This window comes from Flavobacterium stagni (assembly GCF_004122105.1).
In the GTDB taxonomy this organism is placed as follows: domain Bacteria; phylum Bacteroidota; class Bacteroidia; order Flavobacteriales; family Flavobacteriaceae; genus Flavobacterium; species Flavobacterium stagni.
In genome coordinates this window covers 115,344-173,014 of record NZ_SBKN01000007.1, presented here as the reverse complement: position 1 = coordinate 173,014, position 57,671 = coordinate 115,344, and the positions used below count along the sequence as shown (strand labels likewise).

Below are 57,671 nucleotides of genomic sequence, written 5' to 3'. Positions count from 1 at the left end.
ACCCGACCCCGAGTAGTATTTACTTTTTCTTTTGCAGGGAAGTGTGCGAGGGGGAGCGCCCAAATCATTTGAAAATTTGAAAATGAATGAATTTGATAATTATCAAGTTGTTTTAAATAGATTTCATTGTATTTAGGTGTTACTAACTACACTATTTAAACATCTTCCACTTTCCCACTCTCAAGTGATTTAGTCTTTCACGCCGAGTTTGGTAAGGATATCTTCCATAAGGCACCATTTGGTGATGGAGGATTGGAGTAAGTTGGCGCCCACAAAAGCGGTGAACCCAAACCAATACTGATGTACAAAAAGGCCCAATGCCACACTGATTAAGATGAAGCTGCCAGCGATGGCGCGAATGATTCTATTTTTCATAATTATTTTATACGTGATTTTCGATTTTTAAAGAAATTACATGGACTTTGGATACCGAATCCAATGTGGCATTGAGGGTTTGAACGGCTTCCGTGAGCGCATCACATTGCGAATCTTCCAGAAAAATATGGAATAAAACGGAATCGGTCGTTGCGCTTTCGCTACCAAACCAATTGCTCTCTAATCCCTCTTTTGCGGGTTGTGTATAGCCATGAACTTCATGGAAGGAATAGTGCTTCACTCCTATTTTTTTCAATACATCTTGTATCGCTTTTTGATAATCGGATATTGCGGTAATAAGAATCAGTTTCATAATTTTAAAATGTTTAAAAAAAGGTCCGCAGCCCTCGCAATTCGTTTTGTATGCAGTAAAGTCGTTGGTCGACTACGGACACTTTTGTATTACTTAGTTTCCCATTTTTTACGTTCGGTGATGTAATAAATCAACGGTACGACGATCAGAGTCAGTAACGTAGATACTATGGCTCCCGCTACCAATGAAATGGCGAGACCTTGGAAAATCGGGTCGAACAAGATAATCGAAGCACCGATGACAACCGCTCCTGTGGTTAACAGAATAGGCGTTGTGCGCACGGCTCCTGCATCGATAATAGCTTGTTTCAGCGGAATTCCTTCGTTGAGACGGATTTCAATAAAGTCGATGAGTAAGACCGAATTTCTAACCATGACACCTGCCAAAGCAATCATACCAATAAATGACGTAGCAGTAAAAAATGCTCCCAGCAACCAGTGCCCTAAAACGATTCCGACTAAGGAAAGTGGAATAGCCAACATCATCACGATTGGGGTTTTGAAATTTTGGAACCAACCCACGATCAACATGTAGATGATAATAATTACGACTAAGAACGCAGCCCCTAGATCACGGAAAACTTCGAGTGTGATTTGCCACTCCCCGTCCCATTTCACGGTGAAATTACTCTCGTCTTCGGGTTGGCCCATATACAAGTCGGATACCGCATAACCCGCAGGTAATTTGATTTTTTGGAGTTTTTCGTTCATGCCTAAAATCGCGTAAACCGGACTCTCAAGTGCGCCCGCCATGTCGGCAGTAACATACACTACCCGTTTTTGGTCTTTGCGGTAAATTGTTTTCTGAAGGGTGTCCTTTTTAATTTGAATCAAATCGCTAACGGGTACCACATTGCCGCGACTGCCTTTGATTTTTAAAGCGCCAATATCCTCTAAAGATGTTTTGTCTTTATTGTCTAAAGCCAGCACAATCCCAACATTATCATTGGACGTTTCATCATACAAATTGGAAACAGGATATTCTTTTAAAAGATAGGTGAGATTCCCCACAATTTGTTGGGGAGCAATGCCGTTTAGCATGGCTTTTTCTTTGTCTACTTCCAAATGGTACTCCGTTTGGGGTTCTTCCACCATCCAATCGATATCAACAATATCAGGTGTTTGGTGAAGAATGTTTTTTACTTGGTTGGCCACTTTGATTTGTTCTTTGTAATCGGGACCGTAGATTTCGGCCACTAAAGTCGATAATACGGGTGGTCCAGGTGGCACTTCGATAACTTTCACATTGGCTCCAAAACGTTTGGCGATTTTGAGAATTTCGGGACGAACACGTTTGGCGATATCGTGACTTTGTGGGTCGCGGTCTTCTTTGTGAAGTAAATTCACTTGAATATCGGCCATATTGCTTCCTCCGCGCATATCGTAATGGCGCACCAATCCGTTGAAGGTAATCGGTGCCGAAGTACCAATATAATTTTGGTAATTCACGACTTCGGGAACCGTAGACAAGTATTGCGCAATTTCTTGGGTCACTGCTGCGGTGCGTTCCAACGTAGTTCCTTCGGGCATATCGATGACCACTTGGAATTCATTTTTATTATCAAAAGGCAACATTTTCACGGCGACACTTTTGGTAAAAAACATGGTAACGGAACCCAACAATAAGAGTACGGTGATGCCTAACATCCAGCGGCGTTTTTTCGAACTTTCCAAGAATGGCCGCTCGAATTTATTGTAGACTTTATAAATCCATGAGGTTTCTAATCCTTCCTCGGCTTTGTGATCATTTTCCTCTTTTTCTTGGAGAAAATGATAGCCTAAATACGGTGTGATAGTTAGGGCGACAAATAATGAAAGAAGCATCGCGATAGAGGCGCCTATGGGCATCGGACTCATATAAGGCCCCATCATTCCGGACACGAAGGCCATCGGTAAAATGGCTGCAATTACGGTGAATGTGGCTAAAATCGTTGGGTTACCCACTTCGTTAATCGCAAAAATGGCGGCTTGTTTGAACGGTAATCGCTTCATTTTGAAATGGCGGTGCATGTTTTCGGCGATGATAATACTGTCATCGACCACAATTCCGACCACAAAAACCAAAGCAAATAAGGTAATTCTATTAAGCGTATATCCCAACAAATAGTAGCTGAATAAGGTAAGGGCAAACGTTAGCGGCACCGATAAAAATACCACCAAACCACCGCGCCATCCCATGGCCAACATGACTAAAACCGTTACTGCGATAATGGCGATTCCCAAGTGCATGAGCAACTCCCCTACTTTGTGGGATGCAGTTTCTCCGTAATTACGGGTCACTTCTACATGGACATCGTTGGGAATAATTGTCTTTTTGAGGGCATCGACTTTGGCAATGATTTTTTCTGAAATTTTCATCGCATCGGCACCTTTCACTTTGGCAACAGAAAGGGTAACTGCCGGATAATCCGAGGGATTGGCTTTTACTTTTTCATTGGCTTTACCATAACCAAAAGAAACATAACTGCGTGGTGTTGATGGGCCGTCCGCCACCGTTGCCACTTGTTTTAAATACACGGGCATATTTTGGTGTACCCCAACAACCAAATCTTCAATATCTTCAGCCGTTTGTAAAAATTGGCCTGTAGTCACTAAATATTCTTGGTCACCATGCACCACAGCTCCTGATTGTGAACTGCCGTTGTTGGCCTGAATCATTTGCATGATGTTCAACGGGTCAACCCCCGTTTCGGCCATTTTATCTTTGTCCAAAACAACTTTCACTTCCCGATTACGACCACCGATTTCTTTGGTGATGGCAACGTCTTTAACTTTCTCGATTTCGGAAGTCAGTTCCTCGGCAATTTGACGCAATTCAAAATCATTGTATTTTTCACTCCAAAGCGTGAGTCCGAGCATCGGTACATCATCAATGGATCGGGTTTTCACAATAGGTTTGTAGACACCCTGTGGAAACTCATGTTCGTGTTTCATCAATTCGTCATACAATTTCACATAGGAACGTTCGATATCTTGTCCCACAAAAAACTGCACAATGATCATTCCTTGGCCGTTCATCGCCATACTGTGGATATGTTCGACCCCTTTAATATTCCCAATAATTTTTTCTAAAGGTTTGATGACCCGACTTTCCACTTCGGCGGAACTGGCTCCGGGATAACCTACCATGACATCGGCCATGGGCACATTGATTTGTGGTTCTTCTTCGCGCGGAATAAGAAACGAACTGTACACTCCAATAATCATCAAAGCCACCATCAAGAGTACGGTCAACTTTGAATGGATAAAAAAGTGGGCGATTTTACCTGAAATTCCTTCTTTCATGATTACTCCGTTTATTGTACCGATACGGGTACGCCGTTATACAATCGTCCTTGAGCCGACACTATAAAGGGTTCGTCACTCGAAAGTCCGGACAATACTTCTACTTGATTTCCAAAGGTTTTTCCGATGCGAATCCAACGCAATACGGCCCGTTTTTGCGCGCTTACGGTGTAAATTCCGATCAATTGTCCTTGTCGAACTAAAGCCGATTCGGGAACAGTTACCGTAGCTGCTTTTGTTTCAACTACCGCTGCTTTTGCGGTTGGAAATTGTACATGAGCGAACATGCCCGATTTAATTGACGTGTCGGTTGTAGTAAGGTTGATTTTCACCAAATATTGACCGCCTGTATTTTTCGCAGAAGCGGAAACTTCGGTTACGGTTCCCTTTACTGTTTTGTTGATGGATTTCACTTGAACTATCGCTTGCATTCCGTTATGGATGTTGGCAATTGCATTTTCAGCCACCATAGCGGTTACTTGCAAGGCTTTGCCGCCTTCCACACTTACTAAAGGCATACCAGGATTGGCCATATCGCCTTCTTTCACAAACGTTCCTGTTACTTCACCAGCGAATGGAGCAGTGATGTTGGCATAACTAAACTGCGCCATCACTTCGTTACGCATTTGTTTTGCGCCCTCAAGTCCGGCTTTGGCCATTTCATAACGCGATGTCATATCGTCCAATTCCTTTTGGGAAGCGGATTGCTGTTGGAACAAATTTTGAAACCGTTCATAATCCTTTTTTGCGTTTTGATATGCGGCATTGGCTTGAAGAATAGCGGCATCGACTTGAGCCTTTTTGGCTTGTAAATCGGTGTTGTTAATGCTCACGAGCAACTGACCTGCGGCAACTCGTTGGCCCATTTTCACATGAACTTTGGTCACATAACCCATCATTCGGGTACTGACATTGGCACTACTTACGGCTTCAATTTTTCCACTTGCCGTCACAAAATCAGAATTTGAAGTTGTTAATTCTCCTGATAAGGTTACAGGAATGGCAGCTTCAGTATTGATTTTTTTGGTTTCTTTACCACAGGATGCCAAGAATAAGAGTCCGGACATCACGGTTATGATTTGTATTTTTTTCATGAGTTTTTGTTTTAGTGTTTGATTCTTTTCCATTGTATTTCAAATTTTTAGCCAGTAATTAATTTAAAAATTGAAGATACAGTTGGGTAAATTGCACTTCGAAAACGGTTTGTTGGTATTCAAGTTCTTTTTGGTACATCAAGGTTTCGGATTGAAGAACATCCGTTGTTTTTTCCAATCCTTGTGCAAATCGATTTTGACGAATGCGGTAGGCTTCTTTGGATTGTTCCCATGCCAACTGTGCATTGGTCAATTTGTTTTTGGCATCTTGAAATTGACGAACCGCTTTTTGGAGTTCGAGCTGACTTTGTTTTTTGTATTGATCGGCTTCGGTTTCGGCTTTTTGAAAATCGGCTTTGGCTTTATCGATTTTTCCATAGGATTTCATGCCGTCAAAAAGATTCCAAGACAATTGTGCTCCCAATAGATAGCCATTGGCTTGAAAACCCATAATCGTACGATCGTAGAGTTGGTAATTTCCAAAAGCATTCAAGCGCGGAAGTAAGCTCATTTGTTGCATTTTAAGCATATTCTTATAGGCTTCTGTTGTTTTTTGGTAAGCTTGAATATCGGTTCTGTTCTCGTTGAGTACTTTAGCTATTTCTGCAGCAGAAAAATCAGCTTCTAAAGTTTCGGAAGGCTTATACGTTCCTTTTACGTCTTCGTTCAAAAGAAATGCGAGGTAATCGGAAGCATTTTGCACATTGGAACGTGCGGCAGCTAATTGGTTTTTGATTTCGTTGACCCGCACTTGTACATTTAAAACATCGGTTTTTTGGAGCATGCCATTTTTAAAATAATTTTCGACCAATTTCAAATTAGCTTGAGCGGTACCTTCGGCTTTTTGCATCACACCTACCGCTTTATAGGCCAATTGCAAAAGCATGTAGGCTTTTTGAACTTCTAATTGCAAGTATTCTTGCGTACGTTGGGTTTGCATTCCATAAGCATCCATTTTGGCTTTGGCGGCTTTTCGTCCCATCCAACCGTCCAGATTAATCAAGGGTTGTTGAATTTCAATTTGTGTGGCGAAATTTTGGGTTCGTTTGGGATTGTTCAAAAGATTGGGGTCAAAATCCATCGGGGTTAAAATTTCCTGATTCAATTTCGATCCAAAAGCCATCAACGGATTGGTTGTGACCATCGCCGTTTGTGAGGCTGAGATGTTGGGCAAAAAAAGCGCGCGGGTTTGTTTGTAATCCGCTTTAGCCGATTGATAATTTTGATTGGCTATTTTTAATTGAAGGTTTTGGGTTACTTTTTCGAGTAACGAACTTTTGGAAATGGACACCGTATCTTGAGCTTGGAGTCCGAAGACATTTCCCAAAACCATAGTTGTAATTATTAGTACTTTTTTCATCGTATATCGGTTATGATGAAGCAAAAATAGAACGGGGATTTGGGGTGTACAGTTACAATTGTTACTGTGTAACTTGTGTTACAAAAGACGAGCAAACACAGCTTACAAGTTTGTTTTTCAACACATTAACTCAAACCCCTATTGCTTTCGGCTAACTTTAGATTTTCAAATCTACTTCCGAAACTAAAAAGGATAAAAAAACGCCCCGAAAGGCGTTAAAAATTACTACTTCATTATAATTTTTTGGGTTTGATAATATTTGCGATCAAAAATCAAAGTGATTTGAAGCACTTGTGACTCGGTGGGATCCAACTCAAAATCCATAGTATTGGCTCCAATTTTAGATTTTAGAATATCGCCTTCCATCAGCATCTTACCAGATGCATCGGTTACTAAATATTCCAAGGGAGCTTCATACGGAAACTCATAACTCAATTTAACTTTTTGGTTATGGGTTGGATTGGGGTATACTTTAAAGGAAAACGGATTATGTTGGATAACGGTTTGTGCATTTAAAACCGGTTGGTTAATCAGTTTTACTTCATAAATTACAGAAGACGGACTGGTTTGTGCGGTTTGGTTATTGGTAAAAGGGTTTTGGGACGAACTAGCAATTCCGCCCACAATATGTCCGATAACAAACTCATTGGTAGTTATTTCGTCCAATTTAATTACTTCGTTATCAAAATGAGGTAACGCGTGATTGGGAATAAACTCCGACCCTGCCCCAACATAGATGGGCATTTCTTCAGGCTGCCGAGTTTCAACTAATTCGTTAGCAGCATTGCGTGTGACCCGACTGATGGTTTTCACAAAGGGGACATTGGTATCTTGAATTAAAGTAGCGCCTGTGTAATAATATTGACTCATTCCTCCAAAGAATAACGCATGCATTTTTTGATCCGTTGCACTGTACATTTCTGCATGTGCACCGTGGTAATTACTCAAAAGTTGGTTAAAATTGGTTTGAGGTTCATAGCCCGAACTTTTAATGTCCACAGGATATAAAAATGGAAGATTTACATTGATTTGAAAAACACCCGAAGAAATCATGTAGCCTTGGCTTCCATCAGGAAAAATTTGGGGTACTAAATTGTAATCCCTACGGTGCAAATGCACAGCGTCAATTACCTCTTCATAATCGGTAATTTGCCATTGATTATTGGAGTTGACCAATTTAAATTTCTTGTAACTATCCGTGTAGGTCTGCGTAAATGTGGGATTGTTCATTGGATTATAACGCCCATCAAATCGCTGTCCACCAACAAGATAATAAGTATCATCAATTTTAGCCAATTGTCCTCCAGTTACCGTAAATCGGTTATCTGTAATTTGATAAAAGGCATCCGACTGTAACATTCCCGCTTGCACGTATTGAACCAATAGTGGAATATTTATGATGGTGATTTTATTAAACGTGATATGGTCATTTGCAGTAGCCGAAAAGGCATAACCACCAATAACGATTAAGTAATCGCCGTCTTGGTAAAAATTAAGATTCGTAGCTTGTAATTGCTCTTGTAAATCGGTTGCCAAAGATGACAAAGGAGCAGTCCATTGCTGCAAAGTTACAGGATCCACCACACGTATAGCAGTATTATTTGCACTCGATGGAAAAGCATTAAACGGTTGGCGTGCATGGAGTCCGTCCAAACGACCACCTACGAAAATCCATTTGCCTTGATATTGCGCTCGGGCATACGATTGAATTCCGCCAAACCCAGGAATAGTAATGGGTGTGAGTTGAATTTGAAAATTAAAATCCGATTGAGAAAATACTGAAGTTAAACTTGAAAGTAGGGTGAAAAATAAAAATTTAAATCGCATGATAAGGTTTGTTTTTGCCAAATTTACGGTTGCTCAACAAACTAAAATGTAACCCTTGTTACTCAACTTTATTCCAAAAAAAAAGCGCTCCCGAAGGAACGCTTTCTGACAATGAAAAACAAAAAATTATGATTTCTTTTCTTCTTTTTTACCTGCGCAACAACCGCCTTTTTTCTCTCCAGAACCACACGATTTTTTCTCTTCTGAAGAACATGATTTTTCAGTTTTTGCTTTCTTTTTATCTTTTTTAGCTTGTTCTTGAGCCATTCCGTTTACAGAAAACAATACTGCGATAGCTAAAGCGGAAACAATTTTTTTCATGAGTGATGTTTTTTAATGGTTATTTATTTCAAATTTACGGTTTACCTTTTGGATAAACAATGTTTTTATCTTAATAGTTCCTTAATTTTTGACCTACAAATCGAATAACGGCTCCTTCACCTTGATGGTATTTTCCTTCTTCCAATTTTACAATTGCGTGTTGGATAATAATGAATTGCAATCCTTCAAATTCTTCCATTACTTCCTCCAAAGAGAACAACATAGTTTCGACTTTGGGGCCACCGGATTGGTAGTCAAGTTGTTCTTTTGCAAAAGCTTCGAAAATGACAATACCATCGGTTTTTAAAAGTGTTAATAGCTTTTTATGAAAAACGATTCTATCGGGATACGGTAAATGCGCATACGACAGTACAATAGCATCAAAACTATCCAATTCAAATTCCAATTCTTCCAGTGCGCCAACTTGATAATCCAATTGAACATCCAATTCTTTGGTCCAAAGTAAAGCTTTCTCTTTTCCTGCAGCACTGACGTCAAATGCACAACATTCAAATCCTTGTTGGGCGGCAAATACGGCATTTCGCCCCTCACCTTCTGCTGGAAACAATACTTTGGAATTGGGTTTCAGATACGAAATATTGGATTCAAACCACACATTAGGTGAATTCCCATAAGCGAAGCCTTCTTCATTATATCGATTATCCCAAAAATTAGCATCCATAATTATACTTTTGGTTTTGGAAAAAATAGAGACCCCAACAATCCGCCCATAACAACACCATACAATGTACTATTGAGCGGTTTGGATGTAATCATACACGTTCCCGAAGCACAACCCACATAGTAATAATAAGCATAGCCTGCAATTCCTCCAATGAGGGCAATGGCGATGGGTCCGATGATCCACTTTTTCATTACAATTTTTTGGATTGAATGGTTTGTATAATTTCCTCTTTTGAAACCACACCCGATTGTCTCCACAACAATTGTCCTTTTTGGTACAACACCATCGTGGGTACGCCTCGAACTTGCTGCATGGCTGCCAATTCTTGGTTTTTATCGACGTCCACTTTTAGAATCGATACGGAATCCCCCAAGCTGTCTTTCACCTCTTTTAAAATGGGAGCCAACATTTGACAGGGTCCGCACCAAGTCGCATAAAAGTCAATTAAAACGGGCTTTTCTGAGTTAATCAGTTCGGCAAAACTACTATTCATGGGATTCTTTTTTATAATTTACGGAACAATTCCCTTGTAATCCGCATCCCCAATTGAACACGGCTTGTAGAAGGAAAAATAGTCCCATGGGTACAAAAATCCATTGGCGTGTTTCATAGGCATTGGCGAATAAAAATCCGGCAAATGCCAAACGCACCCAACGCATTACATGCCAATTGGTTAACAATCTCGTTTTCATTATTTCAAAGTTGACGGACAAACATAAGCCGTCGTTTTAATTCCTGTTTGACGTATCGCTGCAAAACCACCTTTAACATCAATTACGTTATGATAGCCACGCGCTTTCAAAATGGAGGCTGCAATTACAGAACGATAGCCCCCCGCACAATGGATGTAAAACGCATCGTGTTTTGGAAATTCAGCCAAATGTTCGTTTAAAAAATCCAAGGGAGTTGAAGGAACATTTTCGATATGTTCCGAAGAATATTCCCCTGGTTTACGCACATCAAATACAGGTACACCTTCAGCAATTAAGGTTTCTAATTGATCCGCCGTAACTGAATTTAAAGTATCGTATTCTTTTCCAGCATTTTTCCAGGTATCAAAACCTCCGTTTAAATAGCCTAAGGTTTGATCATAACCCACACGAGCAAGACGGGTAATGCTTTCTTTTTCGCGACCTTCAGGAGTAACCAACAAAATCGGCTGCTTATAATCCAAAATCAACGCACCCACCCATGGGGCAAATTGGCCGTCGATACCAATAAATATAGAACCAGGAATATGTCCTTTAGAAAAATCATCTTGGTGACGCACATCCAAAATTAAGGCATCGGTTTCATTAGCTGCTGCTTCAAAAGCGTTGGCATCCAAGGCTTGCGCTTCGGCAATAATTTTTTCAACGTTTTCGTAACCTTCTTTATTTAACTTCACATTCATCGGGAAGTAAGCAGGCGGCGGTAATAAGCCGTCGGTTACTTCTTTAATGAACTCCTCTTTGGTCATATCGGCACGCAAAGCATAATTGGTTACTTTTTGCTCACCTATTGAACCCACGGTTTCTTTACTCAAATTTTTACCACAAGCACTTCCTGCACCATGGGCTGGATAGACAATCACGTCATCTGCGAGCGTCATAATTTTGGTTCGAAGACTTTCAAAAAGTATTCCTGCCAATTGTTCTTGGGTCATATCAGCTGCTTTTTGCGCTAAATCGGGTCGGCCCACATCCCCTAAAAACAAGGTATCACCACTAAAAAGTGCATGATCTTTCCCGTTTTCATCTTTTAAGAGATAACAGGTACTTTCCATGGTATGTCCGGGTGTATGCAAAACCGTTAACGTAATATTTCCCAATTGGAAAACTTCACCGTCTTGTGCACTATGCGCGTTGAATGTCGGATTCGCATTGGGTCCATAAATAATTGGAGCTCCCGTTTTTTCGGAAAGTGTCACGTGTCCACTCACAAAATCCGCATGGAAATGGGTTTCAAAAATGTATTTGATGGTTGCCCCATCATTAAAAGCACGGTCGATATAGGGTTGCACTTCGCGTAGTGGGTCAATAATTGCAACCTCACCATTACTTTCTATATAATAAGCTCCTTGAGCGAGACATCCTGTGTAAATTTGTTCGATTTTCATGATACGGAGTATTTTATTTTTTGTAAATCTAATAACTCAAAAGGTAATGCGATGTAACCCTTGTTACAAATTTAACAAATAAAGAAGCACCGTAGGACAAACGGTGCTTCTTAAAACTAAAAACAAAAAAAACACTCCCTACAACAAAGTGGTAGGACACTTGTAATCGGACTTGGGTAAGGTGCTATTTTTCAAGCCACCAAACCCTTCGATGATATCTACAAAATTTTCATATCCGCGTTTTTTCAAAATAGAAGCAGCAATCATACTACGGTACCCACCGGCACAAAATAGTACAAAAGGCAGTTCTTTAGGAAATTCAGCAAGATGTGAATCTATTTCATTCAAAGGTATATTCAGTGAATTCATAAGATGTTCTGAATCGTATTCGCTTTTACGTCGAACATCAATTAAAATGGGTTGTTGGTTCATTACATATGAATCCAAGTCTGCACCTGCAATGCGTTCAATATGATCAAATTCTTTCCCTGCTAGTACCCAACTTTTGAAACCGCCTTGTAAATACCCAATGCTATGATCAAAACCGACACGTGAAAGTCGAATAATGGTTTCTTTCACTTTCTCTTCATTTTCGGCCACAATTAAAATGGGTTGTTGAATATTAGGAATGAGTTCGCCCACCCAAGTTCCAAAACTACCATCCAAACCAATGTTAATGCTATTGGGAATAAAACCTTTAGCAAACTCAGCTGCTGAACGTGAATCGATGATTACGGCTTTGGTTTCATTGGCAATTAATTCAAAGGTTTTAGCATCATAGGCTTTTTGACCTTGGTGCAAAATAGTATCCAAGCTTTGATATCCTTTGATATTCATTAAAACATTTTCAGGGAAATATTTGGGTGGTGTAGTCAAACCGGTTAACAATTGAGCTACAAATTCATCTTCTGTCAATTGCGGATTCAGCGCATAATTGGTTGCTTTTTGATTGCCTAGCGTATCCGTAGTTTCTTTACTCATTTTTTTCCCACAGGCACTTCCGGCACCATGATTGGGATACACAATTAAATCATCCGCTAACGGCATAATTTTTTCGTGTAAGGAATGGTACAACATTCGAGCTAATTTTTCCTCTGTCAAATCAGCGATGACATGTTGTGCCAAATCGGGACGGCCAACATCGCCAATAAACAGAGTGTCTCCTGAAATAATACCGTGCTCCTTACCTTCTTCATCAAAGATAAGGTAGCAGGTACTTTCGAGTGTGTGCCCAGGGGTGTGGATCACTTTTATTTTTACAGCTCCAACTTGAAAATACTGACCGTCTTCGGCAACTAGTGCTTCAAATCCGGGTTTAGCTGTGGGACCGTATACGATTTTCGCTCCTGTTTTTGCTGCCAAGTCCAAATGACCCGACACAAAATCAGCGTGAAAATGAGTTTCAAAAACATAGTTGATGGTTGCTCCCAATTTTTCTGCACGTTCGATATAAGGAAAAACTTCGCGCAACGGGTCGAATATGGCCGCTTCTCCCTCACTCTCCAAATAATACGCCGCATGGGCTAAACAACCGGTATAGATTTGTTCTAATTTCATTCTTCTTGAATTTAGGCCAAAGTTAGCGCCACTAAATCCCCGAAAAAATGATAAATATCAGTTGATTAGGCAGAAAACCAAATTTCTTTGATTAAAATATAAATCCCCATGCACAAAACGAAGTAGCCAAAAATGGATTTCATTTTTTCGCCCGAAATAACTTTGGATAAACGATTTCCGATGAAGACACCCAAAAGTGAACAAGCGGTAAAAGTGAGCAGCATTGTATAATTGATGTCTTGTTGTCCAACATCGCCCAAAAACCCTATTAACGATTGAAGAGCAACGATAAACAATGATGTTCCGATGGCTTTTTTTATGGGAGTTTGCGCTAAAAACAACAAAGCCGGCACTATGAGAAATCCGCCTCCCGCTCCTACGAAACCCGCTACGAGTCCGATGGCAAGTCCGGCCAAACTAATTTTCAGCGGACTTACACTTGAATGAACTATGGATTCCTGAACGGGACGAATCATTTTCCAGGAAGCCAAAATCATTACAACCGCAAAAACAGCCATAATGAGTAAGCGTTTTGATAGTGAAAAATGATCGGTAATGACTATGGAATCGGGAATCGAAGGTACAATAAGTTTACGGGTAAAAAAGACGGCCATTAGTGTCGGAATACCGAAAGCCAAAACTTTTTTAAAGTCCACCAATCCGTCTTTTGCTTTTTGGAATCCACTGACTAAAGCGGATACACCCACCACAAACAACGAGTAAGCGGCAGCCAAAACAGGTTGAATCCCCATGATATACACAAAAATGGGAACCGATAAAATCGATCCGCCACTGCCGATAAGTCCGAGAGAGATTCCTACTAAAACGGCTAAACCGTATCCGATTATTTCTGTTCCACTCATGGTAGTTGATATTGAAGTCCGAATGTAATTATATTTTCTTGAATTGTGGCTGTTTGATGAAAACGATGTAACCAAAGATAGCCGGTTTCCATTTTTAAATTGAGAATGGGTTCCCATCGTAAAATAAATCCCAACCGATTTTGTTCACTTTCCGATTGGTTTTTCAGAATATGGGAATTCGCCATCCATTCTTCAACCACTTTAACTTTCAATTTTTCAGTAATTGGAATTCCATAGGCCATCAAAAACCGAAATCGCAGTGCTTGATTATTCGATTCAAAAAAACGATAGTCTGTCAAATAGCGAAAAGACAATCCATTACCTTGTGCATTCCACTGGTAGCCCATTGACCAACGCCACTCCCGCTGCGATTGCATTACATACAAATCATTAGGTTCCGTTAAAGTATTCGCATTAAAATAGGAAAACGGTACGACGATTATTTGGTGTTTCTTTTGGGTAAAATAAGTCCACAATCTAAGGGACTGCATCAAATTAACAAATCCTCTTTGACCCGGTTCTAAGTTTTCTTGAATACGGTATTGGTATTCTGCATCGGTTGACCATTGGGTTGACCATTGGTGCTGAATTGAAAAGCGATTCCAGTTTTCCCAACGGTGCTGACTTTGACCGATGTAAAATGAAAAAACAAAAATAATAGCTACCAAAAAACGGCTTTTCACTTTCAAAATTTTAAGCAAAAAAACCGTTTAATTTTTTTATAAATTGTTACAAATGTTACGCTTATAATAATTCAATGGAAGCGCGATGCAAACGAATTTCTCCTTTATTTTCCAATGCTTTTAACAAGCGAGAAACTACTACTCGAGATGTGTGAAGATCGTATGCAATTTCTTGGTGTGTAGCCTGAATTTCTTTGGACTTTGCAATTTTGGATTTATCGATTAAATAACTAATGATGCGTTGGTCCATATTCATAAAAGCCAAGCTATCAATTGTCGAAAGCATTTCTTTTAAACGACTGTTATAACTGTTAAAAACGAAATTACGCCACGATTTATATTTTCCCAGCCATTCTTCCATATGTTCAACAGGAATCATAACCACTTGCCCCGAAGTTTCTGCTTGTGCGCGAATTTCACTGCGCTTGTCTCCCATACAGCATGCCAAAGACATGGCACAAGTATCTCCTTTTTCTATGAAATAAAGCAACAGTTCGCCTTCATCAAAATCTTCTCTCAGAATTTTAATCGCCCCATTTATCAGTAAGGGCATTTTTCGAATATAATCCCCAAAATCGATCAGCACATCGCCTTCATTAAAATTTTTTAGTAAAGAAATTTGTGCAATTTCTTCGATTAATTTTTCTTCAAAAATACCGCCATAGGTTTGTATCAACTGTTCTTTCATATCCATAAAAAAAGACAAAACTGAATGTTCTGTCTTCAAAAATAATTAAAATTTATCTTATTTATACTTTCTCACCTTTCAACATTTTGTTCCAATACAGATACGGAAGCATATACTTTTTTAAAATCCATAAACGCCAATGGGGTTTGAAACTTTTAAAAATCAACATTTTTTTCAATTCGGGATCGGGTGTAAATTCATTTTTATAATTGAATTCTGCCAATACCATTTCACCATATCCTGTTACTAATGGACAAGAAGAATAGCCGTTGTATTCTTTATTATCAGCCTTCTGTCCTTTGACTAATCGTACTAAATTGTCGACTACCACGGGGACTTGTTTACGAATTGCCGCTCCAGTTTTTGCAGTGGGTAAGCCCGCAATATCACCCAAACCAAAAACATTGGAATGACTATTACTTTGCATGCTATTGTGGTCGACATTCATCCAACCCGCTTCATTGGCTAATTCAGAATATTTCAAAAAAGCAGGCGCTTCTTGTGGTGGAGCTAGGTGTAGAAAGTCAAACGGTATTTGGATGGTTTCATCTCCCGTATGTTTTTCATTCAACACATTGTTTTCATTGATGACACACATATTTTCCTTGGAACCTACTTCGCGGAAATAGATAATTTTGTTGACACTATCAATTTTTTGAGGTGCATAAAAGGTTTTTAAGTGAATATTGTAACGACCAATTACTTGCATAAGTGTTTCAGCTACGATTTTAACCCCAAAAATTACCGAACCAGGCGTTGCAAAAACAACATTGGTTTTCGAAGAGATTCCTCTTTTTTTGAAATAATGTGCCGACATATAGGCTGTTTTTTGTGGTGCGCCACCGCATTTAATAGGTGTTGTGGGTTGGGTGAAAACAGCATTGCCTCCGTTGAATTTTTGCAATAATTCCCATGTTTTTCTGGGATCAACATAATTGCTACAAACCACTCCTGATTCGATTCCTTCGCGCAATCCTTCAATTCCATCGAGATTATTCACCAATCCTGCAGCAACCACTAAATAATCATAAGTATACGATTGTTCCTTTTTGGTTTCTAATCGATTTTCATCCGGGATTAATTTTGTAACCGAATCTTTAATCCATTGTACCCCTTTGGGTATGAAATCTAAAGTTGGCTTGACCGTCTTTTGGTAGTCAAAAGTCCCTGCGCCAACTAAGGTAAAAGCCGGTTGATAGTAATGGTTTTCAGAAGGTTCTATAATCCCAATATTCAACCCTTTTTGTTTTTTCATCAATTGGGCAGCCACCATAATGCCTGCTGTCCCTCCTCCAATGATAAGTATCTGATAATGTGCCATGAGTATTTTTTTAGTAAAAGTATCAGACACCCTTTTGGAAAAAGGTAACAATTGTTACAGAAATCATAAATTCATAAAAAAAAGCGCTTTAAAAAACGCTTCATACAATTATTCTCCGATATAACAATCAATAATTTACTTTTTACGGTAGTTCTTTTCATAAATAGCAATCCATTGTTCTGGAGTCATCTTTTGACATAATTCTGCGATTAACGCCATGGGGATATCGGCCGTTTTTTTAAAACGAATACAACTTTTGCCCATATCCAACTTGGTTTTGCAGTGTTTGGGATATTCGGCTACAAACCAATTTAGCAAATTTTCATCCGCATAAATTCCCATGTGATAGAGATTGATCGAATTTTTTTGAGAGGCTAAAGATAAAAAAGGGAGTTCCTGATCTTTGGCACAATGGTAACCTGCGGGATACAATTCAAAAGGCACCACATACGTCAGCATCCCATAACTCATGCCTTCTTTAAATCCTTTGGGTAAATTTTCCATGATGATGGTGCGAAGTTGATTCATGACTTCGACACGATCGGCTGGAATTTCTTTCATGTACGCTTCAGGTGATTTTGCTTCCGATTGCATGGGATTTGATTTAAGTTAGTTTCACAAATATAAATGTATTTTTTTTCCTAGTTTTACATCTGCTAAAACAAAAATTTCATGTCGCATAAAAGCCCTATACGAAAGGATAAAACGTGTCTGAATTGCAATCATGTGGTTGCCGAACGATTTTGCCCGAATTGTGGACAGGAAAACACGGATACCCGGAAAACCTTTTACCATTTATTCGTTCATTTTTTTGAGGATTTAACGCATTATGAAAATGCCTTTTGGAAAACCATCCGCAATTTACTTTTCAAACCTGCTTCATTAACCCGAGAATACTTATCAGGTAAGCGTTTATCCTATTTGGCGCCTGTTCGATTGTATATTTTCATCAGTTTTGTCACCTTTTTGACGATTAATCTAATCGCAAACCCTGAAGAACTCGAAAAGGAGGAAGCAACGGTTAATGTAACTGATCAAAAGGCACAACGCATCATCAAAGAGAAGTCGGCCCAAATCCCAAAAGAAACGGAATGGCTGAATCGTATTGAAAAACAAGACAGTTCGGCCCGTACCATCATTGATTCCCTTAAATTTCTCGTTGATAAACGGGAAGAGGAGAAAATCAACCGAGAGGCATTTTTGAATTTTGGCTATAACTCCATCCGTGAAATGGATTCCATTCGCGCCAAAGACCCCAATAAAATTGGTGGTTTTGAATATTGGATTAACAAAAAAAGTATTGAAGCGAAATACCGTGTTCCCCATGAACAATTGGGACAAAAATTTATGGAATCCTTTATTCATAATTTCCCCAAAGCCTTGTTCATTTATATGCCTCTTTTTGCGTTAATATTATGGTTATTTCACGATAAAAAGAAATGGTACTATTTTGATCATGGTATTTTTACCTTGCATTACTTTTCTTTTTTGTTATTGTTGAATCTAATTGCTCTGTTAGCCGAATATTGTATTGATTTAATGGGTGATAATGTGATTTTTACACTAATTCAAATAATACTTCGTACAGCAACACTACTTTGGATGTTCTATTATTTCTTTCCTGCGCACCATCGTTTTTACGGGGAAAGTCGGGGAATCTCACTTGTGAAAAGTTTGGGGATATTAATCATAAATGTCATCCTTCTTTCCTTTTTACTTTTAGCCTTAATTATTTATTCCTTTGTAAACCTTCATTAATATGAAAAAAATAACGTTACTCCTTGTTGCCATCAGTCTTGCGGCTTGCTCAGGCTCACAATCGACAGCTACGAAATCATCTGCCAACGGACCAGTAACACCCATTGCCTATATGGAATCCATTACGGCAAACGAACTCAAAACCTACCTCACGGTTGTCGCTTCTGACGAAATGGAAGGGCGCGAAACGGGGAGTCCGGGACAAAAAAGAGCGGGGAATTATTTAATCGAACAATACAAAAAAAACGGAATTCCATTTCCCAAAGGTGCCGATAGCTATTACCAACCGGTACCCGCAGCTTACTTAAATGCCAAGCGAAATGAGGGATTGAACGATTCTGAAAACATTTGGGCCTTTATCGAAGGTTCAGAAAAACCGAATGAAATTGTGGTGATTTCAGCCCATTACGACCATGTGGGCATCAAAAATGGCGAAGTGTATAACGGTGCCGACGATGATGGTTCGGGAACAGTAGCCCTTTTAGAAATTGCACAAGCTTTTCAAAAAGCCAAAAAAGAAGGACACGGCCCCAAACGCTCGTTGCTTTTTCTCCATGTAACGGGCGAAGAACACGGCCTTCACGGTTCGCGCTACTATTCAGAAAATTCATTATTTCCTCTAGCCAATACGGTAGCCGATGTCAATATTGATATGATTGGACGTCGGGATGCCAAACATGCTGATAATGGTAATTATATTTATGTAATTGGATCCGACTATTTATCCAGTGATTTGTATACCATTTGTGAAAATGTGAACAGCAAGTACACGCATTTGGATTTGGATTATAAATACAACGATCGTAAAGACCCAAACCGTTTTTACTACCGTTCGGACCATTATAATTTTGCAAAAAATAACATTCCCTCGGTATTTTTATTCAGTGGTGTGCATGCCGACTACCATAAAGCAACCGATGAAGTGGATAAAATCGAGTTTGATTTGTTAACCAAACGCGCCCAATACGCATTTACTATAGTTTGGGAAATTGCCAATCGCGATGCTCGATTAATTGTCGATAAAACGGATCCAGAGAGTAAAAAATAAAAAAGGGCTGCAACTGCAGCCCTTTTCTTTTATCGAAAACCTTTTTGATATTCAGCTAATAAGGTATCGGAAAAAAACAAGCCCAAATAGGAATCATACATTGACTTGTTAGTGGCTTCCATCGTAACGAATGCCTCTTGGTATTTTTTTAATTGCTCGGGAGTTAAGAGATTCCTGTATTCTAGTTCTTGCTTAATCAAAAGTTGCATAAAACGATTTGTAGCTTTGACATCCCCTTGTGACAACATTAAAATGTATTCTTGGTACATCGTTTTGTATTGGGCAATGAACAATTCTTTAAACTTCGGATTTTGCTCTTCGGTATAATTAACAATCCCAAACGTCAATTTCCCTTTGGTTTGCCAAAAAAGCTCTTCGCCTTTATCACCAGGTTGTGAAACAAAATGCTGAATTACGGCCAATTTAATTTTTAAGGTCCGTTCAATTTCTGGGGGCAATCCTTGCATCCCGCCGTGATGGGCTTCTGAAGTGGCTTTTTTAGGGGCCGCTTTTTTCTTTTTCGCCTGACCCAATCCCAGCATGGGCAATAACAGCACAATCAAAATGAAGTTTTTCATGACGAAGATTTTTATCAAAAGTAAAAAAGAAACGTATAGAAATAAAAAAAAGCCCTGAAAATTCAGGGCTTTTGGGTGAATGAGGGGTCTCGAACCCCCGACCTTCGGAACCACAATCCGACGCTCTAACCAACTGAGCTACAATCACCGTTTGTAGTTGCTAGAGAGGAACCCTCTTTTGCGGTGGCAAATATATTGCAAACTTTTTCTTTTGCAAAGCTTTTTTTAATAAAATTATATCAAATCCCCTAAGCTATTGACGGCCAAATACCTTTCCACAGTATAACCTTCTGCAAATTCAACGCCGACTATTCGTCCCAAGTCTTGTGCACGGTATTTTACACTATCCAAAAAGTTTTTAGTCGCAATGGGCGTTGTGGGTTCATTGGAATTCGGATTGTAAAATTGGGAGCCATAAGCCAATATGGATTCCATTTTCACGTCCATAAAACCTGAGATATCCACAACGAAATCCGGCTCGATATTTTTCCACTGAATGTAATGGTACACCGCTTTGGGGCGCCAAGCTTGTTGCGAACTTCCCTCCCATTCGGTTTCAATTTTTCGTAATCCTGATAGAAAACAAGCGTCGGAAACCAATTTACTGCCTTTTCCATGATCGATATGACGGTCATCAATGGCATTGCAAATCACCACATCCGGTTGATATTTGCGTATCATTTGAATGATTTTTAACTGATGGGTTTCATCATTTACAAAAAAACCATCGCGCATGTCGAGGTTTTCGCGAACATGAATACCCAGTATTTCAGAAGCTTTTGCTGATTCACTGTTGCGAATTTCGACCGAACCCCGCGTACCCAATTCACCACGCGTAAGATCGACGATGCCAACTTTCTTGCCTAAACTAACTTCTTTGGCTAAGGTGCCACTGCATCCCAATTCAACATCATCAGGATGGGCTCCAAAAGCGAGTATATCTAATTTCATGGGTTATTTTTTTTCAAAAGTAACGAATATTTATAAAGCACGTTTTACCGTAGCCGCTTTGTGAACCGTTTCCATAAACTCCTTTTCAGGAATACTTCCAGCATTAATGCCGCATCCTACATAAATGGAAAGGCTATCGTTTTCCCATTGCATACAGCGCAAATTCACGTATAAATCCGAGTCACCCGACTTATATGTACCAAAATTCTTATTCCATTCGCCCAAATACCCTGCGTAAAAACGACGATCATACCCTTCATTTTCAGCAATAAACTGAAGCGCAACACTTTTAGGAAAACCACCTACAGCAGGCGTAGGATGCAAGGTTTTCACCACAGCTTCCCAATTGGAATTCAATTCAGCTTCAATATCCGTTTTGATGTGCAGTAAAGAACCGGCTTGATGTGTATAGGGTTCGGAAATTGTAATGGAATCAGTTACAGGGGTAAGTGAACTAACGATATAGTCGGTAACCAACTGTTGCTCGCGAATTTCCTTTTCACCCCATTGGAGTAGCGACTCCAACGAACCTACTTGTGTCCCCGCCAGGGCTACCGTTTTGACGGTAGTACCGACTTTTTTTGCTAATTGCTCTGGAGTTGCGCCCATCCAAACCCCTGAATCAGGATGGTACCAAAAATAGCGGAATGCCGTAGGATATAAGGCAAGTAATCGCTCAAACGTTGCATACAGTTGACTGGAATCAAACGAATGCATTTCTTTTCGTGACAAAACTACTTTATGCAGCTCACCGGCTTCTATCGCGTTTACTGCTTTGGCCACTATCGATTCAAAATGCACTTTGGCATCCGATTCAAATTCGGGTTTTACTTCGGTCCATAAAAAATCTTTAGCCGAAAATGTTTCAAAATAACAATCAGTATCGGATTCAGGAATAAAAAGTTGGGTATTACCCTCAAAGGAAACCATGCAAAAACCCGCAGCTGTGGGATCAAAATTATGATTTTGGTTCGATCGCTGAAAGAGTCCAATCACCTGATTCGAATCGGGTTTAGCATAACACACAAAAGGAATTTTTTGTGCTAATTTTTCCTCAATTTTAGAACGAATCAACTCCATTACCGTTTGGGTAAAATCATATTGGTTAACTTACACAAGGACACCAATTTATCGGCTTCATCTACAATTCGAATTTCCCACAAATGAATACTGGCCCCTTTGTGAATAATTTTGGCTGTTGCAGTCACTCTTCCTTCGCGTTTGGCTTTTAAGTGGTTGGCCGAAATCTCGATACCTCGCACTTCCTGTTTTTCAGGATTCACAAACATAATGGAAGCTGCACTACCCACACTTTCTGCTAGAGCCACTGAAGCACCACCGTGCAAAAGTCCCATGGGTTGATGTACTCTCGAATTCACAGGCATGGTCGCAACTAAAAAGTCCTCCCCCGCATCAACATACTCAATTTCAAGGGTTTCCATTAAAGTATTTTTACTCCATTCGTTACACAAACGAAGCATTTTCTCTTTATCGAATTGCATTTTTTTAAATTTGGGTAAAATTAGCCCATTTCAAATGAATCCACAACGGCATTAACACAGAATAAACTTTAAAAATTTACGTTATCCTTCTGTTGTTTGACCCAAAAAACAATCAAAATCGTTATTTTTACCAAAATTCTCAGAAGATTATAATGCGCAAACTACTTCTATTTTTAGCCCTTATTTCAGGTATTTTACTGACGTCTTGTCGCGATGATTTCGAATTCGAACCCAGTACCGTGCAACTTCGCTTTTCCAAAGACACTGTGTATTTGGATACGGTTTTCACCAACATTGGTTCAAGTACTTACCGTTTAAAAGTCTATAATGATTCCGACAAAGACATTTCGATTCCTACCGTTCAGTTGGGTAAAGGTACCAATTCCAATTACCGTATAATGGTGGATGGAATGACGGGCGAAGATGCCGACAATAGCGGAATTGGGGATGGAAAAATCTTCCGAAATGTGGAGTTATTGGCAAAAGACAGTATGTTTATTTTTATTGAAGTAACTTCGGATGTAGCCGATGCGAACCCGACCGATTATTTGTATACCGATAAAATTGAATTTCGCCATGCCAACAATGTAATTCAAAATGTTGATTTAGTGACCTTAATTCAAGATGCCATTTTTATTTATCCGCAAAGAGATAGTCAAAATGTTTATGAAACCATCTCTTTAGGTTTGGATGAAAACAATGATCCTATCGAATTTGTAGGCAGCAATTTGAGTGAAAATGATCCTGTAAACGGCGATGAATTGCATTGGACCAACCAAAAACCTTATGTGGTCTATGGATATGCTATGGTTCCTAATGGGAAAAATTTAGTCGTGGATGCAGGGGCACGTGTCCATTTTCACGCTAATTCAGGCTTAATTGTGAGTCAGACCGCCTCAATTCAAATCAACGGAGGCAATCCACCTGGAAATGATCCCGCCAACTTAACAAATGAAGTGGTATTTGAAGGTGACCGACTCGAACCCTTGTACAGTGATGTACCGGGTCAATGGGGTGCCATTATGATGTTGTCTGAATTGAATACCAATTCCATCAATCATTTAACTATTAAAAATGCAACGGTTGGATTGTTGGTTCAAAAACGATTAGCACTCGGAGAAGACGACACCCACCAACCCAAATTGAATCTTTCTAATGTTCAAATTTACAATTGTGCCAATGTAGGAATTCTAGGTCGGGACGCCCAAATAACGGGTTCGAACCTCGTCATCAACTATTGTGGACAAGCTTCATTGGCGGCAACCCTTGGCGGAGTGTATAATTTCACCCATTGTACATTTAACAACAATTGGAACAGTTCGAAACAATTTGCTGTAGTGGTTGGTAATTATTTAGAAGTTGAAAATACAACATACATTAGTGATTTAACAGCGGCCAATTTTACCAATTGCATCCTGTATAGCAGCAATCAAAATGCTTTGAAATTGGACAAATTCACGCCACCCAACTCCACTTCACCCGATGCGAGTTTTGCCTATCAGTTTACAAACAGTTTGATCAAACTGAACAACAGTAGTGCAAATCCGTTGTATTTACCAACCAATACCACGAATTTTACCAATTGCTACAATGCGACAAATTCGCAAACCTTCAATCCAAAATTTAAAAAAATAACGGAAAATAAATTGTGGCCTACCGAGGATTTATCGACTTCCATGCCTGCAGCGATTACTGTAGTAACGTTAGATATTTTGAATAAAACCCGAACGACCAATACCAACATTGGTGCTTATCAATTTATTACTAACTAAATATAGCCTCCTTCGGGAGGTTTTTTTTTGTCAAAAACCTGTGAAAAACTATTGCATTTCGGTTTGCTTCCCTTTTGAGATTCCCTTACCTTTGTGCCACAACTTACAACAACACAACAATGATTCATTTTTTCGGTAACGAAACCGGAACTGTTTATGCAGTTCAGTCTACTACTCCATTTTCTGAAGAAACGCTACAAAAACTCAATTGGTTGTTTGGAAATACCCAAAAAATCGACCAATCAGAAATCATCGGTACTTTTATCGGACCTCGCGCTACCATGGTAACTCCTTGGAGCACCAATGCGGTTGAAATCACCCAAAATATGGGAATTTCAGGTATCGTACGCATTGAAGAATTTCATGCGGTAAAAGAGGCTGTAACCGATTTTGACCCCATGCTTTCGCAACAATTTGAGCGTTTGCATCAAGAGCTTTTCACGATTCAACTCCAACCCGAACCGATTCTAGAAATTGAAGATATTGCCGCCTACAACCAACAAGAAGGTTTGGCATTGAGCGATGAAGAAGTGGCCTACTTGAATCAATTAGCCGAAAAATTAGGGCGAAAATTAACTGACTCTGAAGTTTTTGGTTTTTCCCAAGTCAATTCAGAACACTGCCGCCACAAAATTTTCAACGGTACTTTTGTAATTGACGGTGTTGAAAAAGAAACGTCCTTATTCAAATTAATTAAAAAAACGTCCGCCGAACATCCCAACGATATCGTTTCGGCGTATAAAGATAATGTGGCTTTCATCAAAGGGCCGGTGGTGGAGCAATTTGCACCGCAACGCGCAGATGTGGCCGACTTTTATACCAAAAAACCTTTTGAATCGGTGCTTTCACTAAAGGCAGAAACGCATAATTTCCCGACTACGGTCGAACCTTTCAACGGTGCGGCAACGGGTTCGGGTGGTGAAATTCGCGACCGTTTAGCCGGTGGCCAGGGTTCGCTTCCACTTGCTGGAACGGCCGTTTACATGACGGCCTATTCGCGATTAGCCCAAGATCGTCCCTGGGAAAAAGGCGTTGAAGAACGTCCGTGGTTGTACCAAACTCCGATGGACATTTTAATCAAAGCATCCAACGGGGCCTCCGATTTTGGGAATAAGTTTGGCCAACCCTTAATCACGGGTTCGGTGCTTACGTTCGAACACGAAGAAGACAACCGTAAGTTGGGCTATGATAAAGTGATCATGCAAGCCGGCGGAATTGGTTATGGCAAAGCCGAACAAGCCCAAAAACACGAACCGCAATTGGGTGACCAAATTGTGATTTTAGGAGGTGAAAATTACCGTATTGGAATGGGTGGAGCCGCTGTTTCTTCCGCTGATACGGGGGCTTTTGGTTCGGGAATCGAATTGAACGCTATCCAACGTTCCAATCCTGAAATGCAAAAACGCGCGGCTAATGCCATTCGTGGTTTGGTTGAAAGCGACCATAACCCGATTGTTTCCATTCACGATCATGGTGCAGGGGGCCATTTAAACTGTCTTTCAGAATTGGTAGAAGCTACTGGAGGAGCCATTGACCTAGACAAACTTCCTGTAGGAGACCCTACCCTCTCTGCCAAAGAAATCATTGGCAACGAATCCCAAGAACGCATGGGATTGGTCATTGGATCCAAAGATTTGGAAACACTAGAACGCATTGCTGAACGTGAGCGTTCTCCCATGTATACAGTGGGTGCAATTACCAACGATCATAAATTCACCATTGCGGGTTCGAAGTCGGGAGCCAAACCCATGGATCTCGCCTTGAGTGACATGTTTGGGAGTTCGCCCAAAACCATCATGAATGATGCAACTATCGAACGAAAATATGATTCGATAACCTATACTACTGACCAACTACACACCTATTTAAATCAAGTTTTACGCTTAGAAGCCGTGGCTTGTAAAGATTGGCTAACCAATAAAGTAGACCGTTGTGTAGGTGGTCGCGTTGCCAAACAACAGTGCGCGGGTCCGTTGCAATTGCCCTTAAACAATGTGGGGGTTATGGCTTTGGACTTTAACGGAAAAGAAGGTGTGGCGACCAGTATTGGTCATGCACCAATTGCAGCCTTAATTGATCCTAAAGCAGGAAGTCGCAATGCGATTGGTGAAGCCTTATCCAATTTGGTTTTTGCCCCCTTAAAAGACGGATTACAAAGCGTTTCTTTGTCGGCGAACTGGATGTGGGCTTGTAAAAATGAAGGCGAAGATGCCCGATTATATGCCGCTGTGGAAGCCTGTTCTGATTTTGCTATTGAATTGGGAATCAACATTCCAACAGGGAAAGATTCGCTTTCGATGAAACAAAAATATCCGAATGGCGATGTGATTGCGCCGGGAACAGTGATTATTTCGGCTATTGGAAATTGTTCGAATATTACAAAAGTAATCGAACCCGTAGCCCAACGCAATGCCGGTTCCTTATATTACATTCCGCTTTCTCAAGACGGATTCAAATTGGGAGGAAGTTCGCTAGCTCAAATACTCAACAAAATTGGTAACGAAACACCATCGATTCAAGATGCTGACTATTTCAAGAGAGCTTTTAATACCATCCAAAACCTGATTAAAAACCGTCAAATTGCGGCAGGTCACGATGTAGGAAGTGGCGGTTTGATTACGACACTATTGGAAATGTGTTTTGCAGAAGTAGGACTAGGTGCTCAATTAAGTTTGGCAGGATTTAGTGAAAAAGATGCTGTAAAAGTTCTATTTGCAGAAAATATTGGCATCGTACTTCAAGCGCAAAACGACACTGAATTTGAAGCCGCTTTCGCGAAAGAAAATGTAGAAATAATAGCATTGGGAGCGGTTTGCGAAGGCAATACACTAAACATTGATTCATTTGAATTTGATATTCCTGAATTGCGAAAAGTTTGGTTTGAAACTTCGTATTTATTAGACCAAAAACAAACTCAAAATAACAAAGCACACGAGCGTTTTACCCATATTTTTGAACAACCGCTTACTTATACTTTCCCAGCCCATTTTACGGGAAAAATTGAGTCTACCCCGACAACCCGACCCAAAGCTGCGATTATTCGTGAAAAGGGAAGTAATTCGGAACGGGAAATGGCTCATGCAATGTATTTGGCCGGATTTGATGTTAAGGATATTCACATGACCGATTTGATTAGCGGTCGCGAAAACTTGGAAGATGTCCAATTCATTGGTGCTGTGGGAGGTTTCTCCAACTCTGATGTTCTGGGAAGTGCCAAAGGATGGGCTGGAGCCTTTTTATACAATGAAAAAGCGAATACGGCTTTAAAGAATTTCTTTGCCCGTCAAGACACCCTTTCTGTCGGTATTTGTAATGGATGTCAATTGTTTATGGAATTAGAACTCATTCATCCCGAGCATGCTGTTCATGGAAAAATGCACCATAACGACAGTCAAAAACACGAAAGTATATTTACTTCTGTAACGGTTCAAAAAAACAATTCGGTAATGCTTTCTACATTGGAAGGTAGCACCTTGGGCGTTTGGGTATCGCATGGCGAAGGAAAATTCCATTTGCCAGAGGCTGAAAATCAGTATCATATTGTCGCAAAATATGCTTACGAAGGCTATCCTGCCAATCCGAACGGATCGGATTACAATACGGCCATGTTGTGCGATACAACAGGTAGACATTTGGTCATGATGCCGCATATTGAACGCTCCATTTTCCCGTGGAACTGGGCGTATTATACTGATCGCGGCGTAAAAGACGAAGTGAGTCCGTGGCTTGAAGCCTTTGTCAATGCGCGCAAATGGATTGAGAAAAACAACTAATTGTTATAAAAAACCTAACCTTATCTAAAATTGGGTTAGGTTTCTTTTTTATTTATATCTTGTACTTCAAATTAGAATTTTATGCAATTACGCTCCTTTTTATTGATCGCTTTTATGGTTGTTACTTCTTTTTCATATGGTCAAAAAGTGACAGAAATCGAAACTGAAGATGGGAAACATTTTATCACCACCACTTGTGAATATCCTATTTATGGGACGTATCAATTCAAAGGTGCCGAACCTATCATCGAACTCAATTCCGGTGGCACAGGGCAATACCAGCAACACGATGCCTTAAAACGCCCCATGATTTGGGGATTAGAATGTTCGGAAAGCGGTGAATTGAAGGCTACAAAGGGCTACGATAATGTCAAGTATATTTTATACTACAAATACACCACGCCTGTTGCGGGCGAACCCGAAGAATCTTGGATGCGCATTGAAATGACGGTACATTTAAATTCGGGTAAAATCTTCATCAACGGCGAACGCATGAAGTTGTTTTCAGCGAAGGAGGAGAAAAAGAAATAATTAAAATGACGGTTATTAGTTTACAGTCGCAGTCGCAGTTTTCAGTAGTAATAAGAAAAAGTAGATTACGTTGAAAGTTATGACATTCGTGAATTTGGACAAATAATTTTCAAATTCTCAAACCTTCAAATTGCCTCATTGGCACATTGTCTCATTGGCACATTACTTCTCCCCTTTCTGCTTGCGGGTTTTGTAGTTTTTCAAAAATTCTCCTTTGGGTTTCCCATCGTCAAACGAACTGAACATTACTGGAAAAGCGGCTTTTTGACGGGCTTCTTCATTAGACATACCTTCGTATTCAATGCGATAAATAGCAGAATAAATTTGTGCCCGACCTATTCCGTGATAACAGTGGATTAACACAGGATAGTTCTTTGGATTATCCATGATTTCATAAAAATAATCCAAGTTCTTTTGATTGGGCACTTGATCGGAACCGTTATTGTAATAATTCACACCCGGAATTTTGGCAACGGCTTCTTTTTCCGCTTTCAATTCGGCAGGAACCTCCGGATTATTAACATCATCACCCGTACCTGGAAACCGCAAATCGACAATGGATTTGATGTGGTATTTGTCCACATACTCTTTGATTTCATCGGGAGGAATGACACCACTTTTATACACTTTACCTTCGGTAATTGTCATGAAGTTATGGTTAATATGTCGGTCGTAAACATACTTACCTCCAGCAATTAAAGCAATAGTAAAAACAGCTAAGAGTATTTTATTTCGTAAACGCATTTCTTAAGGTTTAGAAGTCAATTTTTTATCAATAATTCGTTCCATATAATCTTGTAAAAAAGCTTTACAGCGTTTTTCTAAAAGATTCATTTCTACATTGCGATGGGCAATTAAATTGTGTTTTAACGCAAAATCATTTCGCTTATAAAAACCCACCGCTTTTTGTCCATCAAAAGTACAAATATAATTCCCACTCATCATTTGGTACAAGTCAGAAGAATAACGCATCACAAAAGGCGGCACTTTTGTATCGCTAATCAAACTTCTTCCCCAACTGCGAAACGGCTTTTCATAGCCGATCATATCGAGAATGGTTGGATAAATATCGATTTGCTGCGCCCATTCATTATTCACGCCTTTATAGTTAAACTTGGGCGAATAAAATAAAATGGGGACAGTATGTGCGTACTGATCGTTATAATATTTATCGTAATAAATCAAATTATCATGATCGGCAACCAAAACAAAAATGGTATTATTGAACCACGGTTCTTTGGAAGCCGCTTTGAAGAACTGTTTAAGTGCAAAATCCGTATAGCCTACACATTGGTGCATGGGGTTGGTTCCTTTTGGGAATTTCCCTTTGTATTGATCCGGAACGATATACGGCTCGTGTGAAGAAACGGAGAACAAAGTAGCCATAAACGGTTGCTTTTTGGCTGATATTGTTTTGTTGAAATACTGAAAAAACGGTTCGTCCCAAATCCCCCAATATCCATCAAAATCTTGGTCGTTATTGTACTCATTTTTACCGTAATAATTGTCTATACCTAAAATATTACTAAAACCTAAAAACCCCATCGAACCGTTGGGCGCTCCATGGAAAAACGAAGTATCGTAGCCTTCACTTTTCAATACTGAAACCAAGGATTCAATTTTCTGTTTCGGATACGGTGAGGAAGTAAAGGCATCTTTGAAAGAAGGGATTCCAGAAAGCACCGATGACATTCCATGAATGGATTTATAGCCGTTCGCGTAGGCTTTGGTAAAAATCAAACTGTGTTGTGCCAAAGAATCCACAAACGGCGCATAGCCTTTGTAGCCTTTGATTTGCTCGTCTTTATTAAACGAACTGATGTATTCTTTTCCAAAACTTTCCAAGATAAAAATCACCACATTGGGCTTAGTTTTGGGATTGTTTTTATAGTGTTTGATGGGCACCAAAAGTGAATCTACCGTGGGTTGATCCACCAATTGCACTTTTTGAAAGGTATTCGTATTCCAAGTCCGGATCACCGCAAACGGCGTATTTAACACGAAATCCGATTGCGAAGCATCGGTCACAAAACGGCTAGCATCCACCACATTGATGGGTCGGGTACTCTTTCTAAAGTCGCCTCGAATCCCTCCAATACACAATGCAACAATCAATAATAAGGATACTGTAGAAGCGAAAAAATACTTTAATGATAACTTTTGCTTGTCGGATTTAACTTTTTGTTTTCCATACAAATACACCCAAAGCAAAGACAATGCTACAAACAGCGCAAACACATGCCAATAATGGATCAAAAAACTTCCAAACAATGCTGCCTTATTGGTTTCATTTTCGACAATATCCATAGAAGCTCGGGTGCTTCGATTAAACGAATACCGGTAATAAATGAAGTCAATAAAGTTGAGTGAAAAAGCAATTAAATTGGTTGTAAAATATAGAATTTTGAGTCCGACCTGATACCCTTTTTGTTGATTTATAGTAAAAGGAAGAATGGAGAGTAAAATAAACAACGAATTGACATAAAGAATCGTTGTGGTATCAAAGGCTAACCCATGATAGGCTAACGGAAATAAGTCGGTCCACGAATCCACTTTGATTAAATTCGAATTATAAAAATAAAATAGAAATCGAGCAATCATGTAAAACATATAGGCTAAAAAAAGCCTGTATGCCAATACTTTATATTCGTTCAAACGTGGAAAATGACGCATTATGGAATTGATTCAAATCGGACACAAAGCTACAAATTACGATTTTATTGCGTCTAAATTTTAAATTAATATTGTGAAAGCCCGCTGTTTTCGTTAATTTGGCAAAAAATATTGACTATGCAATCCATCAGCAGGCTGTTTGATTTCCCTTACCACCAATTGTCCAAAAACAACAAATCGGACTGTTTGGTGACCAAATATGGCGAGGAATGGGTAAAAACTTCGACACAAGAATACATTGATCAAGCCAATGCTATTTCGCGTGCTTTACTTCGTTTGGGCGTTCAGAAAAATGACAAAATAGCGATTATTTCCAGCACCAACCGAACGGAATGGAACATCTGTGATATTGGAATACTACAAACGGGTGCTCAATCGGTGCCGATTTATCCCACTATTGCTGCAGAGGATTACGAATACATTTTGAACCATTCTGAATCTTCGTATTGTATTGTTTCTGACAGCGAAGTTTTTGCTAAGTTAAAATCGGTTCGCCACAATGTCCCGAGTTTGAAGGAAATCTATGCATTCAATGAACTCTCTGACTGTTTAAATTGGAAATCTTTACTCGAACTTGGTGCAGACACGTCCAATCAAAATGAAGTGGAAGCGCGAAAAGATGGAGTACTAACCACAGATCTAGCCACAATTATTTATACCTCAGGAACAACAGGTAAACCAAAAGGGGTGATGTTGTCCCATCAAAATATTGTTTCCAATGTTTTGGACAGTGCGCCACGCATTCCTTTTGAAGAAGGCAAATCCAAAGCGTTGAGCTTCCTTCCTGTTTGCCACATCTTTGAACGAATGATATTATATATCTATCAGTATTATTCGGTTTCTATTTATTTCGCTGAAAGCATCGATAAATTATCCGACAACATCAAAGAAGTACATCCCAATGTTTTTTCTGTCGTTCCGCGATTATTGGAAAAAGTATACGACAAAATCTATCAAAAAGGAGCCGAACTCACAGGATTGAAACGTAAAATTTTCTTTTGGGCTTTAGAACTAGGTTTAAAATACGAACCCTATGGCGCCAACGGTTGGTGGTATGAATTCCAATTAAAAATTGCTCGTAAACTAATCTTTAGCAAATGGCAAGAAGCCTTGGGTGGTGAATTAACCGTTATGGTTTCTGGGAGTGCGGCGTTGCAACACCGACTCATTCGCGTATTTGCCGCAGCAGGAATGCCAGTTATGGAAGGCTATGGCTTAACCGAAACGTCGCCCGTTATTGCCGTAAACGATCAAAAAAATGGAGGTTTTAAAGTAGGGACTGTTGGTCGTGTGATTGATAATGTCGAACTCAAAATTGCAGAAGATGGCGAAATCTTGTGCAAGGGTCCGAACGTCATGATGGGCTATTATAAAGATGATGTCTTGACCAATGAAGCCATTAAAGACGGCTATTTCCATACAGGAGACATTGGTGAAGTCGACGCCAATGGTTTCTTAAAAATTACCGATCGCAAGAAAGAAATGTTCAAAACATCGGGTGGAAAATACATTGCCCCGCAAATGATTGAAAATGCGATGAAACAGTCGTTCTTCATTGAGCAAATCATGGTGATTGGCGACGGTGAGAAAATGCCGGCAGCCTTTATACAACCTAGTTTTGAATTTGTGAAAGAATGGGCCAAAAGGCACCACGATTCAATTGGAACATCATATGAAGAAATTGCCTCTAACCCGCATGTGATTGCGCGAATTCAAGAAGAAGTTGATAAAATCAATGAGCGATTTGGGAATTGGGAAAAAATTAAAAAGTTTGAACTTACCCCTACCGTTTGGAGCATCGATGGCGGTGAATTAACACCGACCCTCAAACTCAAACGTAAAATTATCAAAGAAAAATACAAACACCTGTACGATAAAATATATCGTGACGACGAATAAAAGCGACACCCTTCGGGGTGTTTTTTTTTGTATTACTATTCTCGCAAGCCTATTAAAACCTAACGAAGCGCTCATTATCAACAATTTATAAATTTCAACAGTTAATAACTTCTAGGAACAATTGTTAAATTTTAACATTTTGTAAGTAATTTTAATACTGATAACCAATAAACTAAACGATTATGAATGCAAAAAAATTACTTGCTGGCGGTATCGTTGGCGGCATTGCTTACTTCTTATTAGGATGGATTGTGTACGGCATGTTATTGCATGACTTCTTTCCACAACCTCCGGGTGAAGAGAACTTAACACACATTTTTATCGGTTCGATGAGTTACGGCTTCCTTATGGGTTGGGTGTTCCAACTGAATGAGGGCATTGGCAAATGCGTACCCGGAATCAAAGCCGGTATGGGTATCGGATTGTTTGCCGCCTTACACATGACCTATTTTATGCACATGTACGAATCCAGTTTTGATATGAAATTAATGGTGGTTGACACCCTTGCTATGATTGGGATTTCTGCACTAGTGGGCGCTATCGTTGCTGTAGTCAACGGTAAGCTATCATAAATTGAAGTAATTGGGATTAAGAAACACGAGTGGAAACATTCGTGTTTTTTTTATCTTTACTTTTTAGTGAACTATTATTCTATGTGTTTTTACATGCAAATGAAAGACCCTAAGGTCAAACTGGAAGATCGATTTAAAGCGAAAGTTGCTCCTCAAATGGAACTGCCGCAATCCGATATTTTCAATGGTTTTGAGCACCCTACCATTGGATTAATCACGGACCAAGCGCCTGACACTATTCAATGCGATTTCAGTTGGGGATTGTTGCCGCATTGGGCCAAAGACACCCAATTTCGTAAAAACACCTTAAATGCGCGAATTGAAACGCTGACTGAAAAACCCTCATTCCGTGAGGTCATTCAAAACCGGTGTATTATCCCTGCTAATGCTTTTTACGATTGGCATTGGTTGGATGAAAAAGGAAAAAACAAACAACGGTATATCATTTATGGCCCTGACGAACTCTTTGCATTTGCCGGTTTGTACAGTTATTGGACACATCCTGAAACCGGCTCACAAATGGGTACCTATACCGTTCTAACCACAACGGCCAATGCCACCATGAGTTTCATTCATAATTCCAAAAAAAGAATGCCTATCATTTTAAAGAAAGAAGATGAACAACGCTGGTTGCACCATGAATTGGATCCTTCGCAATTGGCATTCCCGTATGAAGTGCCGTTATTGGCATTTCCAGGATAACCTTTAAATGTTAATTTTCTGATTTCCTAAAGACTATTTTGTAAATTAGAACAATAAACCAATAACCAAAAAACTATGTTAGAAAGAAATCACCACCTCGGCTTACTCATTTTGCGCCTTTTTGTGGGCGGACTCATGTTATTTCATGGAATTGCCAAAGTTGAACACGGCATTGATTTTATCAAAGAAGCGGTTGGTCCCCTCGCCTATGGCGTTTATTTTGGCGAATTATTAGCACCCTTAGCGATTGTTTTGGGATATCGCACCCGATTGGCCGCTTTAATTTTTGCCATCAACTGTATCGCTGCAATTGCCATTGCTCACTCAACTGAAGTATTACGATTAAACGAATACGGCGGCTACGCTCTAGAATTACTTATGCTTTACATTGTAGGAGCGGTGAGTTTATTCTTCTCTGGCGGTGGTGCATTTGCGGTTTCGGTGAATAGTAAATGGGATTAATAAAGTTATGAATTATGAGTTATGAATTATGAGTTATGGATTATTGCCGTTGGAATATTTTGTTTCAGCGTATTGCAATAAATCTTTAACCAATTTCTTTTTGTCCTGAATAAGGATTTCTGGATAATGCAGTTCGGGTAAATCAATCCCCATGCCTTGGGTGATGCTATTTAACGGAACTGTATTTCCATTTTGAACCACACGGATTTCTTTAATAGCCAAGGTGTACAATTTTCCCCGACTCATCACAACCGACTCGACATACATACTCGTTTCATCCCAATAAACCAATTGATTGGAAACGGAAAACTTTTGAAACGGTTGCAATGAACGGCGGTAAATGATGGTAGTATTGACCACGGGTGCCATGATTTTATTTTTTAGCGCATAGCGAAAGAAACCCGAACGAATCACTAAATCAAAACGACCCAACTCCATATACGTCAGGTACCGCGCATTGTTCATGTGGAAATATTCATCCAAATCAAAAAGTGAAACGCGATACTTATGGGTGATGCGTTCCCCAAACGAATGAATACGGGGACGGAACAAACTGCGCATAAAAATCCAGATTTTATAGAGGGCGAGCTGCATAGAATTAGTATAAAATGTAAAAATAAAAAAAATAAACCCGATTAACTCGGGTTTATACTAATCTTCACGACTTCCGTCATCTGCCATACGCACGATCTTTGGAATAAATCGAGCCACAACATCAACTAATTCTTCTTGAGCTGCCATAACTTGATGAATATCTTTGTAAGCCATAGGCGCTTCATCCAATCCTGCACCGATTAAAGTAACGTTATGATCGGCTAAAATTGATTTCATTGCTGAACGAGAAATAGTATTTTCAGCTTGTGTTCGACTCATTTGTCGACCTGCACCATGTGAAGCTGAATTAATTGCATTGACTTCTCCTTTCCCTCTCACTAAAAATCCAGGAGCAGTCATACTCCCAGGAATAATTCCCATAACACCTTTTGAAGCGGGTGTTGCTCCTTTACGATGAACAATTACTTCCTCTCCATTATATACTTCTTTCCATGCAAAATTATGGTGATTTTCAATTTTTGCTAAAGTCGCTACTCCAAGAGATTTAGAAATTTTAGTATGTATAATCTCATGACATGCAGAAGCATATTCACCAGCTAAATTCATCGCAAGCCAATATTCTTGTCCTAATTCAGAATTTAAATCCAAGTAAGCTAAGTTTTTAGCCTCATCCGGTAATTTGCAAACTTCTTTTGCTTTTTTGGTATAATGTCCTGCAATTGTTGCCCCAAATCCTCTAGAACCCGAATGAGTTAATAAGGCTACATAATTTCCTTTAGGAATATTAAGAATCGCATCATCTTTTTCAAATTCAAGAATACCAAACTCAACAAAATGATTGCCTCCTCCTGAGGTTCCGAGTTGTGACCATGCTTTATCTTTTAAACTTTTCACCAATGCATTTTCATTGAATAATGAGTCACCTAAAACTTCATGATCGGATTTATATTGTCCATGATAGCCATGTCCAGCACCAAATTTAGAGTGAGCAATAATTTCTCGTTTGAACTTATCCGCATTTGCATAAAAATATTCCGCTGAAATAGGATAAATACTCAAAGCCATTCGACAACCAATATCAACTCCAACTCCATAAGGAATAATCGCATTTCGTGTAGCAAGCACTCCTCCAATTGGCAAACCATACCCTTGATGTGCGTCTGGCATTAATGCTCCTGCAACCGTAATTGGTAAACGCATAGCTACTTCCATCTGTTTGAAAGCGCCACCTTCAATAAAATCCTTTCCATAGGCTGGAAATGATATTGGCGTTGGATGTAAGGATATAAAATCCGATTCTTTTTCATTTTGCTTAGCTATAATTGCCTTGGCTAAAACACCAAATAGAATATGATCTTTGTATTCTTCTGGATTCTTCAACACAGCAGCATAGTTTTCCATCATTTGTTCACGGTTCAATCCAGTTCGCTTTTTGTTTATTTTCAATGCAACTCCAATCAAACTACCTTCAGGGTATCCTAATGTGATTAAATCGTTTCCATTAATTTGAGTCTTCATAGTTTTCACTTTTGCGAGTCCGATGTTTGTCCACTGCAAACATCGGACATACTTGTTACAGTGCAAAGATTGAAAAACAACTACGCAGTTATTTTGCGTAGTAAATAATATTTTTTTATTTTGGTGGAAATTGAACAGCAATTAAGAATTTAATCCTAACATTACAAACTAGTTACGCAAAAATGGCTCAACATAAAAACGCATTGATTCGCTACCAGACTATTGACAAATGCTTACAAAATAACAACCGTCGATGGAGTTTAGAAGATCTCATTTCAGCATGTTCGGATGCTTTGTATGAATTTGAGGGACGAACTCAAAATATCAGCAAGCGAACAATTCAATTGGATATACAGATGATGCGCAGTGAAAAATTAGGTTATCATGCTCCTATCGAAGTCTATGATAAAAAATATTATCGCTATGCGGAAGAGGGATTTACAATTACCGCTATTCCTTTAACTGAAACAGATGTTCAAGTACTTACAGAAACTGTATTAATGTTGAAACAATTCCAAAATTTTTCTTTATTTCAAGATGTATCCGATATAGTACAACGACTTGAAGATAAAATATACACCGAAACAACCCAAAATCAACCTATTATTTATTTAGATCGCAATGAAAAATTAAAAGGTATTCATTTTCTAGACGGGATTTATCAATCAATTGCTAAGAAAATTGTATTGAAAATGAAGTATCAATCCTTCACATCAATTAATCCTTCTACGTTTGATTTTTACCCTGTATTATTAAAAGAATATAATAACAGATGGTTTGTTATTGGAAAGAAAAGTACAAATAGTCCGATACTAAGTTTGGCATTAGATCGAATTATTGAACTCGATTATGACTTTTCTAAATCGTTTATTCCTTTCCCATTTGATCCTGATGAATATTATAAGTACACGGTAGGTGTTACCGTAATGAAAGGAATCCAACCCAAACGCATTGCTTTATGGGTCGCTGCTCCTCATGCACCTTATGTTTTAACAAAACCTATTCATAGGAGCCAGCGTCTTATTCAAACTTTGGAAGATCATAGCATTATCATTCATTTGCTGTTACAAATGAACTTTGAATTTGAACGAATTCTACTTGGATTTGGAGCTGGTATCAAAGTTATTGCTCCACAAGAACTAAAGGAGCGAATAGCTCGAATACATCAAGATGCTTCGCTTCTATATGAAGAGGAATCTAAAACAAACTAAACACCGTATCCCCCACTTTCGATTGACCATTTACAAAAAAACTCCGGTCGGCATGAAGGTATAATTCGTAGTTAGTTCCTTTTAATTCCATAAATCCACCTTGAATTTCGATGGGCTTTGGTAAATATTTTTCAGCACCTTGAAAGGGTTGTTGAAACCGGGGAAAGTTAGCTATATTGGATTTTGCCGCTTGCACATTCGACAATTGTTTTCCCACATACAAATGAAAAGGCATGCCATGCGTCGAAAATCGCAAAGTGTCTTTGGGTTGGATATACAAATACTGCAAGGCTTCTTTTCTTTTTTGTGGATCTTTGAAAAAAGCATCTACCGCTTGTTCATCTGAAAAAAGAATCACTTCAAATGGCGTTGCATTGATAAAGGTGAGTCCGCTGGAATCGGGCGTAGTATACTTCATTTGGTAAAAATCAAATCCCGTTTTTACTGTATCCAAAACTTTAGAATCCAATGTAATTTTATTTTCTGGATAGTAAAAAAACGACGGATAATACCCGACTTTTGCGGCTTCGATTTGCTGTTTCCGTTCGGCTTTACGGTGTTGTCCGTAATAGGCCCCAATGATAAAAAGAATAATAATCCCCAACAATATACTCCCCATAAATTTAAAATCACCCATCACGCGCTGGCGTTCGCGTTTACCTTCGGCATCTTCGGGATGATGGAAAAGGTAATACACCCCGCCAAACATCGTTTCAAAAAAATGAATGATTCCGGGTTTATTGATGATTTCTATGGTCTGATTGAGCAGTCTTCGGCGTTTGTTTTCTATGGAAAAAATGAGTTGAGCCAATTTTTTATCGTTCAAAAGTTGGATAAAATCCGCGTAATTTTTAAACAACGACCAATCGACCTTTGAATCGGCTATTTCGAGATCGGCTTCAAATTGCAACAAGCGGGCTTCCAACTTGTTTTTCAAGGTTTGCAAAACCCGTTCGGGGAGCAGCGCTTCATAGCGCAACATGAATTTCAAATAGTAGAATCTATTTTCATCCAATTCTCCCACTAGAAACGCAATCCAATCGTCGCTGAGAAATTGTTCAACTTCCGTGGCCAATTGGGCAAATGAGAATCCTTCATAAGTACATTCCGGATAGTCTTTCAACAAATCGGTTTTGGATTGAAAGAGTTGAGCAAACTCGGGAAAAGTATCCAAAAAACGCAACAATTCACTTTTTTCTTTCAAGGCAGTAAGAAATTGTTCTTTGCTGTTGCGTTGCAATTGTACTCCTCGGAAAGAAGTTTCGAGTTTTAGTATTTTTTCAAAACGCTGAATATCCGGCAACTGCCATTGCGAAAGCGGTTCGGTGGAATAGGTTTGTGCGAAATAATAATTGTAAATAAATGACATTTAAAAACGATTTAGAAAAAATACTTTACTCACGGCACGCGACTTATAATAAGAAAAAACAGAATAAAAAGGACAACGAGAATTCCCAAAACCTCGTTAATAGAGAGTTTCCTATTCCTATCATCGATAATCTCCATTATCTCTTTGAGCTTTTGCTCACGAATGCTCTCAATTTCAACTATAAGTTGCAGCAATTTTTGATCTTTTAACAGTAAGGTAAATTTGACATAGGATTGAAACAAAAACCAATCCGATTGATTACCCTCTGCTTGTATCGCTTGGTGGTATTGTTGCAAAATACTTTCTATTTTAATCTTCAAAGTTAGTAGTACCCGTTCTGGAATTAAAGCCTCGTACCGCATCATAAATGTCAAATAAAATAGTTGATTTTGTTCTATTTTTTCTATAATAAAGTGCATCCAATCTTCACTCAAATAACGATCTACCTCGAATGCCAACTGAACTTGATTAAATTCTTCGTAGTCACAATCGGGATATTCTTTCAGTAAGTTGGTTTTAGAACGAAAGAGTTGGGCAAACTCGGGAAAACCATCCAAAAAACGCAACAATTCACTTTTTTCTTTCAAGGCAGTAAGAAATTGTTCTTTGCTGTTGCGTTGCAATTGTACTCCTCGGAAAGAAGTTTCGAGTTTTAGTATTTTCTCAAAACGCTGAATATCCGACGACTGCCACTGCGAGGGCGGTTCAGCGGAATACGATTGTGCAAAATAATAGCAATGGATAAATGACATAGCGATTTCAAAGTGGAAAGGTACGATTTAAATCGGAACATCTTTCTAAGCAGGAATTGCGTGAGCGGTTGAAGCGGCATCCTTTTACGGAGTGCAACGGAGGAAAAGATAGAGCGGAAGACGCGACCCGCAGGGGCACGCCCAAACTATTACTCCACAGATTCCCAATCAAAGTTGGCTTCAACAATTTGATACAAATAGTCTTTGGTTAAGGGTTTTGAAATAAAGGCTTGAACATTCTCATTGGCGCCACTTCGAAAACGGTCTTCGGGATTAATGCTTGTGGTGAGCATAGCTACCACAATTTTTGCTTTTTGATTTTCGGGAAGTTTTTCATATTCTTCTAAAAATTCCCAACCATTCATCCCTGGCATATTGATGTCGAGGAAAATAATTCCGGGTTGGGGATACCCAATTTGGTGACTAAAATCGCCTTTGCTGGATAAAAAATCTAAGCCGCGCTGTGCTGTATTACAGACTTCGATATGGGTTTTTACTCCCGATTTTCGGATGATAATCTCGTTGATAAAGTTGGTCGCCTTATCATCGTCGATTAATAAAATACAGTCTAATTTGGGTTTCTGACTCATTTACGCGGATTTAAGCTTGAGAGTATCAATGGTGAAATAGAAAGTACTGCCTTGGCCTTCTTGTGAATCGACCCAAATATCGCCTTTATGGAGTTCGGCAATTTTATGGCAATGGGCTAAACCGATTCCCACCCCTTCATACATTTCTCGGGGATGAAGACGCTGGAAAATGATAAATATTTTATCGTGGTAACAGGATGGAATGCCAATACCGTTGTCTTTCACGGCAAATTTCCAAGTGGCAAATTCTTGTGTGGCTGTGATAATAACGAGTGGAGAATCCCCTGGCTTTCGGAATTTAATCGCATTGGTAATGAGGTTGGCAAACATTTGACGCAATTCAACCTCATACCCCATTAAATGTGGCATCGGACCGATCATGATTTCGGTGTCTGTTTCCCGAATTAACAGCTGTAAATCATCGACAACATCTTGCACAATTTTTTGGCAATCAACCCATTCGGGAAAACTTTCTTTCCCAATACGGGAATATTCGAGTAATCCTTGAATCAATTGACGCATCCGTTCGGTAGCTTCACCCACAAATTCCATCATTTGTCGGGCATTTTCATCCAAATTATTAAAATAGGAACTATTTAATAATTCATACAAACTTGTAATCGTACGTAACGGCTCTTGCAAATCGTGGGAAGCGATGTAGGCAAATTGTTCGAGTTCCCGATTTTTCTTCTCGAGTTCTTTCGCATGTTCGACGAGTTCCAACTCCGCTTTACGGCGTTCGGTAAGGTCTCTAGTAACTTTGGTATACCCATTTACGTTGCCGTTTTCATCATGAATGGCGGTGATAGTAATACTCCCCCAAAAGGTTGAACCGTCTTTTCGGAGTCGCCATCCTTCATCGGTGGCACGTCCCATGAGTCGGGCAATCTCCAATAAACTTTCAGGTTTACGTTGGAGTCGATCGTGTTCAGTGTAAAAAATTTCGAAATGATTACCTACGATTTCCTCTGCTTCATAGCCTTTGATGCGTTGGGCACCTGTATTCCAATTCATGACTATTCCGTTTACGTCTAATAAAAGAATAGCGTAATCAGAAACCTCGTAGATCATCTTAAAAAAGACATTTTCTTCGTGGCTCATAGAGTTAGGGTTGTTTGATATTGGGTAAAGTGTTCTCTCAAAAATACGAAAAATCTTTCAATAATTACGCAAATGTTAAATTTTTTCTTACTTAAAGTGCTAATATGTAAAAAAAAGCACCTCAAAATTGAGATGCTTAACATAAATAGTGTGAAACTTTCGAATACCCTAGATTGTCAAATCAAGTCCTATTTATGGTTTTATTTTTTGGACCATTCAAAATTGTCATTTATAATTTTCATCAAATGTTCTTCAGTAAGCGGCTTGGAAATGAATCCCTTGATGTTTTGATCATTTTCACTGCGCATACGGTCATCAGGATTTACGCTTGTGGTGAGCATTACAACGACTAATATGCCTTTTTGTTCTTCAGGTAATTTATCATAGTGATCCAAGAATTCAAATCCGTTCATCCCGGGCATATTAATATCTAAAAAGATAATACACGGTTGCGGAAAGCGTTCTTGGTTTTCATATTGTCCCGTACTTCCAAGGTAATCCAACGCTTGAAAAGCACTGGTACAGACAACAATTTGCGCATCAACTCCCGTTTTTTTAATCGTGATTTCGTTGATGAAATTGGTTGCACTATCGTCGTCAACCAATAGTATTTTTTTTAATTGTGGCTTACTCATTTATGCAGATTTAAGTTTGTGGGTGTCAACACTAAAATGGAACGTACTTCCCTTGCCTTCTTCAGAATCGACCCAAATATCTCCTTTATGTAATTGGGCAATTTTGTGGCAGTGGGCGAGTCCGATTCCCGTACCTTCATAGGTTTCCCGTGAATGTAGACGTTGGAATATCACAAAGATTTTATCGTGAAAAGCTTGCGGAATTCCGATACCATTGTCGTTGACGGAAAAAGTCCATTTGCCATTTTTTTCTGAAGCACTAATTTTTACAACGGGCGACTGACCCGGTTTGCGAAATTTGATTCCATTGGTGATAAGATTGGTAAACATTTGACGTAATTCCAGCTCATAGCCCCAAATGGTGGGAAGACTTTCAAATTCGATATAAGTACCCGTATCTTCAATCAATATTTTCAAATCCATTTTGATTTGCTGAATTAATTGGGCACAATTCACTTCGACCAAGTCGCTTTCCTTGCCAATTCGGGAATAATCCAACAAACCATGAATCAATTGGCGCATCCGTTGCGTAGCCTCCAAAATATAATCCATCATTTGTGTCGTTTGGGGATCGATCTTCTCATAAAGTGTGTCCCGCAACATTTCGTTCAAACACGTAATGGTTCGAAGCGGTTCTTGCAAGTCGTGTGAGGCAATGTAAGCGAATTGCTCCAACTCTTTGTTCTTTTTTTCGAGTTCTTTGGCATGTTCAATCACCGCTAGTTCGGCATTTTTCCGTTCCGTAAGATCGCGTGTTACTTTTGAAAATCCGGTGATTCTTCCGTCAGCCCCATGAATGGCAGTGATTAATACATTGGCCCAAAATAGGGAACCGTCTTTTTTGACGCGCCAACCCTCATCTCTCGCACTTCCTTCTTGGGTTGCTGTCGCCAATAGTTGATCGGGTTTTTGTTCGATTTTGTCTTTTTCCGTGTAAAAACGTTTGAAGCTCGAACCTATAACTTCTTCGGATAGATATCCTTTAATGCGTTGTGCTCCCACATTCCAATTCATGATAGTACCGTTGGCATCCATCATAATAATGGCATAATCCGATACTTCATAAATCATTTTGTAGAAGACATTCTCTTCGTGATTCATTTTTTCGTTGTGTTTTAGAGTGTGTTATTAGGCGTAATCCCTAAGGTTACACTTCAAACATAAAATTATTTTTTGTGATATAATTAACATTTATGACGTCTTGAAATAATATTCTTACTTATAGCGTTAATTTATTGAATTTCGTAAGAAAAAAGCGTCCGTTTTTTCAAATCCATTTTATTATTCGTAATTTTTCCTATGCATGCATAATTTTTTGTTATTTTATTATGCGTGCATAGTATTTTTATGTATTTTTGAAATCGATTTCGTAACCTAACCTTTATGAAAGAAAAAACAATAGACTATGCATTACGCGCAACTTGGCAAGCCGTTGCACGCATGTATAATGAAGAAGCATCTAAATATGATGCGTCCATGGCAGTAGGTTTTGCACTACTCAGTATCGACAAAGAAGAAGGAACACCTTCCTCCTATATTAGTAACCGTATGGGAATGGAACCCACGAGTTTAACAAGGACCTTAAAAACTTTGGAAGACCGCGGTTTAATTTACCGGGAGAAAAATCCAGATGATGGCCGTGGGGTCCTGATTTTTTTGACCGAAGAAGGAAAAGAAAAACGGGAATTATCGAAAAATACGGTGTTGCGCTTTAATGAAAGTATTCGAAAACATATTTCGGATGAACAACTCAAACACTTCATGGAAGTGACCGATATTATCAATGATTTGATTGCCGAAAAAAAGATTTTTTAAACAAACAACATAGCACCTCTATGAAACGTATTATTAAAAAAGTGGCTGTCGTGGGATCCGGAATTATGGGATCGGGCATTGCCTGCCATTTTGCGAACATCGGACTTGAAGTTTTGCTCTTGGACATTGCGCCCAATGCACTCACGCCGATGGAAGAGAAAAAAGGATTAACACTCGAACACAAAGCAGTACGAAACCGTATTGTCAATGACCATTTGGCGAATGCCTTGAAATCCAACCCCTCCCCGATTTACAGTCAGAAGTTTGCTTCCCGCATCACAACGGGAAATACCACCGACGACATGGCCAAAATCGCTACTTGTGATTGGGTTATCGAAGTAGTTGTCGAACGCCTTGACATCAAGAAATTGGTATTCGAACAAATCGACAAATACCGTAAACCGGGTACTTTGGTGACTTCCAACACGTCTGGGATTCCGATTCACTTTATGAGTGAAGGACGTAGTGCCGACTTCCAAGCGCATTTCTGTGGTACCCACTTTTTCAACCCTGCACGTTACTTGAAATTGTTTGAAGTTATTCCCGGACCGCAAACGAGTCCGGAGGTGATTGACTTCTTATTTGAATACGGTTCTAAATTTCTTGGAAAAACCTCGGTCATCGCCAAAGATACGCCTGCCTTCATCGGGAATCGTATCGGTATTTTCGGCATCATGAGTTTGTTCCACCAAGTTAAAGAATTGGGTTTGACCATCGAAGAAGTGGACAAATTAACTGGTCCCGTGATTGGTCGCCCGAAATCGGCTACTTTCCGTACGGTGGATGTGGTCGGACTTGACACTTTGGTTCATGTAGCCAATGGATTGTACGACAACTGTCCGAACGATGAAGCACACGATTTGTTCCAATTACCCGAGTTCATTCAGAAAATGATGGAAAACCAGTGGTTGGGCAGCAAAACTAAGCAAGGTTTTTATAAAAAAGAAGGCAAAGACATTCTTTCATTGGATTTGGATACCCTTGAATACCGTCCAAATAAAAAAGCATCGTTTGCCACGTTGGAACTGACCAAAACCATTGATAAACCGATCGATCGTTTTAAAGTTTTGGTGAAAGGTAAAGACAAAGCCGGCGATTTCTACCGCAAGAATTTTGCCGCCATGTTTGCCTACGTATCAAACCGCATTCCCGAAATCTCTGACGAGTTATACAAAATTGACGATGCCATGAAAGCCGGTTTCGGTTGGGAAAATGGTCCGTTCGAAATTTGGGATGCCATCGGAGTAGCGAAGGCAATTGAAATCATGCAAAACGAAGGCTACCAACCCGCCGCTTGGGTCAACGAAATGATTGCTTCGGGTTCGACTTCATTTTACACCGTAAAAAATGGGGCAACCTATTTCTATGATAGTGCTTCAAAATCCTACATCAAAAAACCAGGCCAAGAAAGCTTTATCATCCTCGATAATATTCGCGAAACTCAAAAAGTGTGGGGCAACAGCGATTGCACGCTCTTCCATTTGGGTGACGGGATTTTGAACTTAGAATTCCACTCCAAAATGAATACCATTGGCGGTGGCGTTTTAACCGGAATCAACAAAGCCATCGATTTAGCCGAAAAAGAATACAACGGATTAGTGATTGGTAACCAAGGTGCTAATTTCTCAGTGGGTGCCAACATCGGAATGATTTTTATGATGGCGGTGGAACAAGAATACGACGAATTGAATATGGCTATCAAACTGTTCCAAAACACAATGATGCGTTGCCGCTATTCTTCTATTCCTGTTGTTGTGGCGCCACATGGCATGACCTTGGGAGGTGGATGTGAAATGACTTTACACGCTGACCGTGTCGTCGCTGCTGCAGAAACCTACATCGGATTGGTAGAATTTGGCGTTGGGGTAATCCCTGGTGGTGGAGGATCCAAAGAAATGACCTTGCGTGCTGCCGACCTATTCCGTAAAAACGATGTGGAATTGAATGTGTTACAAGAGTATTTCTTAACCATTGGGATGGCAAAAGTGGCGACTTCGGCCTACGAAGCTTTCGACCTCGGCATTTTACAAAAAGGAAAAGATATCGTGGTAGTGAACCGCGATCGACAAATTGCTACGGCAAAACAAATTGCGTTGCAAATGGCCGAGCAAGGCTATACCCAACCGGTAGAACGCAAAGACATAAAAGTGCTCGGAAAACAAGCGCTTGGAATGTTCTTGGTGGGCACCGATCAAATGGTGGCCGGTCAGTACATTTCGGAACACGACCGCAAAATTGCGAATAAACTGGCCTACGTAATGGCTGGTGGGGACTTATCGGAACCAACTTTGGTTTCTGAACAGTATTTATTGGATATCGAACGGGAAGCGTTCTTGAGTTTGTGTACCGAACGCAAGACGTTAGAACGTATTCAGTTTATGTTGACCAAAGGAAAACCACTACGTAATTAATAATTTAAATGTTGAATTTTAAATTATAAATGTCTTTTATAAATCATTTAAAATTTAAAATTCAAAATTCTCACTAATAATGAAGACAGCTTATATCGTAAAAGGATACCGCACCGCAGTAGGGAAAGCCCCGAAAGGTGTATTCCGATTCAAACGTCCGGATGAATTGGCAGCGGAAACCATAGAATATTTAATGCAACAATTACCCGATTTTGACCGTTCCCGCATCGATGATGTGATGGTAGGTAATGCCATGCCCGAAGCAGAACAAGGTCTCAACATGGGTCGATTAATTTCCTTAATGGGATTAAAAGTGACCGATGTTCCTGGGGTAACCGTGAACCGGTATTGCGCCTCGGGTGTCGAAACCATTAGTATGGCGGTAGCCAAAATTCAGAGTGGCATGGCCGACTGTATCATCGCGGGTGGTGCTGAAAGCATGAGCTACATTCCGATGGGCGGGTACAAACCTACTCCCGATTACAAAGTGGCAGCTGCTGGACATGAAGATTATTACTGGGGCATGGGACTCACCGCTGAAGCCGTAGCGAAGCAGTTCAACGTTTCCCGCGAAGACCAAGATGCTTTTGCGTATGCTTCGCACCAAAAAGCGATCAAAGCCCAACAAGAAGGTCGTTTTGCCAATCAAATTGTGCCCATTACCGTTGAACATACTTTTATCAACGAAGCAGGTAAAAAAGAAACCAAAAATTATACGGTAACTCAGGATGAAGGTCCGAGAGCCGATACCAATCTTGAAGCGTTGGCCAAATTACGTCCTGTATTTGCCGCAGACGGAAGTGTAACCGCAGGTAATGCTTCTCAAATGAGTGATGGTGCTGCTTTTGTGATGATTATGAGCGAAGCCTTGGTGAAAGAACTCAACCTAGAGCCTATCGCTCGCATGGTGAGTTATGCGGCAGCAGGGGTCGAACCCCGAATTATGGGTATCGGTCCGGTGAAAGCGATTCCGAAAGCCTTACAACAAGCAGGATTGCAATTAAAAGACATCGACCTGATTGAATTAAACGAAGCTTTTGCCTCCCAATCTTTAGCGGTAATACGCGAATTGGACATCAATCCAGAAATCGTGAATGTCAACGGTGGTGCGATTGCTTTGGGTCACCCACTGGGTTGTACCGGCGCCAAACTTTCGGTCCAACTCTTTGACGAAATGAAACAACGCGGCAGTAAATACGGTATTGTTTCGATGTGTGTAGGAACGGGACAAGGCGCAGCGGGAATCTATGAGTTGTTGTAAATTTTGAATTATAAATTTTGAATGTAAGCCATATATAAATGAAATCAAGCCATGAAAGAAAATTTAATCGCCACAAAGACCTTTTCCTTTGCTTTGTTAATGATTGATTTGTTTTTAGAATTAAAAAAAGAAAATGAATTTATTCTGTCAAAACAAATCATTCGTTCAGGAACGAGCATTGGAGCCAATGTTGAAGAAGCTATTGCTGCACAATCAAAAAGAGATTTTATAAGTAAAATCAGTATTGCAGCTAAAGAAGCTAGAGAAACTAAGTACTGGTTGCGTTTAATTCATGAATCTAAAATTTCAAAATTAAATGTGAGTCAACCACTTGAAGAAATAGAACATATAATAAATATTCTGACAAAGATTGTCAAAACAAGTATACAATCGGAGTCCAAAACTTAAAATTTAAAATATAGAATTTAAAATATAAAAATCATATCATGGCAGATATTACAAGAGGCGGCCAATTCCTCGTAAAAGAAACCCTTTGTGAAAACATCTTTACGCCGGAAGATTTTTCAGATGAACAAGTAATGATGCGTGATTCTGTAAAAGAATTCGTAGACAAAGAAATTTGGGCGAATAAAGTTCGCTTCGAACAAAAAGACTATGCTTTCACCGAAGAAGTGATGCGCAAAGCGGGAGAAATGGGCTTTTTGAGTGTGGCGGTTCCAGCGGAATACGGCGGACTCGGAATGGGATTTGTTGATACCTGTTTGGTATGTGACTACATCTCAGGAGCGACCGGTTCGTTTTCTACTGCTTTTGGTGCGCATACCGGAATTGGTACGATGCCGATTACCTTGTATGGAACTGACGAACAAAAGAAAAAGTATGTGCCAAAATTGGCTTCTGGCGAATGGTTTGGTGCGTATTGTTTGACCGAACCGGGTGCTGGTTCCGATGCGAATTCTGGAAAAACCAAAGCGGAATTAACAGCAGATGGTAAGCATTACAAAATTACAGGTCAAAAAATGTGGATTTCCAATGCCGGATTTTGCTCCCTTTTCATCGTGTTTGCACGCATTGAAGACGACAAAAACATCACTGGATTTATTGTAGAAAACGACCCGAATAACGGAATTTCGTTAGGAGAAGAAGAACACAAATTAGGGATTCGCTCCTCCTCTACCCGTCAGGTATTTTTCAACGAGACCTTAGTGCCCGTTGAAAACATGTTGGCCGGTCGTGGCGAAGGATTCAAAATCGCCATGAATGCCTTGAATGTGGGTCGTATCAAATTGGCAGCTGCTTGTTTGGATGCACAACGTCGTTTGGCTAATAATGCGGTAGGGTATGCCAACGAACGTTTCCAGTTCAATGTTCCGATTGCTTCCTTTGGAGCGATTCGTCAAAAGTTAGCCAACATGGCGACTTCTGCCTTTGCGGGAGAAAGTGCGACGTATCGCGCAGCGCATGACATCCAAAACCGTATTGCCATTCGCGAAAGCGAAGGTGCTACACATCAAGAAGCCGAATTAAAAGGCGTAGAAGAATTTGCAATTGAATGTTCGATTCTTAAAGTAGCCGTTTCCGAAGATGCCCAAAATTGTGCTGACGAAGGTATCCAAGTCTATGGCGGGATGGGCTTCTCAGAAGACACACCGATGGAAAGTGCTTGGCGTGATGCCCGTATTGCCCGTATTTACGAGGGAACCAACGAAATTAACCGCATGCTTTCAGTGGGCATGTTAATCAAAAAAGCCATGAAAGGTCATGTGGATTTGATTACACCTGCCATGAAAGTGCAAGAAGAATTAATGGGCATTCCATCGTTTGACACCCCTGATTATTCAGAATTGTTTAGTGAAGAAAAGGAAATTATTGGCAAATTGAAAAAAGCCTTTTTGATGGTGGCGGGTGCGGCTGTTCAAAAATATGGTCCGGATTTAGAAAAACACCAACAATTGTTGATGGCAGCTTCGGATATGTTAATCGAAATCTATATGTCGGAAAGTACTGTTTTACGTGTAGAAAAAATGGCAAAGAAAAATGGTGCGGAAAGTTGTAAAGAGCAAATTGCCATGGCCCAATTGTATTTATACAATGCCGTTGACACAGTGTACACCAAAGGAAAAGAAGGCATTATTTCATTTGCTGAAGGCGATGAACAACGCATGATGTTAATGGGCTTACGCCGTTTTACCAAATATACCAATATGCCTAATGTAGTGGCTTTACGCGAAACTATTGCGGAAAAACTCATTGCAGAAAATGGCTATTGTTTCTAATTTTTAGTTACGTTTAATTGTTTGAAAACCGTCTTCTTAGGAGGACGGTTTTCTTTTTAACCGAATTTTTAGAATAGGAAAAATTAGAAAACTGTATCTTTGGTAAAAATGATTCGTATGAAAAAAGTAATTCTTACCGCAGCGCTACTAACCGCAATTATCGTCGCTTGTAAGTCAGTCAACACCCCCGAAAACAGTGTGAAAATTACCCTCGAACCCAAGAGTAACAGTCAGGTGAACGGTACCGCTACGTTTACGGAGAAAAAAGGAGTAGTTACTTTGGAAGCAAAAATCACCGGTCTCAAACCAGGCGTGCATGCGATTCATATTCATGAAAAAGCCGATTGTTCTGCGGGTGATGCAACATCAGCGGGTGGACATTGGAATCCGACGCATGTGAAACACGGAAAATGGGGCGATGCCGAACACCATAAAGGCGATATTGGCAATTTTACAGCGAATGACAAAGGAGAAGCAACGGTAACTTTTTCTACCGATCAGTGGTGCATTGGTTGTGCTGATCCCAATAAAGATGTTTTGAACAAAGGTTTGATTGTTCACGACAAAGCCGATGATTTTGTGACTCAACCCACAGGAAATGCAGGCGGTCGCGTAGCTTGTGCCGGAATTATAAAGTAAATTGTCCGAATGAAGTTTGAACAACATCTCCCTTCCGAATTGTTGCGAAACTACATAAGTCATTACATCATAGCGGAAAACATTACACCCCAAATTTATAAAGTTTTCCCCTCACAGGGTTTGGTGATTGGTTTTCAATATTTGGGAAAATTAATAAAAATTACACCTAATGGGTCTATTCCTTTGCACTCTAGTGGAGTCACTGGAATTACTGATTCGTTTTTAGAATTTCAAAATGCAGAAAATACGGGTACTGTTTTGGTGTATTTTACTGAAATCGGATTTACCCATTTTTGTTCGACACCTGCTCACGAATTGTTTAATCAAAGTGTTGGCCTAGAATTGCTGTTTGATCGCAGGCAAGTGGAAGAATTGGAGGAAAAGTTGAGCAACTGTTTTGCCGACTCCCAACGTATTCGTCATGTTGATCAGTTCTTTAAAAACCAACTCAAACAAGTGGTAACCGACCGATTAATAGTAGAAGCCGTTCGACAAATCTATGCTTCCAAAGGAGCAATTCGTATCCAAGAATTAATTCAACATTTAGGCATCAGTCAAAGTCCGTTTGAAAAAAGATTCCGAAAAATGGTGGGGACTTCACCTAAAAAATTTGCCTCAATTGTGCGCTTTAATACGGTTTTAAACAGTCTAGATTCTGAAAAAAGCCTGACCGATATCTGCTTTGAGAATCATTTCTTTGACCAAGCCCATTTTATCAAAGATTTCAAACGTTTTACAGGTGACACACCTGAGCAATTTAAAAACAATAGTAAATAAAAACGATTTTTTACAATGACAAGGTAAATATATACCACAACTTTGCCCTATTATTAATCGTAAAAATTTAAAATATGTTTACTATTGCACAAATCAAAGAAGCACATAGCAAAGTAAAATCAGGCGCCGATTTCCCCAAATTCATTGCAGAAATAAAACAACTAGGGGTAACTTATTATGAAGCCTTCGTATCCGATGGTCATATCGATTACTATGGCGCCAATGACTATAAAACTTCGGCACCAGCAAAATATGAACCCATTGCTGTTGCGCCAACATCAGACAAAGTACAATTTGAAACCGATTTACGAGCCCACCAACTAGGCAAAACCGATTATCCGCAATTCTGCTTGGATTGTGCCCACGCTGGAGTTGAAAAATGGGCTGTTTGTTTTGAGGCTATGACATGCACCTACTTTGATAGCAAAGGAACAATTATATTGGTTGAAGAAATACCTGCATGATTTTTTTAAAATTAAAGCTGATCGACCCCTTGCTTTTTTGAAAAAAATGTACTTTTAATTATGGAAGAAAAAGACCACTATTATTTTGCAACAGCAGAAGCATGGCGCGATTGGCTCGAAAAAAATCACGACAAGGAAACTCGGGCTTATCTCATTTTCTACAAAGTCAGTAGTCCCCAACCTAGCATGCGATGGGAAGAAGCCGTGAAAGTGGCCATTTGTTATGGTTGGATTGATTCAACGGTAAAGAAAATGGACGAGGAACGCCGTCGCCAATTGTTTACCCCTCGCAAAGTCAAAAGTGTGTGGAGTAAGTTGAATAAATCGTACATCGAAGAATTAGAGGCACAAGATCTACTACATGAAAGTGGTAAAAAAATCATCGCTTTAGCCAAAGAAAACGGCAGTTGGGAATCCTTGGATGCAGTGGAAAATTTAGAAATTCCTGCCGACTTAAAAGCTGCTTTTGCAGCAAATGAGAAAGCGCATTCGCATTTCACGCAATTCAGTAAAACTTACCGCAAAGGCTATTTGTACTGGCTCAATCAGGCCAAAAGACCAGAAACCCGAGAAAACCGAATTGCAGAAATCGTGCGTTTATGTGAACAGAACATTAAATCACGGGGCAACTTCTAAATTTACTCGCGGAAAACTGTACTTTTACATTATTCAATAATGGCACCATGATAAACCCGTCTGCGCACGGCTGGATTGATAAATTTCTCATTGAACGCACAAAGACCAGTGCGATAGGTTCTTTTGACCCTATTTCGTGGTATGAAAATCTTCGTTTCAGTGGGTTTATTTATGGACATTGTATCCAAATTTCAGGAATTCATCATGAAGAATTGAGTCAATGGGATTCTGAGGAAATTTCGAAGGTCGCCTTACTCAATGCATTGTATGAGCTCTACTTTTCAACTGTAAATAATCCTGATACGACTGATTTTACTCAAAAAGCGCTCGGATTTTACAAAGAAATGTCACCCAGTGGTTTTGGGGATTTATTGCAAAAAATACTCCCCGCGAATGCCAGTCAGAAACTTGAAGATTATATTGACGGGCGCGTGCAAACCAACAAAGACATATTACGGAAGAACTTTTCCCACATCATCACCAATGCGTTACTTTTTATCGATGTCTTGGCCTTTGAACATTATTTACAAAAAGGAAAACTACCAGAAAAGTACTTAAAACGGTTTGAAGAAACCTTAATGGGTTTGGTTTCATTGGTATTACAGGTCAAAACCCAAAAATCAGCTCACGATGATTTATTGATTAAATTGTTTGAAGCCTCGGTGCGTTATACCCAATTTTCAAAGGTAAAAATAACGTCCTTGGACCAATTGGCGTTGGAATCGTTTACCCAACCCATGGAAGCGTTGTATTTATTGGATATTGCCACACTTTCGTTGTGGAGTGACGGTCAAATGGACAATGAAGAACGCTATTTTTTATTTGCGTTGGGCGAATATTTGGGTATTGCTGAAACGGTTACAGAAAAAGCAATTGACTTCACAGATGCGTTTATCAGTACCCATAAAAAGGACATTCACTACTTTAATTATTCCCATCCTGTAAAACATTTTTACGACCAAACGACGCAAAGTGTCATTTTCCTTATCAAAAGAAATAAAAAACGACTGACGCAGGAAATTCGAGAAAGTAAAGAATTGATGCAATTGTTGGCGAAATCTACCCAAAGGGATTTAGATGCGGAAGAAAAAAAGAAAGTAAAAAAACAGTTACTAGACATCTGCAAAAGCGTACCGTCGCTCACTATTTTTCTACTTCCAGGGGGAAGTTTACTATTACCAATCCTAATTAAATTTATTCCCCAGTTATTGCCGTCGGCTTTCAATGAAAACCTAGATGATTAGAATTTTAAGCGGTAGACTTCATCCAAATCTGCATTTGACGTTAGGTTGACATCCAAATCAGTTACATAGCCCGAATTCAATCCATAGACCCATCCGTGTAGCGTTAAGTTTTGACCATTTCGCCAAGCCCCTTGTACGATTGATGTTTTGGCCAAATCAAACACTTGTTCTTGCACATTGATTTCTACAAATTTATTGAAACGTTCTTCTTGGTCTTCAATACTATTTAAATAGTCCTCGTGCAAACGGTACACGTCTTTGATATGGCGAATCCAGTTGTCAATTAAACCAATTGATTGATTGCCCATAGACGCCAAAACACCGCCACAACCGTAGTGACCACATACAATAACATGTTTCACTTTCAAAACGTTAACGGCGTAGTCTAACACGCTTAGCATGTTCATATCACTATGGATTACCATGTTGGCAATGTTACGGTGAACAAATACCTCGCCAGGTTTGGCACCAATAATTTCGTTGGCGGGTACACGACTATCCGAGCACCCAATCCATAATAATGGAGGTTGTTGTCCTTTGGATAAATCTTTAAAATAATCTTGATCGATTGCTAATTGGTCCTCGACCCATTTCTTGTTGTTGTCTAAAATTTTTTTGTAAAAATCGTCGCTCATGTTGTCAATTTTTAGAGAGTGTTAAGTGTGTATGTAAATGTAGCGTTTCACTAAATGCTATTCACCAATCGAATAAATGAAAATAATTTATGAATAATATAAAATAAGCTGCTACTCTTCCTGTTTTGTGATGGGTTCCATGCGTCGGCGTTGAACATTATATTTCTGCTCAATTTTTACTGAAGTTGTCTGTGTGTTTTCCAAATCATACGCATCTTTGAATCCGATAAGTTGGACACTTATTTCTTTTTCAACCGACTTAATTTCATAAAATTCACGGATTAAATCTTGTACATCGTGCGCAATATAAACGGTGTTTGAAGCATCAATAATGACTTGTGAACCTTTGGGCAAGTTATTCAACGTATTTTTGATGGCCATTTTATTTAAAAAAGAAACTTCTTGTGCCAAGTCAATATGTATTACATCGCCTTCTTTATAATTAACTGCACGAAATACATAGGCTTGTTTCATATTTCCCCAAAGAATAAAGAGAATATTGATGATCAAACCCAAGGCTACTCCTTTCAATAAATCGGTAAAAACTACACCTAAAAATGTCGCTACAAAAGGAATATATTGAAAAATACCGCGCTTATAGAAATGCCAAAACATTCTGGGATTGGCCAATTTATAGCCAACTAATAATAGTACCGCAGCCAAAGTGGCTTTGGGAATCATATTAAGGTATTTTGGAATGATAACCGCACATAATAATAATAAAATCCCATGAATGATGGCCGACATTTTAGTTCTAGCTCCTGAAGCCGCATTAGCTGAAGTGCGCACTACTACCGATGTCATTGGCAATCCTCCGATCAATCCACTCAAGATATTTCCAATGCCTTGTGCTTTTAATTCTAAATTGGTGTTAGTGTATCGCTTATAAATATCCATCCGATCGGCAGCTTCTATACACAACAACGTCTCTATTGAAGCTACGACAGCTATCGTGAATGCTATTACCCATAATTTAGAATTTCCTAACTGACTAAAATCAGGGGTTTTAAAGGTCGTTTTCCACGCTTCTATAGAATCAGGTACGGGTAATTGTACTAAATGATCGCCTGAAATCGCCAAACTAGACCCATCTTGCGTCCAAAAAACATTAATAACTATTCCAAAGAGTACAGCAACTAAAGCGGGTGGGATAAATTTAAATTTTTGTAGTGGTTTAATTTTAGGCCAAAGCGTAAGAAGAAGCAATGAAATTAGCGCTATAGCTATTGCACCAAAATGCACGTGATTGAATACGGCAAATAATTCACTTAATGTATTTTGTCCATCACTCTGAACAAACGCTTCATCCCCTTCAAAATCAGGATCATAACCAACAGCGTGGGGTATTTGTTTCAAAAATATAATCACACCAATTCCAGCCAGCATCCCTTCTATAACATTGTTGGGGAAATAATTCGAAATCGTTCCTGCCTTAATAAATCCCAATACCAATTGAATACAGCCTGCTAAAACTACCGTAGTTAGAAATAGTTCAAAGGTTCCTAACTCTGATATTGCTGAAAGGACAATGGCTGTTAGACCGGCTGCCGGTCCCGAAACGCTCAAATGTGAATTACTTAATAAACCCACAACAATTCCCCCTATAACTCCAGAAATTATACCGGAGAATAATGGAGCGCCACTGGCTAATGCAATTCCTAAACACAAAGGAAGTGCGACAAGAAATACAACTAATCCTGATGAAAAATCAGTTTTTAGATGGGATAAAATGGTGGATGTTTTTGACATACCTCAATAAAAAAATGGTTAATACAGGTTGGTTTGGAAAAAAATTCCATGGGTGTATTAGACCATTTCGGGAGGTGGCAAAAAGATTTCATCAGCGACATTATCATGCCGTTGTTGATTTTCAATTAAAAGTAGTAGTGCCTTTTCTTCAGTGGTAAATTCGAATTGAGACAAATTGTTTTCTTTTACATCCAAAGAAAAAACAGTAAAACAAATCACATCATCTTCTTCTTCCGAAAAATTATAAAATTGGGAAACGTCTGCTTTCTTTTCAATCAACTTCACCACAGTGGGGGTTGAAAGAAAGGCGACAAAAAGAAATAATAAAAGTAGCGTTAAACGTTTCACAAAAACAAAAATAGCCAATCTTTTGACATAAGAAAGGCTATTTTGTATTTAATGCGAATTATATTTCTTGTTCGGCCCAAGCGCTTAACATCCAAATCGTCTTTTCTTGTTCGGCAATAAAATCACTCATCATACTGTTGGTACCTTCATCTTCAATATCCGCCGCTTGTTTTAAAATAACTCGTTCAATTTTTAACAAAAGAGGCAAACATTCCAAAATCAAATGTATGGCTTGTTCGTCTTTGGAAACCTCATGTCCTACCGGCAAACGATTATTTTTTACATACGCTTCAAAAGTGTGCAAAGGTGTTCCTCCCAAGGTTAAAATGCGCTCTGCAATCAAGTCTACTTTCAACTGACTGTCGTTGTATAACTCTTCAAATTTTAGATGCAAATCAAAAAAACGTTTGCCGCGAATATTCCAATGCAAGCCACGTAAATTTTGATAATACACTTGAAAATTCGCCAATAAAATATTCAATTCGGCAACTAATATTTCGGTCTCTTTTTTGGGTAAACCCAAACTATTTAATTTCATGTTGTTGTTATTTAAAGATAAATGTTACTATTCCTAAAGGTAGCTTTTAAACTTCTTTATCAAGGCCAAAATTATCTTAAAAAAGAAAGGAAATAACTATAAAATAAATTGATAGTTTTTATATTTGCATCAAAATTTACTATTCAGATGACCATTACCCAATTACAATATGTACTCGCTGTTGCCGAACATAAAAACTTCACATTAGCGGCAGAAAAATGTTTTGTGACCCAACCTACTTTGAGTATGCAAATTCAAAAAATTGAAGACGAATTGGGTATTCTCATTTTTGATCGCAGTAAAAAGCCTATCCAACTCACGGAAATCGGGCAAAAAATTGTCAATCAAGCCAAAAATATTGTCAATGAAGCTGATCGCATTCAGGACATTGTCGATCAACAAAAAGGGTTTGTGGGAGGCGAATTTCGATTAGGGATTATCCCCACCATCATGCCTACGCTCCTTCCTATGTTTTTGAATAATTTCATCAAAAAAT

General features: G+C 39.4%; 57 protein-coding genes and 1 tRNA gene (1 of these 58 only partly in view). 21 read left to right on the top strand and 37 right to left on the bottom strand.

The features are described 5' to 3' along the window. Positions 1-189: 189 nt before the first annotated feature. The 18 genes from EQG61_RS11910 to EQG61_RS11825 form a co-directional block, all read right to left on the bottom strand. Positions 190-375, bottom strand: a complete 186-nt coding sequence (locus EQG61_RS11910) for a YgaP family membrane protein (RefSeq protein ID WP_073362466.1) — start codon at positions 373-375, stop codon at positions 190-192. Positions 376-382: 7 nt separating this feature from the next. Next, complete coding sequence (locus EQG61_RS11905) at positions 383-688, bottom strand: hypothetical protein (protein WP_129462167.1); 306 nt, start codon at positions 686-688, stop codon at positions 383-385. Positions 689-777: 89 nt separating this feature from the next. Further along, a complete protein-coding gene (locus EQG61_RS11900; RefSeq protein WP_129462166.1) occupies positions 778-3,972 on the bottom strand; it encodes an efflux RND transporter permease subunit in 3,195 nt (1,064 codons plus the stop codon). A gap of 11 nt (positions 3,973-3,983) precedes the next feature. Beyond that, a complete protein-coding gene (locus EQG61_RS11895) occupies positions 3,984-5,066 on the bottom strand; it encodes an efflux RND transporter periplasmic adaptor subunit (protein ID WP_129462165.1) in 1,083 nt (360 codons plus the stop codon). 58 nt (positions 5,067-5,124) lie between these two features. After that, on the bottom strand, positions 5,125-6,426 hold the full coding sequence (locus tag EQG61_RS11890; RefSeq protein ID WP_129462164.1) for a TolC family protein: 1,302 nt from the start codon (positions 6,424-6,426) through the stop codon (positions 5,125-5,127). A gap of 225 nt (positions 6,427-6,651) precedes the next feature. Next, on the bottom strand, positions 6,652-8,253 hold the full coding sequence (locus EQG61_RS11885) for a hypothetical protein (protein ID WP_129462163.1): 1,602 nt from the start codon (positions 8,251-8,253) through the stop codon (positions 6,652-6,654). A gap of 126 nt (positions 8,254-8,379) precedes the next feature. Beyond that, positions 8,380-8,574, bottom strand: coding sequence for a hypothetical protein (locus EQG61_RS11880; RefSeq protein ID WP_129462162.1), 195 nt, complete (start codon positions 8,572-8,574; stop codon positions 8,380-8,382). A gap of 70 nt (positions 8,575-8,644) precedes the next feature. Continuing rightward, positions 8,645-9,256: a class I SAM-dependent methyltransferase gene (locus EQG61_RS11875; RefSeq protein WP_129462161.1), complete on the bottom strand. Its 612-nt coding sequence runs from the start codon at positions 9,254-9,256 to the stop codon at positions 8,645-8,647. A 2-nt stretch (positions 9,257-9,258) separates the two neighbouring features. Beyond that, complete coding sequence (locus EQG61_RS11870) at positions 9,259-9,450, bottom strand: DUF6132 family protein (RefSeq protein WP_129462160.1); 192 nt, start codon at positions 9,448-9,450, stop codon at positions 9,259-9,261. Then, a complete protein-coding gene (gene trxA, locus EQG61_RS11865) occupies positions 9,450-9,752 on the bottom strand; it encodes a thioredoxin (RefSeq protein ID WP_129462159.1) in 303 nt (100 codons plus the stop codon). Before trxA ends, EQG61_RS11870 begins: the two co-directional genes overlap by 1 nt. Further along, positions 9,745-9,951, bottom strand: coding sequence for a hypothetical protein (locus EQG61_RS11860; RefSeq protein WP_129462158.1), 207 nt, complete (start codon positions 9,949-9,951; stop codon positions 9,745-9,747). The genes trxA and EQG61_RS11860 overlap by 8 nt, the downstream gene beginning before the upstream one ends. Beyond that, entirely contained in the window at positions 9,951-11,357 is a 1,407-nt protein-coding gene (locus EQG61_RS11855) for an MBL fold metallo-hydrolase (RefSeq protein ID WP_129462157.1), read from the bottom strand. Before EQG61_RS11855 ends, EQG61_RS11860 begins: the two co-directional genes overlap by 1 nt. 138 nt (positions 11,358-11,495) lie before the next feature. After that, on the bottom strand, positions 11,496-12,914 hold the full coding sequence (locus EQG61_RS11850; RefSeq protein WP_129462156.1) for an MBL fold metallo-hydrolase: 1,419 nt from the start codon (positions 12,912-12,914) through the stop codon (positions 11,496-11,498). Positions 12,915-12,979: 65 nt separating this feature from the next. Next, positions 12,980-13,777: a sulfite exporter TauE/SafE family protein gene (locus EQG61_RS11845; protein WP_129462155.1), complete on the bottom strand. Its 798-nt coding sequence runs from the start codon at positions 13,775-13,777 to the stop codon at positions 12,980-12,982. Next, the gene (locus EQG61_RS11840; RefSeq protein WP_164974931.1) at positions 13,774-14,460 is read right to left on the bottom strand and encodes a DUF2490 domain-containing protein; all 687 of its coding nucleotides are present in this window, start codon (positions 14,458-14,460) and stop codon (positions 13,774-13,776) included. The genes EQG61_RS11845 and EQG61_RS11840 overlap by 4 nt, the downstream gene beginning before the upstream one ends. Positions 14,461-14,521: 61 nt before the next feature. Further along, on the bottom strand, positions 14,522-15,148 hold the full coding sequence (locus EQG61_RS11835; protein WP_129462173.1) for a Crp/Fnr family transcriptional regulator: 627 nt from the start codon (positions 15,146-15,148) through the stop codon (positions 14,522-14,524). 61 nt (positions 15,149-15,209) lie between these two features. Then, complete coding sequence (locus EQG61_RS11830) at positions 15,210-16,469, bottom strand: NAD(P)/FAD-dependent oxidoreductase (RefSeq protein ID WP_129462153.1); 1,260 nt, start codon at positions 16,467-16,469, stop codon at positions 15,210-15,212. Between the two features lie 135 nt (positions 16,470-16,604). After that, positions 16,605-17,063 carry a DUF1801 domain-containing protein gene (locus tag EQG61_RS11825; protein WP_129462152.1) on the bottom strand — a complete coding sequence of 153 codons (459 nt, stop codon included), beginning with the start codon at positions 17,061-17,063 and terminating at the stop codon, positions 16,605-16,607. A 78-nt stretch (positions 17,064-17,141) separates the two neighbouring features. Here EQG61_RS11825 and EQG61_RS11820 point away from each other — a divergent pair, with 78 nt between their 5' ends. Both EQG61_RS11820 and EQG61_RS11815 read left to right on the top strand, forming a co-directional pair. Next, positions 17,142-18,227 carry a DUF3667 domain-containing protein gene (locus EQG61_RS11820; protein WP_129462151.1) on the top strand — a complete coding sequence of 362 codons (1,086 nt, stop codon included), beginning with the start codon at positions 17,142-17,144 and terminating at the stop codon, positions 18,225-18,227. Between the two features lies 1 nt (position 18,228). After that, positions 18,229-19,275 (top strand): M28 family metallopeptidase, encoded by a 1,047-nt coding sequence (locus EQG61_RS11815; protein ID WP_129462150.1) that lies wholly within the window; start codon positions 18,229-18,231, stop codon positions 19,273-19,275. A 29-nt stretch (positions 19,276-19,304) separates the two neighbouring features. Here the strand turns inward: EQG61_RS11815 and EQG61_RS11810 are convergent, their stop codons facing one another. From EQG61_RS11810 to EQG61_RS11790, 5 genes are all read right to left on the bottom strand, one after another. Next, positions 19,305-19,853, bottom strand: coding sequence for a hypothetical protein (locus EQG61_RS11810; RefSeq protein ID WP_129462149.1), 549 nt, complete (start codon positions 19,851-19,853; stop codon positions 19,305-19,307). A 73-nt stretch (positions 19,854-19,926) separates the two neighbouring features. Further along, positions 19,927-20,002: transfer RNA gene (locus tag EQG61_RS11805), tRNA-His, on the bottom strand. A gap of 85 nt (positions 20,003-20,087) precedes the next feature. Beyond that, on the bottom strand, positions 20,088-20,804 hold the full coding sequence (bshB1, locus tag EQG61_RS11800; RefSeq protein ID WP_129462148.1) for a bacillithiol biosynthesis deacetylase BshB1: 717 nt from the start codon (positions 20,802-20,804) through the stop codon (positions 20,088-20,090). 30 nt (positions 20,805-20,834) lie between these two features. Beyond that, entirely contained in the window at positions 20,835-21,884 is a 1,050-nt protein-coding gene (locus EQG61_RS11795; protein WP_129462147.1) for a chorismate-binding protein, read from the bottom strand. After that, complete coding sequence (locus tag EQG61_RS11790) at positions 21,884-22,306, bottom strand: PaaI family thioesterase (protein WP_129462146.1); 423 nt, start codon at positions 22,304-22,306, stop codon at positions 21,884-21,886. The genes EQG61_RS11795 and EQG61_RS11790 overlap by 1 nt, the downstream gene beginning before the upstream one ends. Before the next feature lie 152 nt (positions 22,307-22,458). Between EQG61_RS11790 and EQG61_RS11785 the strand changes: the two genes are divergently transcribed. The 3 genes from EQG61_RS11785 to EQG61_RS11775 all read left to right on the top strand — a co-directional run bounded on the left by EQG61_RS11785 (position 22,459) and on the right by EQG61_RS11775 (position 28,382). Then, positions 22,459-24,078 carry a hypothetical protein gene (locus EQG61_RS11785; protein ID WP_129462145.1) on the top strand — a complete coding sequence of 540 codons (1,620 nt, stop codon included), beginning with the start codon at positions 22,459-22,461 and terminating at the stop codon, positions 24,076-24,078. A 119-nt stretch (positions 24,079-24,197) separates the two neighbouring features. Next, positions 24,198-27,851: a phosphoribosylformylglycinamidine synthase gene (gene purL, locus EQG61_RS11780; RefSeq protein ID WP_129462144.1), complete on the top strand. Its 3,654-nt coding sequence runs from the start codon at positions 24,198-24,200 to the stop codon at positions 27,849-27,851. 81 nt (positions 27,852-27,932) lie between these two features. Continuing rightward, positions 27,933-28,382: a hypothetical protein gene (locus tag EQG61_RS11775; RefSeq protein WP_129462143.1), complete on the top strand. Its 450-nt coding sequence runs from the start codon at positions 27,933-27,935 to the stop codon at positions 28,380-28,382. Positions 28,383-28,544: 162 nt separating this feature from the next. Here the strand turns inward: EQG61_RS11775 and EQG61_RS11770 are convergent, their stop codons facing one another. Further along, entirely contained in the window at positions 28,545-29,126 is a 582-nt protein-coding gene (locus EQG61_RS11770; RefSeq protein ID WP_129462142.1) for a dual specificity protein phosphatase family protein, read from the bottom strand. A gap of 3 nt (positions 29,127-29,129) precedes the next feature. Continuing rightward, on the bottom strand, positions 29,130-31,055 hold the full coding sequence (locus tag EQG61_RS11765) for an LTA synthase family protein (protein WP_129462141.1): 1,926 nt from the start codon (positions 31,053-31,055) through the stop codon (positions 29,130-29,132). Between the two features lie 117 nt (positions 31,056-31,172). On the opposite strand from EQG61_RS11765, the gene EQG61_RS11760 reads away from it, so the two are divergent. The 4 genes from EQG61_RS11760 to EQG61_RS11745 all read left to right on the top strand — a co-directional run bounded on the left by EQG61_RS11760 (position 31,173) and on the right by EQG61_RS11745 (position 34,690). Beyond that, positions 31,173-32,954 (top strand): AMP-dependent synthetase/ligase, encoded by a 1,782-nt coding sequence (locus EQG61_RS11760; protein ID WP_129462140.1) that lies wholly within the window; start codon positions 31,173-31,175, stop codon positions 32,952-32,954. Between the two features lie 182 nt (positions 32,955-33,136). After that, the gene (locus tag EQG61_RS11755; RefSeq protein ID WP_129462139.1) at positions 33,137-33,526 is read left to right on the top strand and encodes a hypothetical protein; all 390 of its coding nucleotides are present in this window, start codon (positions 33,137-33,139) and stop codon (positions 33,524-33,526) included. Positions 33,527-33,607: 81 nt separating this feature from the next. Then, positions 33,608-34,228: an SOS response-associated peptidase gene (locus EQG61_RS11750; RefSeq protein ID WP_129462138.1), complete on the top strand. Its 621-nt coding sequence runs from the start codon at positions 33,608-33,610 to the stop codon at positions 34,226-34,228. Between the two features lie 75 nt (positions 34,229-34,303). Then, positions 34,304-34,690, top strand: a complete 387-nt coding sequence (locus EQG61_RS11745) for a DoxX family protein (protein ID WP_129462137.1) — start codon at positions 34,304-34,306, stop codon at positions 34,688-34,690. Between the two features lie 33 nt (positions 34,691-34,723). Here EQG61_RS11745 and EQG61_RS11740 read toward each other — a convergent pair whose 3' ends face one another. After that, positions 34,724-35,284 carry an acyl-CoA thioesterase gene (locus EQG61_RS11740; protein WP_129462136.1) on the bottom strand — a complete coding sequence of 187 codons (561 nt, stop codon included), beginning with the start codon at positions 35,282-35,284 and terminating at the stop codon, positions 34,724-34,726. A 57-nt stretch (positions 35,285-35,341) separates the two neighbouring features. Then, positions 35,342-36,763 (bottom strand): RtcB family protein, encoded by a 1,422-nt coding sequence (locus EQG61_RS11735; RefSeq protein ID WP_129462135.1) that lies wholly within the window; start codon positions 36,761-36,763, stop codon positions 35,342-35,344. A gap of 182 nt (positions 36,764-36,945) precedes the next feature. Between EQG61_RS11735 and EQG61_RS11730 the strand changes: the two genes are divergently transcribed. After that, on the top strand, positions 36,946-37,974 hold the full coding sequence (locus EQG61_RS11730) for a helix-turn-helix transcriptional regulator (protein WP_129462134.1): 1,029 nt from the start codon (positions 36,946-36,948) through the stop codon (positions 37,972-37,974). On the opposite strand, the gene EQG61_RS11725 is transcribed toward EQG61_RS11730, so the two are convergent. From EQG61_RS11725 to EQG61_RS11700, 6 genes are all read right to left on the bottom strand, one after another. After that, the gene (locus EQG61_RS11725; RefSeq protein ID WP_129462133.1) at positions 37,961-39,343 is read right to left on the bottom strand and encodes a hypothetical protein; all 1,383 of its coding nucleotides are present in this window, start codon (positions 39,341-39,343) and stop codon (positions 37,961-37,963) included. The two genes, EQG61_RS11730 and EQG61_RS11725, sit on opposite strands and share 14 nt — an antisense overlap. 29 nt (positions 39,344-39,372) lie before the next feature. Further along, positions 39,373-40,095, bottom strand: coding sequence for a hypothetical protein (locus tag EQG61_RS11720; protein WP_129462132.1), 723 nt, complete (start codon positions 40,093-40,095; stop codon positions 39,373-39,375). Between the two features lie 149 nt (positions 40,096-40,244). Further along, positions 40,245-40,685, bottom strand: coding sequence for a response regulator (locus EQG61_RS11715; protein WP_129462131.1), 441 nt, complete (start codon positions 40,683-40,685; stop codon positions 40,245-40,247). Then, positions 40,686-41,786 (bottom strand): sensor histidine kinase, encoded by a 1,101-nt coding sequence (locus EQG61_RS11710; protein WP_129462130.1) that lies wholly within the window; start codon positions 41,784-41,786, stop codon positions 40,686-40,688. Positions 41,787-41,986: 200 nt separating this feature from the next. Then, positions 41,987-42,421, bottom strand: a complete 435-nt coding sequence (locus tag EQG61_RS11705) for a response regulator (RefSeq protein ID WP_129462129.1) — start codon at positions 42,419-42,421, stop codon at positions 41,987-41,989. Next, positions 42,422-43,522, bottom strand: coding sequence for a sensor histidine kinase (locus EQG61_RS11700; RefSeq protein ID WP_129462128.1), 1,101 nt, complete (start codon positions 43,520-43,522; stop codon positions 42,422-42,424). A 282-nt stretch (positions 43,523-43,804) separates the two neighbouring features. On the opposite strand from EQG61_RS11700, the gene EQG61_RS11695 reads away from it, so the two are divergent. The 10 genes from EQG61_RS11695 (at position 43,805) to EQG61_RS11650 (ending at position 53,905) form a co-directional block, all read left to right on the top strand. Further along, positions 43,805-44,236: a MarR family winged helix-turn-helix transcriptional regulator gene (locus EQG61_RS11695; RefSeq protein WP_129462127.1), complete on the top strand. Its 432-nt coding sequence runs from the start codon at positions 43,805-43,807 to the stop codon at positions 44,234-44,236. Between the two features lie 20 nt (positions 44,237-44,256). Next, complete coding sequence (locus tag EQG61_RS11690; protein WP_129462126.1) at positions 44,257-46,647, top strand: 3-hydroxyacyl-CoA dehydrogenase/enoyl-CoA hydratase family protein; 2,391 nt, start codon at positions 44,257-44,259, stop codon at positions 46,645-46,647. A 79-nt stretch (positions 46,648-46,726) separates the two neighbouring features. Continuing rightward, on the top strand, positions 46,727-47,908 hold the full coding sequence (locus EQG61_RS11685) for an acetyl-CoA C-acyltransferase (protein WP_129462125.1): 1,182 nt from the start codon (positions 46,727-46,729) through the stop codon (positions 47,906-47,908). 51 nt (positions 47,909-47,959) lie between these two features. Next, positions 47,960-48,316, top strand: coding sequence for a four helix bundle protein (locus EQG61_RS11680; protein ID WP_129462124.1), 357 nt, complete (start codon positions 47,960-47,962; stop codon positions 48,314-48,316). Positions 48,317-48,354: 38 nt separating this feature from the next. Continuing rightward, positions 48,355-50,145, top strand: coding sequence for an acyl-CoA dehydrogenase family protein (locus EQG61_RS11675; protein ID WP_129462123.1), 1,791 nt, complete (start codon positions 48,355-48,357; stop codon positions 50,143-50,145). 117 nt (positions 50,146-50,262) lie between these two features. Next, entirely contained in the window at positions 50,263-50,784 is a 522-nt protein-coding gene (locus EQG61_RS11670; protein ID WP_129462122.1) for a superoxide dismutase family protein, read from the top strand. A gap of 9 nt (positions 50,785-50,793) precedes the next feature. Further along, positions 50,794-51,561 carry a helix-turn-helix transcriptional regulator gene (locus EQG61_RS11665; protein ID WP_129462121.1) on the top strand — a complete coding sequence of 256 codons (768 nt, stop codon included), beginning with the start codon at positions 50,794-50,796 and terminating at the stop codon, positions 51,559-51,561. Between the two features lie 74 nt (positions 51,562-51,635). Then, positions 51,636-52,025, top strand: a complete 390-nt coding sequence (locus tag EQG61_RS11660) for a DUF1398 domain-containing protein (protein ID WP_129462120.1) — start codon at positions 51,636-51,638, stop codon at positions 52,023-52,025. Between the two features lie 60 nt (positions 52,026-52,085). After that, positions 52,086-52,661 carry a YdeI/OmpD-associated family protein gene (locus EQG61_RS11655; protein ID WP_129462119.1) on the top strand — a complete coding sequence of 192 codons (576 nt, stop codon included), beginning with the start codon at positions 52,086-52,088 and terminating at the stop codon, positions 52,659-52,661. 47 nt (positions 52,662-52,708) lie between these two features. Beyond that, positions 52,709-53,905, top strand: coding sequence for an LETM1-related biofilm-associated protein (locus EQG61_RS11650; protein ID WP_129462118.1), 1,197 nt, complete (start codon positions 52,709-52,711; stop codon positions 53,903-53,905). On the opposite strand, the gene can is transcribed toward EQG61_RS11650, so the two are convergent. From can to EQG61_RS11630, 4 genes are all read right to left on the bottom strand, one after another. Continuing rightward, positions 53,902-54,540 (bottom strand): carbonate dehydratase, encoded by a 639-nt coding sequence (gene can / locus EQG61_RS11645; protein ID WP_129462117.1) that lies wholly within the window; start codon positions 54,538-54,540, stop codon positions 53,902-53,904. The genes EQG61_RS11650 and can overlap by 4 nt on opposite strands. 111 nt (positions 54,541-54,651) lie before the next feature. Then, positions 54,652-56,289, bottom strand: a complete 1,638-nt coding sequence (locus EQG61_RS11640; RefSeq protein ID WP_129462116.1) for a SulP family inorganic anion transporter — start codon at positions 56,287-56,289, stop codon at positions 54,652-54,654. A gap of 57 nt (positions 56,290-56,346) precedes the next feature. Then, positions 56,347-56,637, bottom strand: coding sequence for a hypothetical protein (locus EQG61_RS11635; protein WP_129462115.1), 291 nt, complete (start codon positions 56,635-56,637; stop codon positions 56,347-56,349). Positions 56,638-56,695: 58 nt separating this feature from the next. Beyond that, positions 56,696-57,175 (bottom strand): Dps family protein, encoded by a 480-nt coding sequence (locus EQG61_RS11630; RefSeq protein ID WP_129462114.1) that lies wholly within the window; start codon positions 57,173-57,175, stop codon positions 56,696-56,698. A 147-nt stretch (positions 57,176-57,322) separates the two neighbouring features. Here EQG61_RS11630 and EQG61_RS11625 point away from each other — a divergent pair, with 147 nt between their 5' ends. Further along, positions 57,323-57,671, top strand: partial view of a LysR substrate-binding domain-containing protein gene (locus tag EQG61_RS11625; protein ID WP_129462113.1) — the 5' end (the start) only. 593 nt of this gene lie beyond the right edge of the window; only the first 349 of its 942 coding nucleotides appear in the window; its start codon is at positions 57,323-57,325; the stop codon falls past the right edge of the window.

Bases quoted from the DNA above. Each gene is read 5' to 3' on its own strand.
- EQG61_RS11910 (WP_073362466.1), bottom strand. From the start codon at position 375: ATGAAAAATAGAATCATTCGCGCCATCGCTGGCAGCTTCATCTTAATC.
- EQG61_RS11905 (WP_129462167.1), bottom strand. From the start codon at position 688: ATGAAACTGATTCTTATTACCGCAATATCCGATTATCAAAAAGCGATA.
- EQG61_RS11900 (WP_129462166.1), bottom strand. From the start codon at position 3,972: ATGAAAGAAGGAATTTCAGGTAAAATCGCCCACTTTTTTATCCATTCA.
- EQG61_RS11895 (WP_129462165.1), bottom strand. From the start codon at position 5,066: ATGAAAAAAATACAAATCATAACCGTGATGTCCGGACTCTTATTCTTG.
- EQG61_RS11890 (WP_129462164.1), bottom strand. From the start codon at position 6,426: ATGAAAAAAGTACTAATAATTACAACTATGGTTTTGGGAAATGTCTTC.
- EQG61_RS11885 (WP_129462163.1), bottom strand. From the start codon at position 8,253: ATGCGATTTAAATTTTTATTTTTCACCCTACTTTCAAGTTTAACTTCA.
- EQG61_RS11880 (WP_129462162.1), bottom strand. From the start codon at position 8,574: ATGAAAAAAATTGTTTCCGCTTTAGCTATCGCAGTATTGTTTTCTGTA.
- EQG61_RS11875 (WP_129462161.1), bottom strand. From the start codon at position 9,256: ATGGATGCTAATTTTTGGGATAATCGATATAATGAAGAAGGCTTCGCT.
- EQG61_RS11870 (WP_129462160.1), bottom strand. From the start codon at position 9,450: ATGAAAAAGTGGATCATCGGACCCATCGCCATTGCCCTCATTGGAGGA.
- trxA (WP_129462159.1), bottom strand. From the start codon at position 9,752: ATGAATAGTAGTTTTGCCGAACTGATTAACTCAGAAAAGCCCGTTTTA.
- EQG61_RS11860 (WP_129462158.1), bottom strand. From the start codon at position 9,951: ATGAAAACGAGATTGTTAACCAATTGGCATGTAATGCGTTGGGTGCGT.
- EQG61_RS11855 (WP_129462157.1), bottom strand. From the start codon at position 11,357: ATGAAAATCGAACAAATTTACACAGGATGTCTCGCTCAAGGAGCTTAT.
- EQG61_RS11850 (WP_129462156.1), bottom strand. From the start codon at position 12,914: ATGAAATTAGAACAAATCTATACCGGTTGTTTAGCCCATGCGGCGTAT.
- EQG61_RS11845 (WP_129462155.1), bottom strand. From the start codon at position 13,777: ATGAGTGGAACAGAAATAATCGGATACGGTTTAGCCGTTTTAGTAGGA.
- EQG61_RS11835 (WP_129462173.1), bottom strand. From the start codon at position 15,148: ATGAAAGAACAGTTGATACAAACCTATGGCGGTATTTTTGAAGAAAAA.
- EQG61_RS11830 (WP_129462153.1), bottom strand. From the start codon at position 16,469: ATGGCACATTATCAGATACTTATCATTGGAGGAGGGACAGCAGGCATT.
- EQG61_RS11825 (WP_129462152.1), bottom strand. From the start codon at position 17,063: ATGCAATCGGAAGCAAAATCACCTGAAGCGTACATGAAAGAAATTCCA.
- EQG61_RS11820 (WP_129462151.1), top strand. From the start codon at position 17,142: ATGTCGCATAAAAGCCCTATACGAAAGGATAAAACGTGTCTGAATTGC.
- EQG61_RS11815 (WP_129462150.1), top strand. From the start codon at position 18,229: ATGAAAAAAATAACGTTACTCCTTGTTGCCATCAGTCTTGCGGCTTGC.
- EQG61_RS11810 (WP_129462149.1), bottom strand. From the start codon at position 19,853: ATGAAAAACTTCATTTTGATTGTGCTGTTATTGCCCATGCTGGGATTG.
- bshB1 (WP_129462148.1), bottom strand. From the start codon at position 20,804: ATGAAATTAGATATACTCGCTTTTGGAGCCCATCCTGATGATGTTGAA.
- EQG61_RS11795 (WP_129462147.1), bottom strand. From the start codon at position 21,884: ATGGAGTTGATTCGTTCTAAAATTGAGGAAAAATTAGCACAAAAAATT.
- EQG61_RS11790 (WP_129462146.1), bottom strand. From the start codon at position 22,306: ATGCAATTCGATAAAGAGAAAATGCTTCGTTTGTGTAACGAATGGAGT.
- EQG61_RS11785 (WP_129462145.1), top strand. From the start codon at position 22,459: ATGCGCAAACTACTTCTATTTTTAGCCCTTATTTCAGGTATTTTACTG.
- purL (WP_129462144.1), top strand. From the start codon at position 24,198: ATGATTCATTTTTTCGGTAACGAAACCGGAACTGTTTATGCAGTTCAG.
- EQG61_RS11775 (WP_129462143.1), top strand. From the start codon at position 27,933: ATGCAATTACGCTCCTTTTTATTGATCGCTTTTATGGTTGTTACTTCT.
- EQG61_RS11770 (WP_129462142.1), bottom strand. From the start codon at position 29,126: ATGCGTTTACGAAATAAAATACTCTTAGCTGTTTTTACTATTGCTTTA.
- EQG61_RS11765 (WP_129462141.1), bottom strand. From the start codon at position 31,055: ATGCGTCATTTTCCACGTTTGAACGAATATAAAGTATTGGCATACAGG.
- EQG61_RS11760 (WP_129462140.1), top strand. From the start codon at position 31,173: ATGCAATCCATCAGCAGGCTGTTTGATTTCCCTTACCACCAATTGTCC.
- EQG61_RS11755 (WP_129462139.1), top strand. From the start codon at position 33,137: ATGAATGCAAAAAAATTACTTGCTGGCGGTATCGTTGGCGGCATTGCT.
- EQG61_RS11750 (WP_129462138.1), top strand. From the start codon at position 33,608: ATGTGTTTTTACATGCAAATGAAAGACCCTAAGGTCAAACTGGAAGAT.
- EQG61_RS11745 (WP_129462137.1), top strand. From the start codon at position 34,304: ATGTTAGAAAGAAATCACCACCTCGGCTTACTCATTTTGCGCCTTTTT.
- EQG61_RS11740 (WP_129462136.1), bottom strand. From the start codon at position 35,284: ATGCAGCTCGCCCTCTATAAAATCTGGATTTTTATGCGCAGTTTGTTC.
- EQG61_RS11735 (WP_129462135.1), bottom strand. From the start codon at position 36,763: ATGAAGACTCAAATTAATGGAAACGATTTAATCACATTAGGATACCCT.
- EQG61_RS11730 (WP_129462134.1), top strand. From the start codon at position 36,946: ATGGCTCAACATAAAAACGCATTGATTCGCTACCAGACTATTGACAAA.
- EQG61_RS11725 (WP_129462133.1), bottom strand. From the start codon at position 39,343: ATGTCATTTATTTACAATTATTATTTCGCACAAACCTATTCCACCGAA.
- EQG61_RS11720 (WP_129462132.1), bottom strand. From the start codon at position 40,095: ATGTCATTTATCCATTGCTATTATTTTGCACAATCGTATTCCGCTGAA.
- EQG61_RS11715 (WP_129462131.1), bottom strand. From the start codon at position 40,685: ATGAGTCAGAAACCCAAATTAGACTGTATTTTATTAATCGACGATGAT.
- EQG61_RS11710 (WP_129462130.1), bottom strand. From the start codon at position 41,786: ATGAGCCACGAAGAAAATGTCTTTTTTAAGATGATCTACGAGGTTTCT.
- EQG61_RS11705 (WP_129462129.1), bottom strand. From the start codon at position 42,421: ATGAGTAAGCCACAATTAAAAAAAATACTATTGGTTGACGACGATAGT.
- EQG61_RS11700 (WP_129462128.1), bottom strand. From the start codon at position 43,522: ATGAATCACGAAGAGAATGTCTTCTACAAAATGATTTATGAAGTATCG.
- EQG61_RS11695 (WP_129462127.1), top strand. From the start codon at position 43,805: ATGAAAGAAAAAACAATAGACTATGCATTACGCGCAACTTGGCAAGCC.
- EQG61_RS11690 (WP_129462126.1), top strand. From the start codon at position 44,257: ATGAAACGTATTATTAAAAAAGTGGCTGTCGTGGGATCCGGAATTATG.
- EQG61_RS11685 (WP_129462125.1), top strand. From the start codon at position 46,727: ATGAAGACAGCTTATATCGTAAAAGGATACCGCACCGCAGTAGGGAAA.
- EQG61_RS11680 (WP_129462124.1), top strand. From the start codon at position 47,960: ATGAAAGAAAATTTAATCGCCACAAAGACCTTTTCCTTTGCTTTGTTA.
- EQG61_RS11675 (WP_129462123.1), top strand. From the start codon at position 48,355: ATGGCAGATATTACAAGAGGCGGCCAATTCCTCGTAAAAGAAACCCTT.
- EQG61_RS11670 (WP_129462122.1), top strand. From the start codon at position 50,263: ATGAAAAAAGTAATTCTTACCGCAGCGCTACTAACCGCAATTATCGTC.
- EQG61_RS11665 (WP_129462121.1), top strand. From the start codon at position 50,794: ATGAAGTTTGAACAACATCTCCCTTCCGAATTGTTGCGAAACTACATA.
- EQG61_RS11660 (WP_129462120.1), top strand. From the start codon at position 51,636: ATGTTTACTATTGCACAAATCAAAGAAGCACATAGCAAAGTAAAATCA.
- EQG61_RS11655 (WP_129462119.1), top strand. From the start codon at position 52,086: ATGGAAGAAAAAGACCACTATTATTTTGCAACAGCAGAAGCATGGCGC.
- EQG61_RS11650 (WP_129462118.1), top strand. From the start codon at position 52,709: ATGATAAACCCGTCTGCGCACGGCTGGATTGATAAATTTCTCATTGAA.
- can (WP_129462117.1), bottom strand. From the start codon at position 54,540: ATGAGCGACGATTTTTACAAAAAAATTTTAGACAACAACAAGAAATGG.
- EQG61_RS11640 (WP_129462116.1), bottom strand. From the start codon at position 56,289: ATGTCAAAAACATCCACCATTTTATCCCATCTAAAAACTGATTTTTCA.
- EQG61_RS11630 (WP_129462114.1), bottom strand. From the start codon at position 57,175: ATGAAATTAAATAGTTTGGGTTTACCCAAAAAAGAGACCGAAATATTA.